The sequence below is a fragment of the Paenibacillus sp. MAHUQ-45 genome (assembly GCF_058133325.1).
Map to the genome: position 1 here is coordinate 640952 of NZ_JBYUPV010000003.1, position 57227 is coordinate 698178.

Here is a 57227-nt window from a genome sequence, read left to right on the forward strand (position 1 = left end):
AAGGTGGAGCAGAAGGACAACAAATCGGGTAAGAAAAGGGTGGAGACTGTGAAGAATAAACCCGGGCTGAACGATCATAATTCTCTTAAGCAAATGACAGCCTCCGTCGTTCACATTTGCACTGGAATCATAGATAGAACAAGAGCAGGCACAGATAAAGAATATAGGCAGCTTGAATTTCAGATGATGAACATGTTTCACACACTCGTTCAGCTTCATATTCAAGCGAAGCGAAAGCAGATTGCCATGGATTATATGGATGCAACCGCTGGATTGAGCGATTACAGGGATGATCAGCTTAGCGGCTCTGCCCTTGAGCATACCCACTTGCCTGAGCTTTACACCTTTATGGAAAAGCTGCAGCAAAAGCCGTTACAGAACTCGTATTGTATGGAGCGTGTGTTCGAGAACCTTGACTATTTGTCCACATGCTACGCTCCTCAACCAGACGTGCATGAACAGCCACAAGCGCAAGTAGAAGCTCTCATTGAAGAGCAGACGGCAATTCAAGCAAAAGATCAAATAGAGCCTCAGACAGAAGCGCATATCGAAACACAGATCCGGTCTATTCATGAGGAGCCTGGGGATAATCAACAGATAGCGGACAAAAACTCTCCGGACCCTCAAGCGCCTCAAGAAGAGGATGATCTGAAGAATACCCAAGCTAAAGTGTTCAATAATCTGCGCATTGGAGTGAAAGAGAAGAGCAGGAACACAGCTTCTCCCTCTAATCGTGGAAAGCGTTCTCCAGCTATGCATCCTCCGGAAATTTTTGGTGAAATCAGTATTAGCATCGGCCAGACTCGTTACATTCGTTATCTAAAATCTTTCTAACGGAAGGTAAGGAAGAATAGGAGATGGAGGAAGATCAAGATGATGATCAAAGAAAACGAATCAGCCACACCTGTTCCTCCAATGAACGAAGCCATAACTCATCTGATCGAATCCATTGCATCTGAAGAAAATGCACTTTCCAGTCTCTTGGAGACGGAAGCCGGGCATATCCGCGCTTTCTGTGAAGATAAACTTGGTGAGGGCGGATCAACGGCAGGAGAAATTATCCAGTTCAACCATTCAGTTATCCAGTTTATGGACTCGTTCATGATGGCCGAATGGCTGCTGCTCAAAAAACTTGATACTGCTCTACAATTGGATCAGGGGGATAAGAATGTTGCTTCGGGACTTTACGAGGCACAGAACCGCAAACGCGATAATGTGAATGAAAAACATAAAGGGGACTACATGGAGTGGGATTATTGGGACCTTAACGACGGTTGGTAGTCTTAAAAAGGGAATGACAAATGTTCTGCATTTTATCATCCTGCCATAGAATCGCGCTTATTAGCTGTATTCGGCAGAGGTCAATTAGTGGAGCAGATAAGAGCGAGCTTATCTATTTATTGGCTTTCAATGCGGCTTCGTAGGACTTTGTGCTGTGGCTCGACTAGGGGATGAGATCAGGGTGATCGAACGACGGAAGTTCAGTAGCGTGCCATACATACACGATGCAGATCATGTATATACTGCTCTATAATTGAGCTTCTCCTGTGGGAGGGGCTTTTTGCCTTTTGCCGAGTATTTTGTCACCTAAATTCTTGAACAGCATAGTATAACTGAGAAGAATGAAGGTAATAAGGGAGGGTGACGTTGGTGTCACAAGCGAATATTCCGAATATTACGCCAAGTATTACCGTAACAAGACAAGATGCGTTGAATCTGTTGTTGGCGTCAATTGCGATCGAAGAACTGGGTCTGGGTCACGTTATTAATGCCGAGGCTGAGAAAATCCAATATGCGATAGGTACTTTGCCGGGTCTCAGCGTTCCGGCAACCATCGACGATTTGCTTGCGATTAATAGTAGCGTAAAAAGTACAATGACGGAGCTTATCAAGAAAGAGCTACTGCTGGCTACCAAATTGGATAGCGTTCTTGCAGCACCATCGCTTCTCGGCCCGACAGGGGCAACAGGCCCAACAGGGCCAGCAGGCGGACCCGTTGGTCCTACAGGGCTAACGGGCGCTACGGGCACAACAGGCGCTACGGGCACAACAGGCGCTACGGGTGTAACTGGAGCTACAGGAGCTACAGGAGCTACTGGGGCTACTGGGGCTACTGGGGCTACTGGGGCTTCTGGAGTTACTGGGGCCACCGGACCAACAGGACCAACAGGACCAACGGGACCAACGGGAGCTACTGGAGCTACTGGAGCTACTGGAGCTACCGGAGATACTGGGACTACAGGAGCTACTGGGGCCACCGGACCAACAGGACCAACGGGAGCTACCGGAGCTAGTGGTGCTACTGGGGCTACTGGGGCTACAGGCTTGACAGGCGTTACAGGTCCAACTGGAACTTTTTCTGGTGTCCACGGTTCATTTACAAATGTCACTACCATCGGACCGTTTATCCCTTCCGGTGTCATGACTTCTGGAACTATTATTCCTGTGACTGGTGCAAGTGCAGCACCTATAAACACTCCTGGAGCATTTACATTAAATCTAGATGGTTCCGTTACCGTAAATGTAGCTGGTATTTATGAAGTATCAGCAATGGTCAATCTCGCTGCAGAAAATTCTGGAACTTTTGGAATACAGGTCAATGGGGGAGGGATAGCAGTACCGTTTTTAAATTCTTTTGGTAATGCAGGAAACATAAACGGAACAACGCAACTTAATCTAACTAATATTCTTAGTCTAGCAGCAGGAGACCATGTTTCAATTGGTTTAATCTCTAGTAACTTACCGACAGTAACCCTATCATTTGCACCAAATGGTATAAGTGGTTCTAATGCGTCTTCACTAACATTTGTACAGATAGGGTAATCTTCAATCCATACTGACGCCTGAAGAAGTCGCACTCGTTGTCCAATCGGTTGGCTATGTGGACACGGCTCGAAAATTCACGGTTTACCACTTTGTATGTCTCTCTCAATAGAGCTTTACTGAGAGCCTTTGTGTTTGCTTATTCGAACTTGTCAACGAGTGTGGAAGAGGCTACGAACCATTTCGCCGTGGTGTAGTCCTCATCCTCACTCGTTTTTTCTTTGTTTAATTCAAAGAGTACAACAGTAAGAAAACTACAACAAACATTATCGCCTTGCGTTTACTTTTTTGGTCGCGTATAAGGATGTTTGACCGATGCCAACCCACTCGGAGGAGGCGGGTATCCCGGCAATAACAAGAGCCAGTTCATCGGGTATTATGAATTCGAGCCCGTCAGCCGATTCTCACGAAAATTAACCCTTATTAAGCTATACCAGCTAATAGCTTGTCAAGATTACCAGCAAAACAACTCGAGGACTTGTGTTATATTGATTAATAAGCATGCCAAACAACCCTCCAATTCGAGTTATATTGGAAGGTTATACCATCATTGTTTTGTTATGCTGGACGGAATGATTTCTTACTTTTTAAAATGGCATACAACCAATGAACTAACTTATTTGCACACGCCACTAGAGCCACCTTGTGAGGTTTTCCTTCAGCTCTTTTGCGTTCGTAAAACTCTTTTATCCGCGTGTTGCGAGAGCGGATCAGGCCACACTGTACCGCCATTACAAGTGCGTATCTAAGCTGCCTGGAACCACGTTTGGTGATTCGATTACGTGTCGCTGTAAATTTTCCTGAAGCAAAAACGCTGGGGTCTATTCCTGTAAAGGCAACCAGTTTCTTTGGATGATCAAACCTGTCGACTTCTCCAATTTCCGCTAAAATTGTTGCAGCAATTTTAGGACCAATACCGGGAATCGACTGGATTAAATCATACTCTTCAATCTTAGAAGCCAGGGCATCTATGGTCTGTTCCAACTCAGAAAGATGCTCTTGGTACTGAAGGATAAGGCTGATCAAGATCTTAAGATTAATTAAGTGGCTCTCATACATCGTTTGCTGAAATGGGTTTCGCTTTGCAGCTTCCATCAACCGTTGAACTCGTTCATTAATCCACCTCTCTGATCGTCCACGTTTTGAAGTTAGAAGAGCATTGATTTTGATTTTAAGCGTCTCTTCACTGACTTGTAGGACAGAGGATGAAGTCGGAAACTCAAGTAAGAAGCGAAGGGATGCGTTAGAATACATAGCCCCGAAAACACCTTTGTACGCCGGGAAAACCTGATCCAGAACGGCTTGGAATTGCAGCTTCGTCTGCACGCACATCTTAGAGAAGGACTCGTGTTGTCGCGTCAGATAACGCATATTAAGCAGTTGCACACCTCTTTTTTTGAATGGTTCGAATTCCTCCCTATAGTAAAGTTCACCCAGAAGATAAGCGTCAGCAGCATCCGTTTTCACTTTACGAAGATTGGTTTTGCGAAGTCGATTAGAAATGAGCGGATTGATAACGATAAATAAATAGTGATGTTCCTCTAGAAATTGAACAACAGGGCTTTGATAGTGCCCGGTTGCTTCCAGAATCATTGTAGGTCGATGCCCCGATTCATGTTCAATGTCATGAATAACTTGAAGCAATATCTCGAGACCATCCCGTGTATGTTCGAAATGGAATACCCCTCGGTATGGTTTTCCTCGATCTAAGAAAGCTTGTCCGTGGCTTTCTTCTTTAGAAATGTCTAGTCCTATAACAGGGTTCATTTTATCTCTCCTTGAAATAGATTTACCAGTAGCCCCCTATGAATCTCCTTGTCGCTCCACAGCATCGCATGTGATACGGGATCTTTGTCCCAACTAGCCTCAATCATGGTCATGACAAGTAGGGTGAACATTATAGCGCTCGGGATCAAGTCCCACGGGCAGGTACGTTCGCCCCGGCTACCCTAATCCTCGAAGCAAATTCAAAAAGGATCAACCAGAAAGAAATGGTTGATCTCATAATACGAACGGGCAGGATAGTTCAATCGTTTCTCGAATATACTTTGGGTTGGATAATTTTATAAAATTTGCGAAATTAACATATCCATTAGATACATAAATCTTATAAGTGCGGGTGATTCGTTTGAAGCAAGGACTCATTGTGTTGATGAACGGAACTTCAAGTTCAGGGAAGACAACCTACAAGAGAAGTAGATGACCAAGTTGTGGCACGAATAACTTTTGATCCCTTAAACTCACTGTACTATTCGAAAATTAAAAGATGAATCCAATAGAATGTGCCGAAAAAATATTAAGTTTTATTAAGTCCAATAAGGAGTACTCAGCATTTAAGAAATTAAGTAAAAGAAACGTTAGTGTTTCCTAGATGCAGAATAGTTGAATATACACAGCGGCAGCCGGTCATGATAATCATCCGAGGAAAGAAAAAAGAATCCTTGGCGAGAGAAGACTACTCCTTTGTGTCTGCTTCATTTTTATGGAGGTTACAAAATGATACGAGAAATTGAAGAGCAATTCACTGAAGAGATCCTTACCGAAGCAATAAAGCGATTTAACATTAATAGTGATACTGTTCGTTTATTGGGCGGTTATGAAAGCTTTGTTTATGAATATCAGAAAGACAATGCATTTTTCATATTAAAAATCACACATACAATTAGAAGATCAATAAATTATATACGGGGTGAAATTGAATTTCTAAATTATTTGTCGAATAAAGATCTGGCAGTTTCAAAAGCTATTCTATCGGCCGAGGGTAATATGGTTGAAGAAATTACTGCAGAAAAAGGTTCGTTCCTAGCCATTTCATATGAAAAGTCTCTTGGAAAAGAAGTGTCGGATGAAGATTGGAATGAATCGCTTTACGAAAAATGGGGAGAATTTCTTGGGAAAATCCATCATGCCACAAAGGGTTATGATTGGAGTAAGCCGGCGTTTAAACGACAAGCTTGGGAGCAAGAAGTTCAATTAAAGGTAGATAAATACCTGCCACCTGATGATGTAATGATACCAATTCTTAAAGAGAGATTAACAAAACTTACTCCTCTGCCTAAGTCCAAAGATACATACGGTTTGACTCATACTGATTTTCATCAAAGTAATTTTTATCTGCATAACGGAGACATTTATTTGTTCGATTTCGATGATTGCGGTTATACGTATTTCGTAAACGATATTGGGATTACATTGTATTATGCACTTTTTTATCCGTTTAAAGAATTTGAAAATAAAACGGAATATTTTAGGTTGTTTTTCCACCATTTTATGAAAGGATATCTAAAGGAAAATACAATCCAAGAAGAAGAAATAGCATATTTACAAGATTCTATTAAACTTCGTCATATATTGCTGTATGTTTATATTCATCAAGCAAACGATGTGTCAAATTTGGATGAAGAATCAATGAACAGGTTAAAAGAGCTGCAACGAGTAGCCGCTTCTGATGACCCTATGCTGCCGATTGATTTTGTTCAAGAATTTAAAAGCATTTATAATAGCATTCATTAACCTGGGAGCATCTCATTTTGCTAACGTAGGGGCTGATTTGCGAAGGGCAACCGTTTTCAGCCCAATAAGCCGCTGATCCGTGAGGAATTGGCGAGTATGCTCGCTGCTGTAATCGAACAGGAAAAGGGTAAAGGAGCGGGACGAGGCCTGATATCTTACAACGAACAATCAGACCAACAAAATGCTACAATTGTCGGGTGATAAGAACATTATCTCATTAATTGCCGCGTAAATTGCGGCATTTTATAATACAGGGGTTGAGATTCTGAAGCCGATTTCCTGTAAGTTAAGGAAATCGGCTTTTACTAATTTAGGTATTTATTTTCCTAGCTTTCATCTATGAGCATTTTGCTTAAGCTCCTCAAGCTAGTTCGTACTCTTTTTTTACTCTATGTCTGCACTGAATTACCAAATTACCATCTCGGATCCAGGAGACTTATAAAATAACTAAAAATATCTTAAGCATCAAATTTAATCTCTTTGAGCAATACGATAGTCTATACTAATATCACCACCATCAGGCGTTGGTACAGCTTTAAATTTATATTCTCTACTTAAGGAACCAACTGGAGCACTAATGTGGCCACTCTTACCTGGTGCGAGAGTTCTTTTCTGATCACCATTAATTGAGATTCTCACGCTTACATTCCCAGTATTTTTAATCCAGAAGTTCACTTTTGCCCCATTACTCTTTTTTAATGGGAATGAATCCTGAAATTCAGTTCCTGAAGAACTGCCACTTTTAGCTGCATAATCTTTCGACGAACTTTTAGTCGACTCCGCAAAAGCAGGTATATTACTTGTCCCAGCAATTAGACAAACTACCAGAGCAGATGATACTACTCCTTTGAAAACGGACTTAAGATTCACGATCAAGCACTCCTTATTAAATTTATTTGTAGCTATCCCGCCTTGAGATAGTTACTTTTTAAAATTACATGTCTGTACATTCCTATGTCCGTAGAGGTAGTGCCGTAACGGAGTGCCTCTATTTGTGCTGTCTGTCAAATAAGATCGAAACAGGCTAAACAGTTACAATTTTAATCCTATCAACAGAAATCCTCTTCTGTAATATTTTTGTATTCATTCATATTATATATTAGATATAATAATATAGTAAAAAAATACCAGGCTGAACTTTTTTAGATCTGGATTTTGCAAAATTCGATTCCGGCTACTGATTGAGAAGAAATCTATTCTAGTTAGCAAGTGAGCAAACAGGAGAAAAGATAACTTTATAGTAGGAGTGTGAGATATGAAAAAAACATTATTGGTTTGTATTATGATAATGCTGATGCTAGCAACGGCTTGTGGAAATGTTGAAACGACATCAAATCCAAATACTTCTAGTGAGCCTAAACCTGAAACGGAAGAGTCTATTATTCCAAAAAACACATCCGATTGTCTTAATGCAGAACTTATAAATTTGGATAGCGAAACTGAGAAATATTTCTATGGAACTTGGAAAGTTGAGAAGCATTTAGGATTTGCAAATTCATATAATGATGCTTCTGAATATCCAACAGGGCAAAAATTTATTGGAGATGAAATTATAATCAAAAAAGACTTTTTTTCATCAAAAGGGCTTAAAAACTATAGTAATTATCAATATGAACTAAAAAATCCACTATATGAGATCACAGCGACATGCTATAACTCTGACTCTTTTTATAGATTATACAAAATAGATATCCCAGACTTAAATATAAATGATGAAGTAAAAGCAATAATTATAAGTGACCCTTCTACAAAAATGAGCATACCTGTAGGTTTAAGCTTTTTAGCTGTTAATAATGATAGGCTTATCTTGTTATCAGAGGCAACTATTTTTGAGCTTAAAAAAATTACTGATTAAATGAATTAAGGTTATGTAATGAGCGCTGTGCTAATAGAGCGGTAATCTATTTACATGGGACACGAGTCAGACAATCGTTCACCGGCGCGCCCGATAGCTGACCACATCTGATTATTGTAGGATTACATTTAGCACGACACTGCTGCTAGCTAACCAGATCCGAATCCGCATATTGTTATATCGGAAGAGGAAAGGGGGAGGATATCCGGCATTCTACCAGTTCCAGTATTCTTGTCCCTGACAGATAATTAGACGATCTAACCATTCGGTAAAGGTAAGCGGAATTGGAATGGCGTCTTCAATATGATCCATTGCGTCTAAAAAGAACAGATATGGTGTTTCTCCCTGCTGACATTTCACAGAATCAATGCATATTGCTCCAATCCGATGATCTGTCCAAGCAATTGGATAACAAATGGACGGGATCTGCTCGTATGTCTTGGATATTAGTAATATTTGTTCTAGACTCAATAGTTCAGTTCCCCCACCATAGTAGGGATGCTGAAATAAAACTGCCCCGTTATGTTTCAAAAGAAATTGCTTATAATCCTCTGGAAAGTGCCAATCATTATCCTGTAAGAACTTATTAACTTCTATCGCACTTACTGGATCTTTCCAGGTGCATTCCAAAGGCCCCTCACCAAGCCCTGGAATAAGTCGTTGGAAAGTGTGATCGGGAGAAGCATTCCGTTTAAGGAATTCTATCAGATCCAATACATTTGAACCCATACAAAATCCCACCCTCGTTACAATGAATAGCTCAGCCACCATGCTCCACAATGGAATAAAATTAGACATAGTGTCTTGTCCATTATACTTGAGTGGACGCATATGGTGAATCTGTACATCAGTCCATTTAAATTTAGTTGGTTTACCCCAGTTCTTTTCATAATATTCTATGAAGTCATCTCGATAATACCAGACTAATAAGAGGGATATTTAACCCCTTATTTATTAAGGAGCATTGGATCACTGATTACGCGAGATTCGGGTACCGGCGGTGTGCCCAGCTCCTGCAGCTCCGAGCACCTGGTTGCTTCCCGACGAAGCCGGGAAAAGATCGACGCCGGTGAGGTAGTCAAGCAAAGCGGGCTGCTTGCACTTAGTCGGTCTTTAGAGTAGGAGCGTTTGAAGTCGATCGAACAGAACCCATATGGAGCTTGAGGGAAGAGAGCGTCAGCAAATCGGGTTATCTGGAAATATCTTCATCCCGAGTACTACGAGCTCTATTTGCTAACTTTTACTGCTTCCAGGTCCCCTTTGAAATGTTTGAAGAGAATATAGTTGCAGGGGACAAGCGGAAAAGAGAAGAGGTGGTTTCATATGAATAGAGCATTGCCGGAAGTCCAAATTTGCTGCAGTGACTGCTCTGCAACACTAGAGCTACACGTGAGTTATATAAGTGCATTCTAATAAAATGCTGAACCCAAAGTCATATCCATGACTTAGGCTCAGCATTTTAAAGCTGTCTCAAACCCGTTAAACCGGGCAGTTATTTACAAGCATGGAGTCTATTCGGATTCAGAACGAGGAAATCACCGGGCAGCTCGGACAGCTTGGCAACCAGTTCATCCATACCGGACTCCAGTTTGAATTCCATTTCCTCCCGGTAAAGCGGAACCAAGAAATAAACCTGAACCTGATTGCCATCTTTCGTATGGACTGTGCTGACCTCTTCCGGCAGAGCAAACAGGATCACGCCAGACAGCTCAGTGTTTGGCGCATATGGCTCGTAATCCTCCGTGTTGGGAATGGTATGCCCGTATCCAAGCCACGTCTGATACATATGCGGGAACCGAGCAAGCATCTTCATCAGCCGGATCGGCCAGTAGTTCTCCTCCGCTTCAAAATCCTTTTGCGTAAGCGGCCAGTCCGCCGGCAAAAACATCATCAGCTCCGTGCGTTCAAGATGCTTGTACTCATGTCTGAAATCAGTTCATGGAACACGCCGGTTTCCCGGTTTGGAAAGACTTTATTAAAATGTTCGTTTAATTCTTCCATGTACAAAATTCCGGAGGGAGGCGTAAGCTGTCGCTCATCCGGAGCGTCATAGCCGTAAATTGTGGTGCCGTCTTCCGATTTACCTATTTCTTTGCCGCCAAACAGTTTTTTGAAAAAGTTCATGTCTTTGCGCTCCTCTGTAAGGGTTTTGAATTTACGAGCGAAATAAAGAATGCTGCGATTAAATTCCTGATTCTAGGAGGTTTGAAACCCCACTTGAAAGTATAACAAAAGGCATAGCCCCGGAGCGATGGGTCTGTCATCGGTAGATCACTCATCCCAATGAGAAGACTCGTTCTATTTCTTCACGCATCGCTTGACGGTTTTGTAGAAGGGCCGAATGGTGAAATGGACATTGGTTGGGTTTCCTACGATGCTGATTTGGAAAAACATTCGAAAGAAATTCTGAGTACTGCCGACACTGTCATTTGGGGACGTGGGACTTATCAGATGATGCACAGTTACTGGCCATCTGTGCCTTCGAACCCATCAGCTTCGCAGCATGAACGGAATCATGCCGAGTGGATCGAAAAGACAGCCAAAATCGTTTTTTCCACGACGCTGGAGAAAGTCGAATGGAATAATTCAAGACTCGTGAAAGAAGATGTCGAGGAAGAGATCAATAACCTCAAACAGCAGCCAGGCAAGGATATAGTCATCCTCGGCAGTCCTAGGTTTGCACACCACCTTATGCAGCTTGATTTAATTGATGAGTATAAAATTACGGTTTCTCCCGTCCTGATCGGTAAGGGATTGCCGTTATTCCAAGGTCTCAAAGAGAAGATTAATCTTAAACTAATCGAAAACAAGACCTTTGATTCTGGAGCCATAGGTCTCGTTTACCAAACGGTAAGATGACCTTGTCACTTAAGGTGATTACGCTTACGGGGAACGTTAGTGGAACGACAACAGCGGCAGTCTAAGACTTTGTTTTCATCAAACAGTGGGGAGCAGCAGAGGGCGGAGTACCAGCACAAACTAGTGAGCATGAGTAACCTAGATAAAGAAGGATGGGAGATTGGGATACCAAAAATAAAAAGGATATGGCCTCTCAATACGACATACTAAAGACAAAGAGACTAACCAAAGACATCAAAGGGATTATACCCTTTACTTTGGTAGGTCTCTATTTGTTTTGACAGTTCGTTGAATGAGATCGAACCGGCGGTGGCGGCGCTTGCTTTGGACACCGAAGCCATTTAGGAATCAAAAAGGGATATGACTTTCGAACATGTGATAGTCCATCCGCAATTCGGCGGATTAAATGTGCTCGAATGGTTGAGAAAGGAGCCGGTTCCCCAGGCGGATAACGTACCCGCCCCTCGGAAAGGTTAAAGCAGAGATTGGTAGATGAAGAAAGGCATATTTATTTTGAAAGCTGAATGGAACCAATTAATTCATTCAATTCGGACTGTAACTGCAGATGGAGGTTCTCTACGATTGAAAAATCTGTGGCCGCAACATAGTAGGCCTTAATTTTAGAATCGATGGCTTCGGCCTCCGCTAGATGTGAGGTGGCCTCTTTCATTTTTGCCGAGTAGCGTGCTTTGATACCGGCTATTTCGGCAGCATGGGCTTCATCTGTTCCAGGAGCTATAGCCCATGCATACATATCTAGGATCTCATCCCCGTCCTGATCTGGAAAGTATTCATGAGGAGCTGTACTGTCGAAGATAGCTGTTCCAAGTCTCGGGAATATCAGCATATCAAGACTGTTCGGATCAAAGCCGCAATGAAACACCTGGACTTCGATTCCTTTTGTTTCGGCAGCGGAGGCAAGCTTTTTCAGCAGAGTCGATTTGCCAGATCCCGCCCTTCCTTTAATGAAAATCCGTCTTTCCAGCTGAGCCGTCAAGCTTTGAATAAAATCGAAAGCCCCCCTCGGAGTCGCGGCTCCGAAAAACAAGTGACGCGGAGCCGTTGGCGAGTCGCTTTCATGTTCGGCGTATAATTCTTGAATCAAATCCTGCGCAATCTGATCGGCCTTTGAGAAATCCATGTTTTCGATATAAATTTTTTCCCATTCGTCATGAATCCGCAATGCTGTTGCGAACGTTTCATACGTTTTTGAATAGGTCCTCTCAAGCTTGCCTCTAAGATCCTCTATCGTTATGTTGTGTTCCGGTAAAATAAGACTATTATCCAACGCTTCCCCGAAATGAACATAGATGATTTCACAGGCTCCGATATCAGAAATCCCCTTACAGACTTGCCCGTCGACAATACCAACCTTCAATTCCGTTAAAATAATGCCATCCAGTTCTTCGGGACGGAGAGGGGAGTGGAAGCATTGCACATGCAAGCCTTTATCCAGCAGACTATCCGCCAAACTTTGAATGACCGTCGATTTCCCCGTACCTTCGGGCCCTGTAAGGACGAATATCTTGTTTAGCCCATCAAATGCGGATTTATACAAGAAATGAGCTCCGCGTGCAGTGTTGCCTCGGGCAAAATAGTGAGATGATTTTAATGCCAACCTGAAACACTCCTTTGTGCCTATTCCGATTCGCAAAGATTACAGAATAAGCATGATTGGGATAAGTGCCTATTCAATTGTATATTCTGTATTGTAAAAAATGGTGTTCGTCCTCTCCCATTTTTTCGTTATTTGTTGACGGGACTACAGAAGATCCATTTTCACCCGGTATGATAACACCGGTTGTTTTTGTTAGACATGCACTCTGGCGGGAACGACCGTTGAATCAACCAGCGACACTTAATCTACTACTTTACTTTCTTTGTTCAATGATGGCTGAAGAGGGGGCTTACTGCTTCAATTTTTAGGTTGCGATTATTTAGCACATGATGGATTCGGATGTGACGCTGCAGCGTCGTCGATGCAGGTAAAATAAAACCCAATTCGGTAAGAGTAACAAAACAAAATGTATGGTCATTGGATTAGGCTTTGGAAATACCTGAAGCCGATGCTTATACAGATTCAGTCAAAGCAGACATCGTCGAAGCTAAGAAGCTAAACATTTCAGACGTGCCATTCTTCGTGTTTAATAACAAATACACCCTGTCAGGTACTCAGCCTGAGGAGGTTTTCTTAAATGTGTTGAACTCGGTCTGGGATGAAGAGAAGAAGCTTCAAGAATAGGAAGAAAAGAATGTGTCAGATGGTGATAATAGCTGCATTGACGGAGTTTGTAATGTGTAGTATTAGTCATCAATTCGTAGACGTCCTGAATCTGTTAATATAAAAATACTGTAAGAGCAAAAGAGCTTATATCCAACAGTGTAGTTGTTAGAAGAATATAAACCTGCCGGATTCATTTGAACTCGGCAGGTTTATTTAAATGCACAAATTTAACAATGAATAATCATTATAAAATTTCTACATACCAATAAATACATTTCTACTTGCGGGGCCCCAATTCGCCCCCATATAACCTGTCATTCCCTCAAGGCTAACAAAACAGGGTAGTACGGTATACAAAACACCTGACACTGCATTAACCCTAAACGTGATATGAAATCTCATATTTGAGTTATCAATTGGTGTAATCTGGGCCATATCTGGACGTATTGAGTTGGAAGACATGAGGGCATCACTCATTCCCACAGTTGCAATACCTGAAGGAGTTTCCATAGTACTCCTAATCCAGTAGTTTGAAATATGCGTTGCTGATCCTAAATCTGTCCGCTGATCATACGTAATTAGAATTTGATTTGCTGCACTCTGTGTTGCTTCCAAAAGAATTGGATGAGACATCATCTGGCGTTCATTTAGGGTATAAATCATTAATAATGACCTCCTTAAGTTAAATTACTCCACAACCTATACATTTTATGATCATTAAATTACTCATATTCCATTAAGTAAGCCATTAGAGTTAACTAGAGGAAAGGGGAGAACTACTGTACATAGCTTTTTACGCCAGCGTGCTGAAATTAAAAATGTGAAATATGGGAATCTAATGGGGTGAGGGTAAAACCTCGACAAATCGATTAAATCGTTATGTTATGATAGCCGACATAGATGACAGTTCATCATTATGTAAAGTAATATTTGAATGATTGTCTGTTGTCGTTGTGCTCATTAACAGTTTACCGGGCGGCAGCAGGGTTGGGGAACCCTGATCTGTACGTCGCTGGAAGGGGGAGTAGGGGGACAACTGGGGAAGTGGCTATCGCCCAAGCCAACGCCAGCATGCTGACATATACATAAAAAGAAGCACTCATATGAAAATGCAGATACGAATGTATACTCAGAAAGAGGATGAAGCATATGGCGGAGATTCCCAACTTTCCCCAAAGGCTTATGGATGAGCATGCCCGATGGCATATGAGCCATATGAATCGGGACGTGCGTCCGGGCGATGGCATTTCGTTCCTTCGGTTTCATCGAAGTTTTTTGAGAAAAGCCCTGCGATGGTATAAGGCCCAAGGGCTCAATCTCCAAAGAGTGACACCATGGTCTCGGATCCCATCGGCTGTCAAAGCCAACCCCGGCTGGGACAGCCAGCTACAGGAAGCCGAGGACCGTATCGTGGAGAGTATGGGCTCGTTCAAGTCCTCGGATGAACTGGGCCGGTTCCTGCTGACGTCCTCGCTCCACGACTCCATTCATGTCCTCGGCTCGGAGGTTTACGGAGACCCAGATTTCGGAGTCATCCATAGATCCCCTCGAAGCACCCTGTTCTATCGCTGGCATGGCCTGATCGAACGATGGTGGAGGAAGTACCAGCAGTTGAACAAGAGCAAAAAGACACAGACCAAAAAGACAAAAACCAAGAAGAAACAGACCAAGAAGCCTGCTCGGTGAGCGGGCTTCTTGGTCTGTTTAGCGGGCAGTGCAAATTGTCATTGAGAAGGTCGGGCCGGACGGGAGCGTGATAGACATGAATACTTTATCATCGTTGGGAAATCTCGTCTGAACATCGATCGAGTCTTTAAGCTCCCTCGGGAAACGATAGTTGAATGTACACCGATGCAGTCGGCATGTGATCATCCAGTGAAGTACACCAAAACACAATAATCAAGGAGCAAGATCCACGGAGATCTTGCTCCTTGATCTACATTTAGGGAAAGAAAAATGAATCTTGGCTGCGACGAAGACTCAAATGTGGGATAAACTTCATAAGAAGAAAAACAACTTAGTTAAAGACTGAACGTTTTTATCGTTCCGATATTCGAAGCAATGATGTAGCCCGAAGTGGAGGACGATTTGGATATGAGCTGCTTACTAATGCAATAACTGATGACATCAAATTGTTATTGGAAGAATATGTTATTATAAGTAAGGGAAAACGGGTATATAAAGATACATTGGAGTGGATTCAAGAACAATGGTCATATTATACAAAGAAGCATGATTATTGAAAACAGCTCCAATTGAGTTGTTTTTTATGGCCAGAATAGGGGCTTTGTCGAAAATGGACAAGAACATGGTACTATTGCAGATTTGATAATCATCGAATATGTGGGGTGGGAATTCATACCACATAAAAGTACAATTTGCTTGCAACGCCGATTCAGTGATTAATCCCTTAGGTTAACTCATTTAGCGTGGTCGTTCTAGTCTGTACTCGTTTTCATTATATTTAGAGGTGCTGAGGAAACTGTGTTCCTGAGGAACATAAGAGGGAAAGTTATGATGTGATAATACAAGCTTCATTGCCAGATGGAGTCGACACGTTCTGGGAGCTGTACAAAAGAATTCTGATGTAAAAAAGAAAGCTGCTGGCCCGATGCATTTAGCTGTATCAGGCCGATGGCTTAATTCTTGTGCTGCCATTGCCTCCAGAAACAAACTTTGGTTGATTAATAGCAATATCGGCTACAAAATATAAGAAATCCACACGATAAAAAAGGTTGCTATTAAATGCACTTATTGGCTGCGATAATAAGCTATCATTAGGCTGGGATTGAGTAGAGAAGATCTGTTCTACACGATTGGTATCGGTGTCAACTGAATAAAGAACGGTCTCTGATCCAATAATTTCTGCATCATTATAGGAATTCAAAAGACTATCAAAATCGACGTTTGACTCTGAAAGATCATCCGCTTCTTCAGACGATAATATTTTGTCTTGAACCAATTGTTCAAACTCAGATTGAAGAAAGGTCGACAACGTAAATTCAGAAGATAGTACCAATACCAATTAGGTAATTATTTCAAAGGGGCACATAGAGACAGTATTACGATTAGAAGTTTAACTAAATAAAGTTTCACTCTATATCAAAAAAATCAAGTGTCATTTTGGCCATTTCTTCTTTAGATTCCGTACAACCGCGTATAATCCACTTTTTTAGTATGCTCCATAACCCCGCAGCCATCATCGTTCTCCTATAATCTTTTTCTAATTCGCTATGATACTCTCCCTGAGTTCCTATGATATGTTCCATGGCTTCCAAGTAAATAACATATTGATCATTAAGAAGTCCAAATAATTGATTTTGAATTAAAATGTGCAGAAAAACTTTATGTTTTTCCCAAAATGTGAAATAGGCAAGGGGCATTTCATGAGGGCCTACGTTCTGATCACTAATATAATCTAAAAAGTCTTGAAACATCAAATCAATAATTGCGACGAGTACAGCTTCCTTGGATGTGAAGTTGCGGTAGAAGGTTTTTCTAACAAGTTCGGCTTTATCACAAATCTCTGTAATCGTGATATTGCTATAGGGTTTCTCCTGTAAAAGTTCAATTAAAGCATCGCATAACCATTTCTTTGATCGTTGCGCAATAGGATTAACGCGAGTAGACATGTCACAAATCACCTCTAATGTGTAACCTCTGTCACACTTATTGACTGCTTCATAGACATCCAATTATAATCTAATTCAACAAGTTACACAAGTGTGACATTTATGTATAGAGGAGGTATTTAGTATGAATAAGCTAGTGAATTTAGCACATACCAATGAAGATTACAAAAGATTAGGAATCACGAAAGAACCTGCTGAATGGGAAGATGGTATGAGGACAGATGGTCAAGCGGGAAGTTACGAATGGTGGTATTTTGACTCCGAATTTACAGATGGAACTAAAATTGTAGTCGTGTTCTTCACCAAGTATGAGTTCGACCTTAAAGGTGAGGCTTGCCCAACGATACGATTTGATGTGACATTGCCGGATGGAAGAAGCATTTCGAAAAAAATATCCGAAGAGAAGGGGAGTACAATTCGAGCTTCCAAAGAAACATGTGATGTGAAAATTGATAGAAGTAGTATCCAATATTCCAATGGCAATTATTTGATTCATTTTGTTGATGATGACATTGAATATCGCTGTACCATGAAATCTATCGTGCCCATGTGGAGACCCAAAACAGGACATGTATTTTTTGGAGAGAAACAAAAGGACTTCTTCGCATGGTTCGTTGCCCAGCCTTCTGCCGATCTGGAGGCCGTACTTACTGTGAATGGTCAACGCCGCGAATTAGTCGGTAACGGATATCATGATCATAATTGGGGCAACGCAGAAATGAATAAGCTCATCAATCATTGGTACTGGTGCCGTGCAACTATTGGACCTTATACCATAATCTCGTGCGATATCATTGCGGAGAAAAAGTATGGTTATACACGTATGCCTCTCATCATGATCGCTAAAGACGGTGAGATTCTGGATGATCGTGAGGAGAGTACGAAGATAGAACGTAAGGACACGATTAAACATCCCTTTACAAAGAAATTTATGGATAACCAATTGAAGTTTATTCAGTCATCTTACAATAACACTTCTTATCAAATTGAGTATCATCGGGAAACTGACATCGTTGCGGCTTCATTATTAGAAGGTATGAAACTTTCTGTACCTATGCGATTGGCAATAAAAGTATTGAGAATAAATCCAACGTATGTTCGATGTATAGGGACAGTAAAGCTGACAGTCAACGAGAATGGGAAGCAAGAGGTGTATCAGCAGGAAGGTCTATGGGAGCAGATGTTCTTTAGTTATATTAAAAACGCAATTATTCGTGAATAACAGAAGGAGACAAGTTCATATGAAAGTACTAATTATTTTTGACCATCCTTACACAGCAACGGCGTCAGAGAATATTCCTCATCAAAGAAGCTATTCAGCAGCATTATTGGCTGCGGCTACTAGAGGTCTTCATTCTGGTGGACACCAGGTAGATCTCATTGACTTGCACGCAGATGGATTTAATCCTGTGATGTCAGGAGAAGAACTGTCGGCGTGGAGACAAAAGAAAACCCTCGATCCTCTGGTAAAAGATTATCAAAAAAGATTGCTTGCAGCGGATCATATAATCTTTATTTTCCCAATATGGTGGGAATCGATGCCTGCATCAACGAAAGGCTTTTTAGATAAAGTGTTTGCCAAAGGAATCATTTATGAGGAACCTAAAAAAGGTAGACCCTTTGTTAGCGAGTTAAAAAGGCTTAAGGGTGTATCACTATTAACGGTAATGGCCACCCCAGGGTTCTTCTATAGATGGATATTTGGTAATCCTATTACTAAAATACTATTTCGTGGTACATTTCGGAAAATGGGGTTTCACAAGTTGAAATGGTATAACTATGCTGGTATGGATGGTCATACACTAGAAGTTAGAACGAAAGCATTAGAAAGAACAGAGAAACGCTTTGCATCACTTTAAATTTCTGGGGTTAAAGAGGTTTTTTTAATTAACTGACTAGGGAGCTTTGACAATCGGGTGACAAGGACTGATTCGTTTATCAATTAGATAATATTTAAAAAAGATATCTATCCGGGTCATGTTTCAGCATGTTTACGGTCTTATTAAGGTCAGGTGATGTACTTCACGGGAAACTTTTGCTTTTGAGAATCAAATGCCCCTCCTCTTTATTTTGCGGAAGGGGCCAAATTCAAAATAATGCTTTTATAATTTTGCGTCGATCTCCAGCTTGAAATCATTTGACTATACGGGAACATTTTTTCTTTTCTCTGAAGTCTCCGGCTAAAATCAAAAACAGACCTGACCATCGTCGTTTTAAACCTTTTTGCCGGGATGAAAAACGGTGTCAGGACGAAATGTTCATAGCAGTTTGAATGTTTTTCAGATCGAGCTGGATTTGCTCTGGAATATGGTAAGGATGGTATAAGCCATGCCGCATCATGTAAGTGGTTATCTTTTCATAAGAATCTATGGCCTCATCGAGCTGTTTCATCAAAATTTGCTTGATTTCAGGGGTGGCACATTCGGTCACGGCCATGGCGTAGTTTCTGACTCCGCTCTTGGCGTTCATCAAAAAATCCATTGCGATGACGTCATCGGTCAGCGTATGAAGCCCTGTCATGTGTTCTAATATTGGGTTCATTTTTTTATCTCCTATAAAGTCGTTTTAGTCAGCACTCCACCGAGCTCCTGAAGCTGCTGTTGTGATATTTTTACTTCTTGTTGCAAAATTTGTAAAAGATCTGGGTCGGTTACCAGTGTTTGCATGGTCTTGGATTTAGTCATGCAAACCGTCTTGAACGCAGCCATTTCATGAACCTCGAGTATCTCATGCAAAGCGTAATTGGAATTCATTCGGATTTCCTCCCATGTATCTATCCATATTCAAGGCTTTAAGATGACTTTAATGCAATCGTCCGTTTTCGTATCGAACACTTCATAGCCTCGCTTGGCCTCGCTAAGCGGAATGACGTGCGTAACAATGTCGCCAGGGTCCACTTTGCCAGACGTAACCAACTCGTACATATATGGCATGTAGTGAATGACCGGAGCTTGTCCGGAACGGATATTCACGTTTCGCTGCATGATGTCACCGAGCGGGAATCCGTTATAGCGTCCGCCGTATACCCCAGTGACTTGAATGGTTCCGCCTTTGCGGACAGCTTGAGATGCAATGATAAATGCGCTCATGGTGCCGCCTTGCAGTTTCAAACCGCTGGCTAAAAATTCAAGATCGCTCATCTTGCCGTCCATTCCTACCGCATCAATCACGACATCGGCGCCGCCTTTGGTCATTTCCTTGAGAGTGTTCCCAATATTCTTATCCTGTTCGAAGTTTACGATTTCCACATTGTTCGTTCGCTTCGCATGCTGTAAGCGGTAATCGACATAGTCGACGGCTATTACACGTTTAGCTCCTTTCAGCCAGCAGAATTTCTGGGCCAGGAGTCCGACCGGACCGCAGCCGAGCACGATGACCGTATCTCCATTCTTTACGCCGGCGTTATCTACGCTCCAGAATGCCGTCGTCATGGCATCGGCGATCAAGCTTAGCTTTTCGTCTGGTTGTTCGCAGTTTTCAGGAATCTTGAAGTGGGTAAAATTGGCAAATGGAACCCGTAAATACTCGGCTTGCCCGCCAGGATATCCGCCGGTCGTTCCGGAGTAGCCGAAATATGCGCCCATATCCCCGTGTTCGTTTGAATTGTCACATTGGCTTTCAAGCTGATTTTTGCAAAAAAAGCATTCTCCGCATGCGATGTTAAACGGAATGATCACACGGTCGCCTTTTTTTACCTTTGTCACGCCAGGACCTACTTCTTCTACGATCCCCATCGGCTCATGTCCGATGACATAGTTCTCCTGAAGGTTAGGGATCATCCCGTGAATAAGATGAAGGTCAGAACCGCAAATGGCGGTACTGGTGATCTTTACGATCATATCGTCCGGTTTCACAATCTTCGCATCAGGCACCTCTTTGACCACGACATTTTTAATCCCTTGATACGTTACCGCCTTCATGCTTTATGTCCTCCAATATGCTCATCTGGGGTCCGATCAAACATCCCTTTACGCGACGTATCATCCGGGAACAGATTCATCTGCCCGATCATCACCGTATTTTTCGCCGAAAGCTGGTCGAGTTGGTACTGTTCATTTAGCTCGTAAGGATGGAACCATTTTTTGCGAATCATGAGCTCCGAGATTTCTTGGTGCATTGCAATTCCCAGCTTAAGGTGATTGTGCAGCAGGGCTCTTACATCAGGTGAAGCCGTTTCCGTCAGGGCGATGGACAAATTACGCACACCCTCTTTGGCACGAATAAGGAAGTCCATGGCAAAAGTCATGTCAGCCATTTCCGGCATATTTAATGAATTAATCGGATCTAAATAATCGGTATTCATCTGAGTTCCCCTTAATGTGTTATAGGTATCGGATTATTCGGAACGGGTGCTTGGAAAGGAGCTCTTGCATATATTGCTTGCAGCTCAGCGATCTGTTGTATGGATTGAGTTACGTCTTTCTGCATTAAGGCTTTTAGCTCTTGGTCAAAGACCAGGCCTTGCATAAGTTTCGACTTAGCAAGGCAGAGCGTTTTGAAGTTTAACGCTTCATGCAGTTCCATCGATTCGTGCGGCGCTAGCGTTGGATTAGCCATTCAGAGATGAACACCTCCTTTTTTCATCAACGTTAGATTTTCCAATGCATTGGATCTTATACTAAAATGGAATGCCTGAGAAGTAAGATCCGAATATTCCCATGCAGTCGCAGGGATATAAACAAAATCTCAACCGCATACTTGATCTAGCCACAGAAAATGCAAGAAAACCGGCAGAAGGTGCACTTAACTCGAGTGGTAATACGCTGGAGCAGCATGCATCTAACGCGGTTTCTGAGGTGCAGACGGCTTGAAATCAGGCAATAAGCTCGATGAGAGAATCTGAGAGAGTCACCGTAAAATGCTTCGGCTTGCGCCGAAGTTTTTTGTTTCTTTAAGATGTCTCGACATTTTCAAAAAGACGTAAAAATGATTAAGACCCAGGGATTAGAAAAAGTCTTGAACATTTTATAGGTAATCGAAACCGGGCGTATCTTTATTTGCTTTCCGAAATGGGGAGATGACGTTACATTTACGGTTGCGGAAGTTGTTGAGGGTCGGTTGCATATCACTAGGTCCTTCATCAGTGTCCAAAGTGTAATTACTGATGGAAGGGGAACCCAGTGGGTACTGGATACCGCTGCGACGGGCTTTTGCCTGCAATGCAAAAAAAGAAACCCAGGATATTTAAATAGCCTGGGTTTCTCGGCACTCTAAAATAGAGCTTCTTTTTGTTTGAATTAACGATCAGCGAACGGGTTGGGGAAACCTAAACTCGTATGTGCTTGATTTGCATAGTTTTGGTTATATCCGACATTTGCGTTATTAATATTTGGAAAATTATTGGAGTTACTTTCGATTTGGTTAACCGCTTGAATCATTGATTGTAATTGCTGTATAGCAACCTGGTGTCCTTGAAGGGCGGATTGAATCGTATTGGCAGCTTGTCTTTCACGTTGAGCTAATTGTTCTAATTGTTGGGTATTTTGCTGTTCTTGTTGAAGCAAGCGTTGGTAGTTCTGACTTGCTTGCTCAGTTTGATGAATCAGCTGTTGAATAGAGTTTTTAATTTGTTGAGTGGATTGGTATGACATTGTATACCTCCTTTAAATTTTAAATCTATAATTAGATTGCTTAATCAAAATTAAATTATACATGTAAATTTCTTTATTTTGGTATGTAGTATAACAACGCTAATAGTTAGGTAAAGGCAGGTAGAATCATGATAGCCATTTAAAATAACATTATAAATAGAAAAGAAGCTTGTCATCCTTTCTGGTAACAGTTTTTTTATTATGTTTACCTTAAATAACAATCTCGCCTGTGGGGGATTCTAGAGAAATATCTCAAATTCTAATCAGAATGAGGACGGAATTCATGAAGCAAACTTCCAGTAAAATTGAAGAAGACAAAAAACTGAAATGGTGGCAACTGAGCTTGTTAGGCATAGCAGGCACTATAGGAATTATTGCGGTGATTGCGCTGAGTGATTGGATCGTTCAACACTTCCGTGCCAAGAAGGACGGTTCTGTTAAGGAGCACGCTGTAGACGGACAGACCAATGAATATCGTTCACTGAAGGGTGGTGCTGAGTTTCGAATCAAAAGTATCAGGTCACGAAAGAACAAGGTCTAATGAAAAAAGAGCAGCCGTGCAGCCTGTACACCAAAATAAAAACCAAAGCCAATCAGTGACAGACCTGATAGAACGGAGATCGCCTTTAATACATGGACGGTCAGGAATTTACGAAAGAGGCTGGAGGCTGCAGCCATCGTTGCGTCCCAGAGCAGAATTCCGAAGACTATTGCTCCACTGTAGATCAATAACTGCTGCATCGGATACTCGCTAACCGCCTTGGCTAATATTGAGCCGTAGATACCCAGCCAAAATAGGATGGAGAGGGGATTAAATAAGGACATCAGGAATCCCGACAGATAAGGTTTGGATAGTGAGGCATCGATTCCCCTCAGTCCAACAGCTGAGATTTCTCCTGAATTTTTAATGCTGTCTACACCTGAATAGACGAGAACAAAGAACCCGAACAGCCACAAGAAGACTTTAACAAATGGGGCGTTCAGCAGATGAATGAGGCCAAAATAGACGAGCAGCATGTAAATAATATCGGCGCATACTGCCCCAAGGCCAACAGCCCAGGCATGCATGAACCCTCCGCGGAGTCCCTTATCCAACTGCGCCGCATTAATGGGACCGATAGGAGCTGAAAGGGATAGCCCCAGAAAAATATAACCTATAAATACGTTAATGTTGTCCGCCTCCTTTATGTAGATAGCTTATTCCCATAAAGATAGTTGTAGGACAACCAAAAAAAACGTGAAAAATCAAGGCCAAAGTACTTAAAAGAAACTTTGAAGTTAGCCAAATAAAAAACACATATCTCATAAAGTTGAAAACATGAGAAGACGGCATCTCCCTTATAAAAAAGAAAAATGCCGTTTTTTGAAAGTTCTTTTAAGCGAACTTAGAAAGCCATGTTTTTCACTGGCTTTGAAGATAACACTTTGCGCTAGACAAAGAATGTCTGGAAGGGTGGCACTCAGCCTTTGACATGTAATGGGGGAGGAATCAGCCAACCTTTTTTCTTGTTCATGTGCAGGATTCCCATAATGGTACTGCAGCCCACCAGCCCAGCGGCATTATCTGCAGCGATTTTGGATGCGATCTCCACATCGGTGAACCTGGCACCTACGGGAATATCCTCCACCTGTACTTCCGGACGGTCAGGGAGTGTGGGCACTGAAGCAATACCGACTGCCCCAAGGAGAGCGTCACACTCACTGCTTTCCAGCTCAGCCTGGTTAATTAAATCGCCAAGTACTTTTTTTAGGTCATCGTCGCCAGCATGAGATTGAAATGCTCGATAGAGTGATACTAGCCCTTTTGCAGCCGTTGATGTCGTCCACACATTAAAAATCTCTCCATAATGCATGGGCTCTTCTTTTGAATTTCCGCCTAAAATCCCTGTCATTAATAGGCTCCTTATTGTTAGATTTGAACAAGTACTAGCATGCCCAAAAATAATATAGTTATTAAATTCCTCTTTAGAATGACAGCATTGCCTTTGGAGTAACAATGCTATAAATACAACCTTAAAGACCACAATAATCAGTATGATCATCACCATTTATGGACTTGTCGCTATCTTGATGATTCCAGTGGCTGGATATTTATCTGACTGTTTTGGTCGGAAAATCGTCATATTACCAAGTCTACTGCTTGCTGCCATAGGCGGAGCCGTTTGTGTTGCCGATGCCTGGTTCTTAACTGGAGTTAATGCTTATTGGGTAATACTTAGAGGGCGTTTTCTCCAAGGAATCGGAGCAGCTGGCTCATTTCCGATCGTACTTCCTTTCATAGGGGATCTATTCAAAGATGAAAGGCAGGTCACTAAAGGATTGGGAGTCATTGAGACTTCCAACACCTTCGGTAAAGTGTTAAGTCCAATCCTTGGTGCTTATCTCGGTACATTGCTATGGTATGCGCCCTTTATAGCGATTCCGGTCTTGTGTCTAATTTCTTTTACGCTGGTTGTATTTCTTGTTAAAAAACCAAAAATAGAGGAGAGGGCTGAAACGAAAAGCATTGGGCAATTTTTGAACGGCATCAAAGGAATCTTGCATGAGAAGGGTCGATGGTTGTACGCCATCTTTACCATTGGAGGAATTTGTATGTTTGCGACCTTTGGAGTGTTGTTCTATTTATCCAAGACCTTGGAGTCGAAGTATAAACTGCATGGAGCTTCAAAGGGATTTGTGCTGGCAATTCCTCTTGCGCTATTGTGTCTGGCCTCTTATGGAAGCGGCAGAATCATTGGGAAAAACAAGCTGTTGATGAAATGGCTCGGTTTTATCGAAATGGTTCTGCTCATGAGTGCAATGCTGATTACAGGCATTAGTAAGAATATTTATTTCATGGTAGGATTCTTAAGTGTAAGTGGGATTGGGAATGGTGTTGTATTGCCTTGTATGGATGCACTGATCACGGAAGGAATTGATAAAGAGAACCGCGGTACGATTACTTCCTTAAACAGCAGCATGAGATTTATAGGGGTTGCAATGGGGCCACCGGTCGTTTCACTTTTAATGAGTCAAGGGCATTGGGTCTTATTCGGTACCATGGCTGCCGTAGGAGCAGTCGGGGGACTATTATCCTTATTAGCTGTTACTCCAAGCAAGGGGAAGACAGGTGGAGAGAACGATCAGAAGCGAAGTAGCATCAAGCATACGAAAGGGGATCCAATGCGCCGACGTGTGCGGTAGTACAGCTTGGATCGTTCAAATTTTGTGGCGAACTTATCAGTTTAAGTAACGAAACAACTTTTGAACCTACAAGTCGGAATATCATTATTTAATCTTATGAATCAATACGATGAATATGTAGAACAACAGCAAGGCAGACTGAAGATTCTTTGGATAGGAAGTCTAGAAAAGGGGAGAATATTTTTGGGTGCTACCCTGCCCAATAATTTTTGGAGGGAAAAAAATATGAAGAAGGTTGCTGCTCTTGCATCAGTTGTATGTCTTAGTTTGCTTTTATGTATTCCAGCATTTGCATACCAGGATAGTACAAACACTGGAATTCAAGCATACTACTCAGTCAATCAAACTTATGACAACTTGAATGCAAAGAATGTTAATACAACGGGGAATGAGAATTCAACAGATATTCAGAATGGGAATTACAGAGCCCAAGCAGTCTCAGATGAAAATCGGGGGAATAATTGGAGCTGGTTGGGTCTTTTGGGCTTAATTGGACTTACAGGTTTACGGAAAAGAAGCTCCGAAAGAAGCTAAGCTTTTTAATGCCACAAGGGAACAACTTTTTTCAACAAAACCCTATCAAGTTTATGCTTGATGGGGTTTTGCATTGGCAGCTTGAGTTGAGCGTAACTTGAGGATATCATAAGCGAAAACGTGAACATTTACACTTCAATAATGATCGGAAGAATCATTAGACGCCGTTTTGTTTTCTCATAAAGAAATTTGCTTAAGGTCTCCTTGATGAGTTGCTATGGACAAGCTGATTGATTTCTTCCATCAGCTTGTTGGTGTCCGGTTCGTTTAATAGGCGGGCGTCTGTCTCGCTCAGCGTAATGACCGTAATCAGGACACCGTCCGCAGACAATTCCGATTGAAATAACATAAATAATGGTCAGCAGTTAGGTTTACTCCTTGAAGCAAAGAAAATGAAAATCGCAAAAAATAGAGCTAAAAACGAGCTTAAGGAAATCCAACTGATAGAGAAATCTCAAAGGGATGGTACATATGCGTCGGAAATCCGTATCTCAAACAAATTTTATGAAAATCGTCCTGATGTGAAAGAACTGATTAAGAACCAAAATATTAAGGTGATATCCTGGAAAGCAATTCGTGATCTTCATTGGAACAGTTTAAAATAACCGCCTCTGATGATCAGACACCGACTAAAAGAAAAAGTTTATCAAAAGGCCGCTTATCCAAATGGGATTGAAGGCCAGTACAACCAAAACCCAAAACTTATTATTTTACAGTGTAAAAATGCATATAATGTAATTGATACCATGAGGAGGGTTAATTCTTACCTACATACATATGTACAAAATACGGGTTTTGTGAATAAGTATAAGAATAACAACCAGGAGCGCTTGTTTGAGCTGTTATTTGTTGTATATGTTCAATGATTTCGAACTTGTTTATATCCGTTTCATATTTACAATTATACACTTTCGTCTTATCCCAAATTTAATTCATGTTAGTTTTCACACGGTTTATTCTTAGTTGAAATTGCTTTTTTGAATCTCGCGGTTATTTCTGAGTGATTCCAGCAAAAATGGTTATTTGTATGACTTGTAACTGTTATTTATATTTCGATTATTTACTTTAATTTTTGACTTTAATAAATGTAGTTTACACCACAAGCTCTGAGTTCCACCGATATTTATTCAATTCTGCTGGCTAATCCTAAATCAGAGTTCTCGATTCAGATCAAAAAATCTGATTTTGTGAAAGCGCTATTATTCATTGGGAATCTCTTCTCTAATAGCATAATCGCTATCTCCTTTTCATGATGTGTCTATCCCCTAACCGTTCTCAATTTCCGGAGAATCTCTAAAAGCATAACATTGAGACTGACCCATACACCGCCGAATACATATCCTGCAAAGACGTCGCTGGGATATTGCATCCTGAAATAAATCCGACTGATCCCTACTGCCAGGCAGATTAGGATTACGCTCAAAATGATGGGCACCCGGATATATCGAAAGCTATAATATCGCAGCAGTAAGAAAGCCGAAAAACCGCATACTGTCAGCGAAATCAACGTCTCTTTACTTGGGAAGGTGTTCAAAAACTGAAAGCCAGCCGTTACAGGTCCTAAACGATGGAACACCATGCGCAAAATCTCGTCAATTAACTCTCCTCCGGCAACTACCCATACAAGAAAGTTCAAGTCTAATCTACGCTCTTTACTGTGCCGCATGATCCAAAGTGCTGCCAAAACAAGCACGGGACCATAGAAATAAAATGTGCCTAGCTTCGTAAAGGTATGCATCCATCCCCTCCATTCGGTACCGAATGTGACTGCAACCAGATAAGACACGATCTCATCAAACTGCCCGAATTCCTGGGCCAGAAAGTCCTCGATCAAAACGAGCATCAGCGAGAAAAATAAAACGAAAAAGGCAAACGATGCGAGCAATAGAAACCGAACCCTACCGAACGAGTTAAAGTGGCGCCCACCCTGTATGAGTAACTGCATGAGTGTTTCGACTACCTTAATTTTATACTTGCGATACACATAGATTACGATGGTCAGGAGTGCCGATGCGATACCAAAGATGATCATATAGCGGTTGACCGTTGAATGATACTTCTCCCATTTGAGGCCAAGAACTTTACCCAAGGAGATGAACAAGCTCACCCAAAAGATCGCGCCGGTATAGGCAAAAAGAGCGTAACGCTTAAATGGCATGCGTGTCACGCCGCAAAAATACCCGGTAATATGCCGGACTCCAGGGATGAAATAAGCTACTAAAAGCAGTTTATCCCCATATTTTTCAAACCAGAAGCTCATTTTGTCCACGCGTTCTTCCGAAAGATGGACACGTTCTCCGTATCGCGCGATGAACGGCCTCCCCAAACGGTAACCAATCCAATAAGAGAGAGTTACTCCGATCAAGACCCCTAACCCGGCAGCCACGATGCTAAGGAACCAGTTCAGCTTATGTTCATATACAGAGAGGCCGATATAGCTCATCAACATCTCCCCCGGAAGCGGCAATGCCAGCATTTCGAGGCACAAGAACAAAAAGATAAGCCCGTATCCGTAATGTTCCAGCAAATTCGTCAATATGTAGTCACCTTCCGAAATATAGGCGGATTGCAGACGATCACCCCGCCTTGTTCTGTTGGATTTTAACGTGGACGTGATCATAGCGCTGATGACGACGACACCCAGCAACCTTGGGAATTACCGTTCCGTCATCCCCGAGAGGACGAACGAAGTACCTTATTAATATCATTCCTACTCACACCAGCTTTTAATACTTTTCCCCAATCCAGCGCAATTGAAAACCCATGAATCCCGTTTGGTGGCGTATCGTTATCTAACTGAAGAAGCTCCTGAACTGTCGCAAGAACGAGTTCAGGAGCTTTTTTATTGAAATTGTATTAGCAACTGACCATTGGGATCAGCTTCTGATAATTCATTTCTTTTCTTATTATTGTCCTTTTTCCATGACAGCAAAATAATTCTGTTCATTATCTGCGAAGTTGAACACTCTTCCATTGGGAAGTTCTACAATATCTCCAACGGTGACATTTTTGTCCTTCAAATCACGATATAATTGATCGAAATTTTCGGTGAAGTACATTAAAGATGGTGCTCCCAGGTTCATTCCAGGATTCATATTGGCAACGAACTCTTTATTATGAAGAACAATGCTAGTTGCTGCACCTTCAGGAGCAAGCTCGATAAATCTCATCGGGCCATTGGTTACATCCGCAATCACTTCAAACCCCAGCTTTTCTGTCCAGAAATCTCTGGACTCGTCTTGATTATTCACATACAACATAACTTGGCCAATTTTGTTAATCATAATATATGCACCCCTTAGATGGATTAATTAATCTCAAACCTTCGCATTTTAACAAACAATCATAGTCGACTTGTGGGACAGACCTTTACTTAAATGACTCCAACCGTTCTTCCAGTCGATCCCAAGTTTCAGTGATTCCTTGCAGCATGCCCATGTCCATTACGGTTTTAAGCGCCTCTGCCGACACATATTCAGAACGATTTACCAGTTTAGTCTTGCCGCCCAGATCTATAAATTCCAACGTGATTAAGGTCGATGGCAGGGATTCATTTACATTACCTTCAGCATCCGAAAAGTAATCAGTGTAGATGATCTTCTCCGGCTCGACAATCTCACTATAAATGCCTTTCCCCCACGATTCCATCCCGTAAAATGTACCTAGATTCTGATCTACGCACTTCATACAGTAATGCCATACGCCACCCGGACGGAAATCGATGGTGCATACCGGGATCTCCCAGCCTCTTGGTCCCCACCAATGTTTGATATGCTCTGCTTCTTTAAACATCTGGAAAACAAGTTCGCGTGGAGCGTCGAATACACGCTCTAGCACCAGGACGCGATCGTTCTCTACGCTTGACACCATTTTGTTTGACATTGTTATTATCCCTCCCAATCTAATGATGTTACGGTTTGTCCTTATTTTGCAGTTCACGTAAGTAATTATCCAAGTTATCTAACCGTTCTTCCATAATATGACGGAAGGACTGGACCCAAGAATCCATTGCTTGGAAGGGCTCAGGCCGGAGTGTGTAAATCCGGCGGTTCGCATCAATTCGCACTTCCACAATCCCGCTATCGCTAAGCACTTTCAAATGCTTCGATGCTTGTGGCTGACGAAGCCCCAGTCGGTCGGCGATTTCACCCACGGCTAGAGGACCGTTACTCAACAATTGAACAATATTCATGCGATTAGGTTCAGCTAAAGCACTCAGCGTCGTTATGTCCATTCCCGGACGTATGCCGGACATGTTACTCACCTCTGTATACAATGGTTTCTTGTCTAATCATCTCCTTGATTTAGGGTAACTTTCAACCTGACGCTCATAATATACCTTATACTGAATATTCCTGTCAAGGAATATTGAATGTAAACTTCATGGTAATTATTAGTTGACTTTGTATTTAAATCGTAATTTAGAAAGTAGCATTCCGGGAAGGATTTGTAATCAACATGAACGCCCCTACCCCCTTATTATTTGCTCGCTTTTTCTATATTAATCCGAATTTTACATCTGAAATTTCAGTAGTAAAAGTAAACATCAACATATTCCGTTTCATGAGTTAAGAAGCGCATCGCCATAGTTTTCCTGCCCTTTTCTATATCTCATCAAAGATAAAAAAAAGCCCTCCTTCACCCGTCCGAAGACGCAGGGAAAGAGAGCTCTCTTATATAGTAGAAAAATAAAAATCCGGGCATTAAATGCACTTTCAGTTACACGCGGAGCGTAGTATAACGATTGGCGGGACGTTTAAGTCCCAGATGGTCACGCAGCGTGCGTCCGGTATACTCTGTGCGGAACACTCCTCTGCGTTGCAGCTCAGGAACAACCAGATTAACGAAGTCATCCAGGCCGCCCGGCAGGTGAGAGAACGAGACGTTAAAGCCATCCGCTGCTCCCTTCAGGAACCATTCCTCCATAATATCGGCGATCTGCTCCGGCGTTCCAGCAATTGAGCGTTTGTTAGTCACTCGCTCATATAGCTGGCGAAGCGTCAGTCCCTTGTCCATCAGATCAAGAATGCCCTTGAGAACGGTTTTACTCTGATTATATTGATCAAGATCCGGTCGAATTGGTAGCGGCTCATCAAGGGGGTAAGAGGAAACATCCTGGCCAAGATGATGGGAAAGGATATCCAGACCTAACTGCGGCGGCGTCAAGCTCTCAATGAGCGCCTTCTGCTCATTCGCCTCTTCCTCTGTCCGGCCGATAATCGGCATAATGCCAGGCAATATTTTTAGATCATGCCGGCTTCTTCCGTACTTGGCCATTCTCCCCTTAAGATCCTCATAAAACTGCTGACTAGCCAGTAGTCCCTCGGCAGAATAAGAGCTGACAAGTGCGAAGACGACCTCCGCTCTAGCTGCTGCCATCTCCTTGCCAGCCTCCGAAGCTCCCGCCTGAACTAACACGGGATAACCTTGCGGGGGTCTTGCTACATTGAGCGGACCCTGCACCTGGAAGTGTTTGCCCTTGTGCTGGATATTATGCAGCTTGTCCTTATCTGCGAAATATCCGCTCTCTTTATCAAAGAGCAGCGCATCATCTTCCCAACTGTCCCACAGTCCTTGCGTCACATCAACGAACTCCTCGGCTCGTTCATATCGATTATGATGTTCCGGATGCTTCTCAAGGCCAAAATTGCGCGCCTCCTCATCCGTTTGCGAGGTAACAACATTCCATGCGGTCCGCCCATTGCTGATGTGATCCAGTGTAGCCATCTTCCGGGCGATATGATATGGCTCATTGTAGGTGGTGGATATTGTCGCCGCCAGCCCGATATGCTTTGTGGCAACGGCCAGCGCCGAGAGCAAGGTGAAGGGCTCAGGGCGAATGGTGCTGGAATGGCTGATGCCCGATTCAAAGCGATCCCATACATACAGATCATCTGCATAGAAGAACATATCGAATTTCCCGCGTTCTGCAGTCTGAACGATATTCTTATAATAGTTAAAATCAAGCAGTCCTTCGGGAATCGAGCCCGGATGCCTCCAACTGGAGATTTGCCCTCCCGCCGGGTAGAACATCATTGCCCCAAGCGTCATTTGCCGTTGCTGTGTGCTCACATTGTTAGCCTCCCTGTCATGTGTTTGATTCTTATATGATTAATTTCAAACTAGATTTACACCTTATCGTGCATAACGACTGACAGGCCTGGTCAATCCCAGGGTGTCCCGCAACGTACCACCAGGATATTCCGTACGGAATAGTCCTCTGCGCTGGAGTTCAGGCACTACTAGCTCTATAAAATCGTCAAGGCCTCCCGGCAGATTAGGGAATGGCATAATAAACCCATCCGCTGCCCCTTCTTTAAAATAAGTTTCCATAATATCGGCAATTTGTTGCGGAGTACCGGCAACTCCATTGTTGTAGATTTTTTTGAAAAGCTGACGTGGCGTCAGGCGCTCTTTCTCCAGTAAACGAATAACACGCTCCATCCGACTTTTGCTTTGGTTGTGCTGATCCAGGCTCGGGATAAAAGGAAGCGGCTCGTCCAGCGACAAATGAGTAATATCCTGTCCTAAATAATGCGATAGCAGATCAGCAAGTAAAGAATCGGGGATCAGTCCATCGATAAGCTCACGCTTTGCTTGGACCTCAGCTTCTGTTCTTCCGATAATAGGCATAAATGAAGGCATGATTTTCAATTCGTGCTGCTCTCTGCCGTATTTAGACAGGCGTCCCCTCAAATCTTCAGAGTAGGCCTTGGCCTCTTCTAATGGTACCCAGGGGGTAAAAGCCAATTCAGCGCTACTTGCTGCTAGCTCTCTTCCGGAATCGGAAGCCCCAGCCTGAACCAGAACCGGATACCCCTGAGGCGGGCGAGTAACGTTAAGCGGACCGCGGACCCGGAAAAACTCACCTTCATGGTTCAGATAATGTACCTTGTCGGGATCGGCAAATTCCCCCCGCTTTTTATCTGCTACGATGCTGTCTTCTTCCCAGCTGTCCCATAAGCCAAGTGTGACATCGACGAACTCCCGAGCCCGCTTATAACGTGTGCTGTGCTCTAGGTGACTCTCTTTATTGAAATTACGAGCCTCTTCATTGGCTGAAGAAGTGATCACGTTCCATGCCGCCCGACCCTTACTGAAATGATCCAGTGTGGCCAGTTTACGCGCAATATGGTATGGGTCGTTATACGATGTAGAAATCGTAGCTGCTAGTCCAATATTTTTCGTTACCGAAGCCAGAGACGCCATTAACGTGATCGGTTCTGGACGAATGCTATTGGCCCCGCGGATACTTGAATCAAAACGATCCCAAACATAAAGATTGTCCGCATAGAAAAACAAATCGAATTTAGCGCGCTCTGCTGTCTGAACGATATTCTTATAGAAATCGAAATCCAGCATTTGTGAGGCATCCACCTCTGGGTGACGCCAGCTAGCAATATTCTCACCGGATGGATAAAACATCATGGCTCCAAGTGACATTTGACGGTTATGATTACCCATTTACGAGTTCCTCCCAATCGATTATTTCAAAAAGCCTTCCTGCTTCAACCATGCTTTGGCCACATCTTCCGGCTCTTTCTGCTCAGCGTCGACCTGTCTGTTCATCTCGCGAATGGCTTCAAGTGAAACTTTGTTGCTCAGCTTATTAAGTACTTCTTTAAGCTCAGGATGTGCTTCTAGCGTCTCATTGCGTACGAGCGGTGCAGCATAGTAAGGAATAAAGATATGTTTATCGTCCGCCAGCGGAACGAGATTGTTCACCTCAAAAATACCTTTCGTAGCCAGGGTGATCATTACATCTGCTTCTTTATTTTTAAGAGCTTCCAGCTGTAGCGGTGGACTGGAGATCCCGAGAAGCTTCTTAAAGTTAAAGCCGTACGCTTCCTTAACGAGTCTATAGCCGTCTGGACGGTTGGATTTCTCGATCATCGGATCTGCTGCAAATATTAGTTCGTTGGAATGCTCTGCCAATTGCGTGAGGTTAGTAATCCCGTATTTATCCGCAACTTCCTTCCGTATAGCAAAAGCGTACGTACTGTCAAATCCGAGCGGATCCAGCATTGTCAAATGCTCCTGCTCGTTCAACATGGTCTTAACCGTGTTATAGACCTTCTCTGGGTCACGCTCTGGCGGCTGTTTCAAAATATTCATTAGAGCTGTGCCCGTATACTCCACATAGGCATCGACATCGCCCTTCTTAATCGCTTCCCAAAGAATATTGTTATCGAGCTTCACCGTTTCAACATTAAGCGAGGTATTTTCCGTCACAATAAATTTCAGCAACTGTTGCATAACATTTGACTCGGTATTCCCCTTAGTCGCGATAACGATTTTAGAGGGCTTAGCGTTACTGCAACCGGCAATAACAAGAACAATGATAGCTAACAGTAGAATGCTTACCTGTTTAAACGTTCGCTGTTTCAAATTATGAACTGATGATCTCTTAGATGATTGCATAAATTTCTCCCCATTCTTAGTTGTTTAGTTGGATTTATTCTTACGAAGCCCTTTAGGCGTTAAGAATCGATTGAGTTGTAGCAAGCCAATATTGATCAGAATAACCAGCAAAGATACAGGGATTGCACCTTCCAGAATTCGTGCAGTGTTCATATCATTAATCCCTGTCGTAATAATATCTCCTAGTCCGCCAGCAGCAATGAAGGTCCCGATTGTAGCCATACTAATCATCTGAATGGCCATTAGCCTTACACCGGCCAAAATATAGCTGCGTGCAATCGGTACTTGAACCATCCATAGCAGCTGCCAGTTTGACATCCCCATCCCGCGACCTGCTTCAGTCAGTGCAGGACTGACCGAAGTGATACCCACATATGTATTCTGGAGTACCGGCAAAATTCCATAGAAGGTTAACACGATCAGCGCTGGTTTAAAGCCAATGCCGAACACTGGAACCATAAAGCCGAATAGTGCCAGAACGGGAATCGTCTGTACGGCAGAAACAACTGTAATAATAGAATTGGCCAATCGCTTATGGCGCGAAAGATAGATTCCAAAAGGAATTGAAATCAGACAAGCCAATGCCAAAGAAAGAAGAGACAATTCAATGTGCTGTAAAGTCTTTTCAATGACGATTGGCCAATCCTCCTGTAGCGTGTTCCAAAAATGGTTCAAACGACAACCTCCCGTTCTTGGGCAAATCCCTTGCAGGCATAGATTTTGCTCCCTTGTTTAAACTCCACATCCATAACTCTTATCATCTTCAAATCCTTTCTCCATATAAAAAAAGGACTCATCTTCCCGTCGCGTTAGCTTACAGGAAAATGAGACCTCCGAATGGTATGGTCGACCTCTTGAATTATTATATTGTAATAATTGATAATCACAATTTAATATTATATTCACACTAGTAAATTGTCAACAACTAATATTATATAATCTTATCGGATTTATATGTTTTTCTTATAAATGAAACACGTATACGTATATTTATGTTAGAGCTCCTTGTTCAGCTCCACCCTTTCACTGCTCCAATCCCATAGCTCAAGCGCACGACTGAGATCATAGGATTCTTCGGAGGAGGCAATTTCCTTCGGGCCGTCCCAGTACGTTCCGCTCTGCAAAGAATTTTTTAATACCAGTTGCGCAAGGTCATTGCCGGACTGCTTAGTTGTACGAATAGCCGAGCTGACGAAGCGAAACAGCGGCATGACATGATTCCAGATAAACTGCATAAAGGGCTTGTAGTCTCTGGCCAATGCCGAACCTTTACCAGGCATCGCGCCAGGATTAAAGGCGACAACGGAGATGGATGGCTTGGACTGCTGAACTCGGCGTGACAGCTCATACGTAAAGTACAGGTTAGTAAGCTTGGAGGTCGCATAACGTACCATTCCCTTGGAAAAGTCGTTCAGATCGTGCAGGTACTGATCCGAAGCCACAGGATCGGCCATAGTTCCGGGGCTTGCGTAGCGAACAGACATCGCAGAATTCCCCCTTGACTGGTGCGTATCACTACTAACAACAACGATTCGTCCTGGCTCCATCAGTTGATGATACAGCAGCCGCACGAGCAGAAAATGACCCATATGATTAACTCCAAAGGTTGCTTCAAGGCCATCCGCTGTTACTTGAGTGCCCTGTACAAAAGCCGCGCCGGCATTGCAGACGATTGCATGCAGCGGAGGATGATCCGCCTTCGTGAATTGGTCTGCAAATTGCTTAATCGACGAGAACGAGGACAAATCCAGTACCATCGCAGAGATATGGGGATTCCGAGTATCGTGAATCAAGGCTTGCGCCGCTTCGTTTCCTTTTTGCTGACTGCGTGATGCGATGATGACATGCCACTCGGTTGAGGCACTGGCTATGACTTTTGCCGTTTCAAACCCGAGACCTGTATTGCCTCCTGTAATGATGACCGTTTTTGCAGCTGTTTGCATTTATCTTTCACCTCTCCTCTTCCATTGAAGTTTCTGTACAATTCTTATCGCTTGGGTTTTCGAAAAGCTCCCGAAAGTGTTCAATCTTAAAGGCAATGATTTTTTGAATTTCAGACAATCTAGCAATTTCGCATTGAATATTTCGGTTATGCTCCTCCAGTAGGGACAGTCTTCCAGGTATAGTTTCATCACCGGAACTCGTCATTTCCTGAAAACGTTTCATTTCTGCTAGCGTCATCCCCGTCGCTTTCAAGCGGGTTAGAAAAAGAATACTATGAATTTGTTCACGACTATACACCCGATGCCCGTTTTTCTTACGATCCGCATAGGGCAGCAAGCCTATTTTCTCATAATAACGAATTGTATCTTCCGTCAGCCCTGTCAATTGTGCGGCTTGCTTGATAGAGGTAACAAGCTCCGGAATTTTCTGGGTGAGACTAGCCCATTCAGTGTTACCAGTTAAGTGGGACATTTTCGTTAAAGAAGCCTCCTTGTAGATATATATCCAGGGTTCGCCGTACTGCAGATCGTAAATCCCTGAGTTTCTAATTGCTTAGCCGTTTAAATGTACAACTTGGAGTACACTCCAAGTCAAGCAACCAGGTGTAGCGGCTGTATTTCAATGTTTTCCTAAAAGGCTCTCGTTTAGTATGCTTTACCGTGCATAAGAAAAAACACCTTCAAAGTTGTTCGCCACGTCCGCTGACATGGGAGCATCCTCTGAAAGTGTTTTGTTTTGTCCAACTCAAGTGGGCTTGAATCCACTGCATTATGTGTTAAGCTGTTCACGGCTTTTTACTCAACATGATTTGTTCAAAAAGTTTTCTAACTTCCTCAGTAGAGAAAGCTTCAGACAATACTTCATTGAACGTGGCCATCGCGCTGTCTATTTTAGACTGTCCGATATCTGTCAAAGCTGTATAGCTGCTACGGCGATCTTCATCACAAATGATTCTTTCCAAAGCACCACAACTTCGTGCCTCGAAACGACTCACAAGTCTTGATACAGCACTTTGACTCAGTCCGATCATTGATTCCAGTTGCTGTAATCGAAGTTTTTTCTCGGGCGCTTGCGATAAAAACATCAGCATATAAAAATCATTTAAAGAATAATTGTGTTTTTCCAAAAGCTTGGCCTCTAATTTATTCGCAACATTCATTTGCATTTGTGTGAAGGCTAGCCAGTTAGCGATAAGATTAGGATTAGACGTAGTAGACATCTTATACTTCCTTTCTAAAGGTAATGCTGTACACCATCTCTCCTATAATATCATAAGACTTAATGATGCACTACGCAGCATACCTCGCCCAATACACAGCAAGTGTAGCAATAAAATAGCGTAATAAATTGTTAGAGATGCAGATTCGCTTAATTAAAACCCCTAGCATATTGCTTAGGAATGTTAGTTTCCTGTTTGAGTGAATCTGCAGCAGTTAATGCCCAATATGGATTTCTCAGCATTCCTCGTCCAATGGCTACAAGGTCAGTATCTTCATTAGCAATAACTGCGTTCGCAACTGCCGGCTCATCTAATCTACCAACGGCAATAACCGGAACTTGCAAGGTTTGCTTGATCTCTCTGGCTAGTGAAATCTGATATGCGGCTTGTGTTCCTGGGGCATTAGCAGGAGATACAGGACCTTCGCCCCCGGAGCTGACATGGAAAATATCCACCCCTGCTTCTTTGTACGCTTTGCTAAATTCCACACTCTCCGGCAAATCATACCCGCCATCCGTGTATTCCTTGGCAGAGATTCGCATAATTAATGGCATACCCTCAGGCATCTCGCCTTTTACGGCAGCAATCACTTCTTTACCAAACAATGTTAAATCCTGACCGTATTCATCTGTTCTGCGATTCGTTAACGGAGAATGGAATTGATGAATGAGATAACCATGTGCACCATGCAGCTCAATGACATCCACTCCGGCCTGCACCGCACGTTTAACGCCAAGGCGGAACTTCTCCACCATTCCTTTCACTTCTTCAGTAGTTAATGCCCGTGGAGTCTTGGATTTAGCGCTAAAAGGAATAGCTGAAGGCGCAACCGGAACGGCAGCATCCTCTGCCTTACGTCCCGCATGAGCAATCTGAATACTCACCTTTGCGCCTTGCGCATGAATGGCATCGACAATTCTGGACAAGGCAGGAATTTGCTCATCATTCCAGATCCCGAGATCGTAATCAGAAATACGACCATCCGGATCTACATCTGTCATCTCTATAATGATCAATCCAGCTCCCCCAACCGCTCGGCTTACATAGTGATTGTAGTGCCATTCATTAGCAATACCATCTTTATTGACTACGGAATATTGACACATTGGAGGCATAACGACACGGTTCTTCAATTGCAAGGATTTGAATTCAAACGGGCTGAATAAATAGTTCATGTTCTCTCTCCTCTTTATATGCATATTGATCAATGATCAACTTGCTTGTAATAGTTATCAACACACCAAAATTAAATGCATGCAGATGCATATAATATATTAAATAAAAAATTCATTGTCAACTACAGCTCTAAGAAAAGAAAAAACATCGCCTCCAGGCGATGTAAATTCTTATTTTTCTCCAATTATCTGATAACACATCTCACCATTTATTTTTGGAGCTATAGCGGATTTTTAGTTATCACTATCTCTTAGGTCCTTACTCCATCTGGAAAAAAATCTGCTCTATTCAGATATACAACGTCGATTTTCTCGTGTAAGGGTCCGTTTTGTTCCGTTCTCTCTTTAAGATCGAGCCATTCCTGATCTTCCTGGAAAGCCTTAAAGTTCTGTTCACGTGAAGCCAAATCACGATGCTCAAGTACGTAGTACAACCGATTCGTGGATTCATCCGCTTCGACCCAAAACTCAGTGACCTTCATATGATGCTTGGCAAAAATTGATATCGTACCATCCCGGAATCGATCCAGTATGGATTGCATGCGACCAGGAATTACATGGTAAATCCGCAGTTCATATAGCATAAACACCATCCTCCGTTCATTTTATGAATCCAAGTATGATCTCCATCTGCAAGATGTTCTATAGCTTACCACCGGCCAGCACTTTGGCCGCCATCGACGTGAAGGATCTCACCGGTTACGAATTGTGCAGATTCCAGATATAGAATAGCATTCACAATATCTTGAGCCTCGCCCATTACACCAATAGGATGCAACTTAGCCAAGAAATCATGTGTCTCTACAGGGTGCATCGGTGTTTTGATAATCCCTGGCGCTACTGCGTTTACGCGAATGCCTTTATCGGCATACTCAATGGCAAGTGATTTCGTTGCCGCAGCCAAGCCCCCTTTGGTCAGGGCCGCAAGAACGGATGGCACACCTTTAATCGGCTGCTCAACAACCCCACTCGCCGTGATGTTAACGATGTGACCAGAACCCGTCTTCAACATCTCATTCACCGCATGCTGGGTCACGTGGAAGAATCCTGTGAGATTGACCGCCAGCTTGGATTCAAGGTCCTCCTTAGTGTAGTCTGTGAATGATTTCGATATAAAAATGCCGGCATTGTTCACCAAGGTATCGATACGTCCAAAACGGGATAATCCTTCAGCAATTAAACGTTCTGCGATTTGTGGATCTGAAATGTCGCCGATAACATAAGCGATATGCTTACCTGTTGGATCGATTTCCTTAGCGGCTGCAGCCAAGACTTGCTCACGGCGCCCGTTGATCACTACATTTGCACCTTGTTGTACCAACTCAATCGCTACTGCCTTACCGATACCGCTGCTTCCGCCTGTAACTACTGCCACTTTATCTTGAAAACTCATGTTGTTATCTCCTTTGTCTACCTTTTAATAGGTAATTGAATTTATCTGCCCACTCATAATACAATGATATCTGCTATCATGTATAATACAGAATCACGATGCCAAGTATCTATAATCAAGATACCCAAGCTAACTTTACAGGAGGACTATATGGATATTCAGTTGCTCAAAGTGTTTTTCACCACAGCTCAGGAAGGAAGCATATCCAAAGCTGCGAATAAATTAAACTTTGCCCAATCCAATGTGACGCATAAGATTCAACAGTTGGAAGCCGATTTGCAGACACAGTTATTTTACCGTCACAATCGAGGAATTACGCTTACCCCTTCCGGACAGACCCTGATAACGTATGCGGAGAAAATATTGCATGTCATTCAAGAAGCTAGGTTGGCCGTTGGAGACACTGCCGTCCCTTCGGGACAGCTTCACATCGGGTCCCTGGAAGTCACTGCTGCCGTTCGGCTACCTGCGCTGCTTACTAAATATCACGCCGAATATCCGGCGGTCGACTTTTCTTTAATCACAGGTCCAACCGAGCAGCATCTTCATGGGGTTCTTCACTATGAGTTGAACGGAGCATTCGTATCTGGTCCTGTGGAGCATCCAGAATTGGTTCAAGAAACTGTCATTGATGAAGAGATGGTTCTTGTCACCCCACTCTCCCATCCGCCCGTTCAGGCAATCCGTGACATACAGCTTAGCACGGTTCTTGTCTTTCCAAGCGGCTGCACCTATCGGTCCAAATTAAGTCAGATGCTCCAGGAAGAAGGGATCTCGCCTGAGAAGATGATGGAATTCGCATCGCTTGAAACGATCATTGGTTGTGTCAGCGCCGGCCTGGGGATTTCGCTTATGCCGCGTTCCATAGTAGCCGTGTCGGAGCAGCAAGGCCGTGTCCGCTGTCATACCATCTCTGACAAACATGCTTTGGCGCAAACCGTGTTCATTATGCGAAAGGACACTTTAATGACACCTGCATTATCAGCCTTTTTGTCGGAGATGCGGTCCCACTTCAGCTAAATTATTGGAATAGCTATTCAAGTAATGACTAGGCCCGTAAAGCAATGAGGGTCAAGCAGAACCTATACATTGCTTTGCCTGGGAAGCACAAATAAAATGCGATTTTTAGCAATACAGAACATATGTTCTGTATACGTAAAAACAGCATTTTTCGATCGTATTGGTTAAAAGCGTCCATAAATGTCGTAAATAAGTCGTAACACCTATAAAGCATCGACCTGGGCATCCAAATAGAGTCAGTTTTTAAGCCAAAAAATGCGATATTCACCGATAAAGAACATATGTTCGGTTTGTAGAATAGATTGCAGCATAACATCCGATCTCCAGAATGGTATGCAATCAGCCATTTCAGCGCCTCTCCTTCTCAGGTCAGGTTATGTCTTGCTACGCCGAAACCATGAGATTAGCATTAGTATCATGGGCAACACGAACATTAATGATAAATAGATCGGATTATGCGGAACGACTTTCTCGACAACGGCAATATGTTCAAGTGCATTTGGAGCCATCGTGATACCTACCAGGAACACAATGATGACGACAGGTATTATGAAAACACGATAGTTTGAAGCATACGTGAGTTGTTGAATGCACCGGACCGCTGCAAACAAGTAAATATAGGTCTTCAGGAATGCCATAAAGCAAAAATACAAGACGCCTGTCGCATCAAGCTGCGTAATGAAATCCGCTACAGATATTACTTGGATTAAGGCATACATCGGGTATGTTGCACGCTTGAAAATCTCTTCTCCGAATACGGAAACGGCCAAAGCATCTGTGAAAGCAATGAAGCTACCAGCCAGGAATGTCGAGATTAGCATTGTCCTTCCGACTTTCCCCTTGGGCTGAACGGAAGTCCAGATTGTTGCCAGCGCGAGAGACTCCCCGTAGGATTGAATGATCCCCAGCGGCCATACCACTTTCCATACTCTGCCCCACCCTTGATCAAGCAATGGCAACAGATTATTGGTGTGCACTACTCCAGAGCTAAAAATCAAGATAACTTCCACTGCATAGATAATGCCTAGAATCGGCAGCATCAGCTCGGCAAGTCTCCCCATTACACGCAGCCCTAAAAACAGACTATACGTGAGGACCAGCATAAAGACGACTAAAATCGCCCAGGATGGCGTACGCGGCAAAATGGTCGAGGGCACCAAATTGTTGATATCCGCGAGGATTCTTCCCGCAATATACAAGAATAAAAGCGGATGCAGCCAAGCCAAAGGTGTGCCCAGTAAGGTGCCAAATTGCTTCGGATAGCATTCAATATAGGTCAGCCCCGGGTTTAATTTTGTGATATAAACATACATAAGGACGACGCCTGCCCCTAAAATCGTGGAGATCAGAACAGCTAGCCAGGAATCTTGTCCTGCGCCTGCAGCGAAACCAAATATGATGGTCGTCCCAATTTGATAAATAATCGAAATGGCCAACAATTGGTGCCGTGAGATGGTATTCATAGCGTCGTCCCTATTCCTTTGTTAAATTTGTTCCGGACTATTTCTCTTTTTTCTCTTCATCCCATAACATGGAGTCATTCACACGTCCGGTACCGACAATTTCAAACTGCACGTTCGTATGAAATTCTACATTTGGGAATACCTCTTGCCAACGTTTGGAATAATTCTCATTCCATGCTTTTTTGTTAGCTCTATGCAAGTAAGTTCCAAAGCCAATAACATCCGATTTGTATTTCTTTTTTAACTGATCTAAAGTAGACATTACCCTGTTCTCAGCCTCTCGCTCCAGCGCCTGTTGAGCTTTTTTTAAACTTTCCGTCTCAGTGAAGCTAAGTTTGGTTGTATTTTCAAATAACTCACCAGACATCTGAAGGTTGATATTAAAGCTTATCTTCTCACCTTGAATGATGGGCTTTATCTTTGTTTTGATCTTGTAGAGCTGAGCACTGATTTTACCGGATATCTTCTCTGTTGAAGTCTTTTCATCAGGTAGCGTGGCGGTTAGTACAGCAGCATTTTTTGCTTTACTTTGAAGCCATAATAAGGTCTCTGCCTCTCGCCGTTTCATCCATCCGATCAGCTTATCATTGTTAAAAATGCCTACGCCAACCACACCAAATCCTGACTGATCGCTTTGAGATTGACTGCTTTTGGAATTGCTTAAGGGTACTATTTGAATTTGTGTGCTCATGGGCTCGATCCCTTTTTCAAGCAGGCAAAAAATAAAACCCCGAATCGTGGCGCTATCCATAAACAAGGCTTTCTCTTCTTCCCGGATCTCCTCGGCTGCAAAGATTTCAAAATTAGGGCGAGCCATTAATACATCTTTCGCCTCTCCTTTAGTCGTCAATAAATAGTTCGTCCCCCGCGCTTCCCGGTGCCTGGAGAAGAATTCGAGCACAGGTGTGATCCCCGCGCGGGCGAATTTATCGCCTACGATAACCACCCGATTATGAGAGAAAATAATAATACGTGACATCTTCTTCTGAAGGGTCTGATACGCATCCAGAATAGATTCTCCCGTCCCGGAGACGATGAGCGTTGCACTTTCGCCAGAGCCTCCTTTTTCACTGATCCCCTTGGTCATCTTAACCTTCAAAATCTGCAAACTTAACTCCAGCCTATCATCCTCAGCAAGATCTATTGCAGTTCCCGTGACGATCGCCACGTCATTTAATTCCACTCTGCTCCAACAGCCCGTCAGTGATACAAGTATTATAAGACTAACTAACAGAAGCATCAGTTTTCTCATCAAGACCTCAAACCCTTTTGTGACATAATATTTTTGTTGTCTTTGACGAAAATGGGTTTAGAACCGGCGTTTAACACCTGCTTTATTTTAACGAGACGAGTGTTTAAACCTACGGAGCCTGTTGGCACGAATAACGACATCTTTAATGCCGTTGAAGCGTAAAGGCGCCAATGGCGCCATGTACGGATGACCGAAAGACTGGAGACTCAGCATATGAAGCAGGAGCATGATAAACAGCATTAAGATACCATAGAGTCCCAGCGTTGCTGCGGCAACCATCATGGGGAAACGAAGCAAGCGGAAGGAAAGCCCTAATTGAAAGCTTGGAAAGATAAATGAAGCAATACCGGTCATCGACACAATAATAACTAGTGGTGAAGACACAATACCGGCCGCTACAGCAGCTTGACCAATTACTAATGCTCCTACGATACTTACAGCTTGCCCAACCGGCCTCGGAAGCCGCACCCCCGCTTCCCGCAAGGCTTCAAATGAAGCTTCCATCAGCAAGGCTTCAACAAAGGCAGGAAATGGTACAGTTTCTCGGGAAGATGCTATACTGATTAGCAGCATAGTCGGGATCATCTCGTGATGATATGTCGTCAAAGCAATGTACAGCGAAGGCAATAACAGTGATGAGACAACGGCCAATAGACGCAATAATCGGATAAACGAAGCAACGAGGTATCTCTGATAGTAATCCTCGGGAGATTGTAACAGTTGAAAAAAAGTACCGGGAACAATGATTACAAACGGCGTATTGTCAATCATGATCCCGACCTTGCCTTCGAGCAGATTGCCGACCACCTTATCCGGCCGTTCTGTAATCACCACTTGCGGGAAGGGCGATAACGAATGATCCTCGATCAGTTCTTCTACATATCCGCTTTCCAGAATCGCATTAATGCGAATACTACCGATTCTTTTTTTCACTTCGGCAATTAAGTCATCCTTCGCCACGCCTTCCAGATAAGTAATTGCTATATTTGTATTGGATAATTTGCCGAGCACAACCATCTCCATTTTGAGCTGTGCCGTCTTTAGCCTTCTGCGAATGAGACTGATATTGGTACTCAGATCTTCTTGAAAGCCTTCTCTCGGACCCCGGATTACCGCTTCGGTAGCGGGTTCTTCAATCGCCCTTTTCTCCCAGCCTTTCGCATTCATAATCAGAACCTGAGTCCACCCGTCCAATAGTAAAGCCAGATCCCCAGATAAAATATGTCCAACGACTTCTTGAAAATCCTTCGCCCAGCATACTTGAGAAATGAAGCTCAGCTTAGACTGAATCGTATGCTTAATATCATCCGTTAACCTAACGATATCCCCGGTAATACTGGACTCCATGAACTGTCTCATGATATCCAAATCGATGTTTTTGGTATCAACCATTCCGTTTAAGTAAATAAGTGAACCTTTTTGCCCAACATTGATCTCAAAAGGACGATATTGAATATCCGCACATTTATTAAAAACAGCTTGAAATTGCTCGAGGTTCTCATTCAAGTTACTGCCTAGGCTGTAGCTGGGGGTAGCCGTGTCATGTTGCAGGTTGGGTGCCATTACAATTCATTCCTTTTTTGAACAGCTAATTTTTGTTAATATAACCAACCTACTTTTTTAATATACAAACAACTAGTTGTCTAGCGATGGTTAGGAACACAACATTTGGGGAGCCGGGAGTAAGAGGGGAATCAGAATATTGGCTTCGCTCAGCGTTACACATTCTCCAGCAACTGTTGGATTTGCTTCACTTCATGGCTGAATTTTGTAGCAAGCCTTGTTTTGCCCAGATTGGATTTTACGATTTTTTGGATTCGTTTATCCGTTGACACAGCAAATTTGGCCAATAGCGCGAAACCAGCATCAGGGGCCCTTTCTACAAACAGGCTGACCGCATACTCCAACCCTTTGGATAATACCCGGTAATCCTCTGCTGCGTAGTTCACTTCGACGACAGTAATCTCATCCAATATTTGTTCCGATAATTGTAAGGCGTACTGTACGTGGGAGGGGTCTTTAAGTAGAGGTGGGTGGGCCAATGTCGCGACAAACGCGCGTTTCTCCAGTGGATTGGCTCGGGGAGCGATTGAATCAAACAAGGATTGAATGACATTAAATTCTCGTTCCCCTATCCGTTGGAGCGCCATCGCTGCAGCTTCGCGCATTCGCCATCTGTCATCATTCATAGCCGCTTGGCACTTTTCGAGGATGATCTGCTTTCTTGGAAGCTCTGCATAATCGAAGTAAGCCCCCATCGCCTGCAGCCCACAAAAAGGTAAAAACTCACCGGGATTATTGGTAGGCGCATTAGCAGCGGTTGTGTTGACCCACTTCAAGATAAGATTCCAAGCCTCGCTCGTGACCTCACTAGATTCAAAAGCAGCCGCAAAGACAGCAGCAGTTCCCAGATTTGCACGCGGTCCTGGCAAATTGGATTCGCTTAACAATACAGTTTCTAGCTCTGCGAATTGGTTGGCATCCTGGAGATCATCATAGAATCTATTTCTTAGCACTTTGCCGTTCATAGTACCCCTCCTTCATTTGGTAAAGCCTATTTTGTCCAAGTTATGGGTACTATTTTATAGGATTAATATGGATATAAAAGGAAGTTTGTCATAAAGAAACAGCTATCCCTGAAGTATAATTACATAGCCGGGATAGCTGTTAATATTTGAATACATCATAATGATTCGATAGCCATTATCATGTAAAATATAGGCAAATACTGTAATCCATTTCGTAGTGAAAGGTTGGTGTACTAAATTAATGAAGAGAATTCGATTTATTTTTTCTCTGATGGTCTTGCTTATTGCTATTCCTACTGTTCCTGTATCGGCTGGATCAGTTTCTAATAACACCCTAAACTCAAATATACTTATAAGACTTAATCAATTTTATGTGGTCTTTACTTCTCCAATAGCGCCTTATATGGATAAAAACAATCGAATAATGGTTCCTTTGCGTAGTCTTTCAAATTTATTATCAGCAGATGTAACTTACAACCCAGAGAGCAAAACAGCAGTGATTTCGAGAAAAAATCTTCTGAACGCTACTGAAAAATTCTACACTATAAAAATGGCCGTAAGCGAAAAACGTGTTGAAATTAATGGTGTTCGTTCAGAAATGGATACAACACCCACTTTATACAAAGGGAGTATGTTTGTTCCTTTATGTATAATTACAACCGCTTTTCACATTAATACTGAATGGGATCAAATTAACAGCATAATGAAGCTAAATGTTGATCCCGCTTATTTGCCATCTGAAGTTGTTAGTGATGAATTGCATTTTCTATCTGATAAAATGAACGAAGATCTCAGGCCAATAAAATCCTCAGCTATCACAAATACGAATCCCTATGGTACACATTTAACTAATGTTCGATTAACTGCCGTAAATGAGGGGACCTCGGCTGTTTTGAGCAACAAGCTATACTTCCTCTTTTATATAAAAGAGGATTCTCATTTTCATCAAGTGGAAGTTGTTAACCCATCGTTGATTCAGCCTGGAGGGACACTAACGCTAGAAACAGGAGATGCAATTCTATCCGACTCACTTCAATATGTTCTTGTTGGTGTCTATAACTATTGATTAAATGCCCTACAAGAAGAACTAAACAAGTGTCTTCTTGTAGGGCATTTCTATTTTCAGTTGAGAGCGAGAAATTGACTCCCTCAATCACTGAGTCGGTATCGAAGCACACTTCACTAAAAGAGCCAACTTCCGAGTATTATTATCCAGTTTACAATCGACAGCCCCCGCCATCCACCATCAACGTTTGACCCGTAATATAATTGGAATCATTGCTGGCAAAGAAAACAACGGCGCGTCCAATATCAGTCTCTACATCCCCTACTCTTCGCATCGGGATCTTGGATAACGTTTCTTCAAAATGCTCCGGCATATGCTGCGCCCACTGCTGAACACCTGGAGAATTAGCGAATGGACAGATTACATTGACTTTGATGCCATACGGTCCAAATTCATTAGCTACAACACGGGACAATCCCCGTACTGCTTCTTTGGATGCTGCATAAGCAGCCTGGTTCAGGTCTCCATTAATTCCCGCTCCAGAAGCAAAGTTAATGATGTGACCCTGAGTTTCCTTTAGATAAGGAAAGGCTTGCTGCATGAGAAAGAACGTGGGAAAGAATCCGGTTTTGAACGGCAACTCCAGGTCAGCCGGAGTGAGCTCCATGAAAGGTTTCACACGAGATGCTTGGGCATTGTTAACGAGGATATCCAGTTGTCCAAATGCATCGATCGTCCGACTGACAATTTTCGAATGCGTACTGAAATCAGCCAGATCGGCATGAATGAAAATAGACTCCGGCCCAATCTGCCTCAGATCCTCAATTGCTAGATTGCCTACCCCCTCGTTGTAGTCCACGATTACAACCTTTGCCCCTTCTTTTACAAAAGCTTTGGCAATTCCATTCCCTACGCCTGACGCCCCACCCGTAATGATCGCTACCTTATTCTCTAGTTTTCTCATATTATCACCTCAGATTTTTTTGTTGTTGCTTGATGCATAGACAAAGTATAGTGATAACCATTGACTATAAAAAGAGCAGATAATTTGTCGATTAACAAGTGTAACGGTATAATTTCATAATAAGCCTACAGAACCAGCATATAAGGAGAGCATATTATGGAGCTTCAGCAGCTTAAATACTTTGTCGAGGTAGCCAATCAATTACATTTTGGGCGTGCGGCCGAACGGTTACATGCTTCTCAGCAGTCTGTCAGCCATCAGATCGCGCAATTGGAAAGTGAGCTTGGCGTTCAACTCTTTAAACGCACTACGCGTAAGGTCGAGCTGACACAGTCTGGGGAAGCCCTGCTTGAGCAGGTTCATCTCGTCTTCAAGCATTTGCAGCGGGGGATTGACGAAGCCATACGGGCAGAGCACGGCCGCAGAGGCCGGCTTACGATTGGTTACTTTGGCATTATGCTCTACAGCATTTTACCAAGCGTCGTTCGACTGTACCGGGAACGTTATCCAGAGGTTGAAATTGTTATGCAGGAGCTACCCTCCCACCTATTGGAGGAGAAGCTGCTACAAGGAGAAATTGATGTCGGTTTCTCAGTGTATCTCAACGATAAGCATAGCGAGCTGAGTATGAATTGGCTTCCATTTTCAACAGAGTCTATCGTCTTTGCCCTGCCCAAGCATCATCCCTTAGCCACAAAAAAAGAGCTTTCCCTAGCGGATCTGGAAAAAGAGCCCTTCGTCATGCTGAACCGGAACGATTCACCGGTGTTGTTCGATATTTTCGTCCTCATTTGCCGTCAGACCGGCTTCAGTCCAAATATAGTACAGGAAGCTGCAAGCGATCAGGCCGTGATCGGGTTAGTAGCCGCTGGTGTGGGTACTGCTCTGGTGCTGGGCTGTATGAGCAGGCTGTTCGAAAATGATATTACCTACGTTCCAATGGCACAATCGATGTTTAACATTCAGCTCGCGATTTGTTGGCTTCACAACAACGAGACGGCACAGGTAGAACAATTCGCAGAAGTCGTAAGAAGCTTTATCCCTTGAATGCTGATCATAGAAAAGCAAACAAAAAAGAATCCCGCCGATTCTACGAATGGCTGGGATTCTTTCTTATGCTACAATCATTATCGTAACCGCTGCTTCTTATCCATTGGATTGAATCTCCTCCGGCGCCTTCGTCCGTTTAACAAAAAGACCTAGCACGAGTGCAACAAGGCAGAGGTAAAAAGCAATCTGAAAGGCACCTTGCATGCCTGATACCAACCCCTTCATTGCCTCCTCAAGTCCAGTTGGATTAGCCGAAGATTCCAAATACCGCTTGGTTCCATTCGAGAAAATACTAATGAACAGCGCTGTTCCGATGGCGCCTGACACCTGCTGTAGTGTGTTCATAATCGCTGTTCCGTGCGGATACAGATTTCTTGGCAGCTGATTCAAACCCGTCGTCTGCGCCGGCATCATAATCATCGAAATACCGATCATCAGAATGACATGCAGCGCGATTAATGTTCCTTTGGATGTTTCTAGATCCATTCCTGTAATAAGAAAGAGTGAAATCGCCGTGATGATGAGACCGGGTATGATGAGTACCTTCGGACCAAACTTATCAAAGAGTTTACCCGAGACAGGCGACATAATTCCGTTGACGATACCGCCTGGCATGAGTGTCAGCCCCGCGGCGAATGCTGTCATTAACAAAACCTTTTGCATATAAAGCGGCAATATGATCGTTGTCGAGAATAAGGTCATCGTCATCACAAGCATGAGCACCGTCGTAAGCGCGAACATCGGATATTTGAACACCCGCATGTCCATCATCGGCTCCTTAACAACCAATTGGCGCCAGACGAATAGTAAAATGGATACTCCGCCTGCAGCAATGGTCCAGATCACCTCATGCTCCGACCATGAGACCTCTCCCGCCTTGCTGAAGCCGTACACAATCCCGCCAAAGCCTATGGTGGACAGCAGAATAGACAGAAAATCTACTTTCGGTTTGGTAATATCCGATACATTCTTTAAATACATGAAGCCAAAAACAAGCGATACCACAACTAGCGGAATAACCAGGAAAAATAACCAATGCCAAGACAAAGAATCAATAATGAGTCCGGATAAAGTAGGACCGATGGCTGGACCAAACATGAGTACCAGTCCTATCATCCCCATAGCCGCTCCCCGATTATCCGACGGATAAATAATCAGGATCGTATTCATCATCACCGGAATTAAGAGCCCTGTACCCGCAGCCTGCACAATTCGCCCAATGAGGAGAAGTTCAAAGGAACCGGAGAATCCGCAGATTATAGTGCCGACCAGAAAAAGCATCATGGCAGATAAGAACATCTGGCGCGTGCTAAACCATTGCTGCAGCAATGCCGTTACGGGCACCAATATACCGATCACCAACATATAGACCGTAGACAGCCACTGAATGGTCGAGGTTTCTACATTGAACTGCTTCATTAAATCCGGAAAAGCGATGCCGATTAGCGTCTCATTCAAAATCGCTACAAAAGCACCGATGATCAGAGCCGTAATGATCGGTCCACGTTTAATCGTACTTAAATCTACTTTGGATGATATGTTGCTTCCTGTGATCATCTTTTTGCCCCTTTACATTGTATTTGTTGGATTACATACAAATTATAAGGAGTGTTATTAACTTGAAAAAGAATGTATATTTTGTTGATTAACAATTTAAATTGTATAATCGAAAGAAACTGCTCACCTGATTTCCGTAAAAATGTACATCGCCGCACTAAAAAAGCCGCGATATACGCGGCTTTAAGCTCATTCTCTTTTACACCTTATCAAAGCTCAATTACCTTAGTCGCAATATTGTTGCAGAACTCACTATCATGCTCTACAAAAAGAATAGTCGGTGCATATTCTTGCAACAGCTCTTCAATCTGCATCCGGGAAATCACATCAATAAAGTTCAGCGGCTCGTCCCAAATATGCAAATGGACCTTCTCACACAGACTTTTGGCAATCAGGACTTTTTTCTTCTGGCCACCGCTGTAATCCTCGATGTTTTTTTCAAATTGCACTCTGGAGAAATCCAGCTTTCTTAGAATCGCTTTGAACAGACTCTCATCGATGTCATTCCGCCTCGCATAATCTGTCAAATTACCCTCTAGATGTGAAGTGTCCTGGGATACATAGGAGATCTTAAGCTGACTTCCTTTTCTGAACGTACCAGTATAATCAAGCTCTTCCCCGCAAATCAATTTGATAATGCTCGATTTACCGGAACCGTTCTTCCCTGAAAGCGCGATCCGCTCGCCTTGCTCAATGGTAAAACTGACATCCTCACAAACTGTCTTCTCACCATATTGGATCGAAACTCCAATCAGCTCAGCAAGCTGGTTTTTGTGATAGGATAGCTGTGAGATCTTCAGATTCTCGGAGCTTTCAACATTTTTGAGCAGATTGGAACGATCGTCAATGGCCGCCTGCTGTCTTTGCTCAATGCCTTTAGAACGTTTCATCATTTTGGCCGCCTTATGGCCCACGTATCCTTTGTCTAATTTGGAGCCGGAATTCCGGGTACCATTTTTCGATTTTTCCACTTTATCCGACCAGTCACTAGTTCGTTTAGCTGCTTCTGACAAACGCCGGATATCTTTCCGCAGATGCTCGTTCTCAGCCAGCTCCGATTGATCCTGACGCTGTTTGTTTTCCCACCAATCCGAGAAATTCCCTTTTTGAATCTCTATGTTGGTCTTGTTAATGGAGAGGATATGATCCACACAGTGATCCAGAAAAGACCGGTCGTGCGACACGAGGATAAAACCGCTTTTGCCGTTCAGATAGCGGCTAACCAGCCGTCTTGCCTTCATGTCCAGGTGGTTGGTCGGCTCGTCGATGAGTAGGAAGCTATCCTCTTTCAGGAATAAAGCAGCCAGCAACACCTTGGTTTGTTCCCCGTTTGATAAGGAATTGAAGGGCCGGTACAACACATCCTCAGACACTTCCAGCAATGACAGCTCACGCATCAACTCCCAATGCTGATAATCCGGGTAGATCTCCTCTACGACATCTATCGTATGGTACTCCTTGTGCTCAACGTGAAACGGAAAATAATCAAAGCTGACTTTAGCAGAAATATGTCCGCTGTATTCGTATTTACCGAGTAAGAGGTTCATAAAGGTGGTCTTCCCTCTGCCGTTTCTGCCCGTAAATCCTAACTTCCAATTGGTATCGAGCTGAAAGCTTACATTCTCAAATATATTATCGTAGCTGCCCTCATGGGCAAACGTGAGGTTCGTAACATTAATTAATGACATACAACCATCTCCTTGTGTAAAAAAAAATAAGAGCTACAAGAAAGTTACTTTCTCGTAGCTCAAATAAACACAACAAATCTAACCCCTTGAGGGCATAGATAAGAAGATATTGTTTGAGTGAAAAGAATACGTAACTTTCTTGCATCACAAATAAAACATGCGAAAAATCATCGCTTTTGTTGTTTTATCGCTTCGCAAGAATCCTACATATTCCTTTCAACCCCTGTCATAAATAATTAGGTTAATTTTAACATGTGTGTCGTTAAATTTCAACTTTTAAATCCGCTGCCTCTCCAATCTTACCCATAGCGAGTTTTTTCTCGAACCTCGGAATTATTTTTGCAGCAATAAAAGCGACAATCGGCACAGTCAGAACAACCCCAAAGCAACCGGCAATCCCCTGAATCACTTCGATCGTCACCATATTCATATTGGCTAGCTGATTAAACGAAGTTTTTATGGCATAGAGGATCATCAATGAGGCAAGTGTAGTCCCGGTGATCGCTAAGATTAGCGTGTTGGCCATCGTCCCCATCATATCCCGACCAACGTTGATTCCGGATTTGAAGAGCTCTTTTTGCGAAAGATTAGGGTTCGTATTATAGACCTCATGTACCGCCGCCGCAATAGAGATCGCTACGTCAATAATGGCGCCAAGTGAGGATATTAAAATCCCTGCGAAGAGCATCCCGCCGAGCTGTAGGCCTGTCTCATCAGAGATCGTGATAAGCACGTCTACTTCTGCCGTATTATACCCGGAGATATGGACTAACGAACCGAAAATATAGGCAAGCGCTCCTGAAATTGTTATCCCGCAAATCGTTCCCAAAATCGCCGCCCAGGATCTGGCGGTCCATCCGTTCAGCAGCAATAAGGTGACACAGGTCGTCAGAATGACAACCAGCACTGAAGCAAGTACGGGAGAATAGCCTCTATACAACATTGGAATGAACAAATAGATAATGCAAGCAAAGGTAAATATGATGCCCAAGACAGATTTCAAGCCCTTTTTGCCGCCAACCCACCACAGCACCCCAAAGAACAGCAAGATCATTGCTGCTATATACGGAACTCTATAATAACTATACACAGAGATTATGTAATAAGTTGCGTCGGCTGAATCAATGTTAACGATAACGGTCTGCCCTTCTTTGGCGATTACATTGAGGTATACACTGACGTTATTCGTAATCTGGTGGATCTCACCCTGATGTTCTCCGGTTAAAACTTTGATCTCAAGCTCTTGTGAACCGTTGTATAAATCGCCTCGTTCAGAATCTCTGGTTAAATTCTCGCTAATGACGCGTAACACTTTAGCTTTCTCGAACGTTTTGGAAGCGGTACTGCTCCCATGCTCGTTGTGCTTAATTTCGGAGGACTGGTTGAACAGATACATGCCTAAAGAGATACACAGAATAAACACGATGAACAGCGTGACTCTTAATTTCTTAGACGCCAGCATACTCTACCCCCATTTGTTATCCATAAGCATCGCTCAGATTACACCAATAATCTATCCTATCATTTCAGGATTAACAAGAAATATTTTTTCATGCTTTCATTTCATGAGATTTTGATGATAATATGTGTGCGTCGGTGAATCTATCAAAAATGGGTGTGGGAGGACATCAATCCGTATGAAAAAGTGGCTCAGGCTCGTGGTACTATCGTTTCTCATTTGTGGAGTTTGGTTAAGTACGGGCATACCGGTGTCACTAGCCCACGGCAATGTGAGTGTAGCCTATTCGGAGATTACCCTGGAGCATAACACGATCAAATATGTACTCCAGTTAGACATGTATGACATGATGGCCGAGGTGAATCCGGATGATCCCGACCTTGCCTTGACCACTGAGGAAGTCTTGAATAAATTTTACAGCAAACATCAGACCGAGGTGGAGCACCTGCTGCTTACGAAGATTAAACTGTATGGTGACAGTCTACCTCTGATAGGGAAAGTGACTCAGTTTCGCTACATAGAGAAAGAGAACGAGGTACAACCTTTTGCCGAAGCCGTAATTGAGTATCCTATCAAAAGAAATCCCCAGCAGTTTACGCTCGACTACAATCTCGTCTTTGACCGGGATCAATGGCATGTGAATTATGTCAATCTCAACCTTGGGGAGCTGAAGAAAGAGGCTGTGCTGATTGCCCAGATTACGGAGCTGCAAGTCGGCGAGATGAAGCTGCCCAGTATACTCCAATATTTTTCCCTACTAGGGATAGATCAATTTTTCCGCAGCTACGAATCGATTCTTGTGCTCGCCATCCTGATCCTTGGATTTCAAAACAACAATCAAACACTCAGAACTCTCGCTATATTTGCCATTACCCAATCTATAACCTTACTTCTCAGCGGTCTGCATGTCATAGCCCTGCCTGATCGCTTGTTGAATGCCTTGATTCCGTTAAGTGTTGTCTTTCTGGCGTTAAGTATTTATTACAATCGGGCTATGAAGCAGTTGCCCTGGATTGCCGGCGGACTTGGTATTATTCATGGCTTCTGGTATGCCAAACAGCTAATAGGACTTAGAGAAGACGGTGGGCATTTCGCCCTTTCTGTGACTGCTTTTTATGCCGGTCTTGAAGCCACAGTGGTCCTCATTTCGTTAAGTTTATTAATCATCATCAATTGTTTTCGGAAGGTAAAATATGCCACCCCCTTGATTTTGAGCGCAGCCGCGTGCGTCGGACTAATCTCTTTTACGATAAAGGTTTTCTTCTAAATCCTTAGCCGGGCAGCCAAAATGTAATTTCCGATCCGAGTACTCGCACTTTCACATGGAATTAATAGAGTCTAGCATCACTTTTAACAACTGCAAGTTATATTGGTACAGGTGCTCTTAAGGAAAACACCGTTAGAGCGTCCAAAATTGTCCAAGGGGTGGTTGTTAGATGTTGAAGAGGTTCAGTCAAAAGAAACGCCGTGTATACACCGTCAGTATCTTGGCTTTATCCATGCTCCTGATCATCGCGTTGTTGCCACCGGGGATCTTAGGCTTTAATTCCAAGATCAGCCCGCTTAATGTGGCCAGAGCCGCCTCCTTCCCTTATTCGATCAGGGATATTGCGCTTAACCCCGGGGCAGATGAGAGCAAATTGAACTTTGCTTGGCTATCCCCAGGCCAACCGGTAGCAAGTATTGTGCAGATGGCCAAAAAATCGGATTTGAACGGTACGGCTTTTCCGGAAGCCACCAAGGTAATGACCTTTACAGGTACAGCAATACCCGCCACAACAGTTACTGATTCGGTCTATTATTCTAACAAAGCAACAGCCACCGGTCTGGCCAACCAAACGGAGTATGTGTACCGTGTCGGAGATGGCAATGAAGACCACTGGAGCCCAGTCTACAATTACACCACCCAAGATCCTACCAACTACACCCTCATGTTTGTCGGCGATCCGCAGATCGGCTCCTCAGGCAGCGTAACCAATGATACTTACGGATGGACGAAAACACTCAACCAAGCCGTAAAGAATTTCCCCAATTTCAGCTTTATCATGTCCGCAGGTGATCAGATTGAGAATAAGTCCAGCACCTCTCTTGAAACAGAATATGATGCCTTTGAAAGTCCTGATGTGCTAAGAAACCTGCCTATGGCAACTGTCGTCGGCAATCATGATGTCAACGTCAATTACAAATATCATTTCAACGTGCCCAACGAGTCGACCCTCGGCATGATGAAAGATAATCGCAATAAAGATGTCCTTGCCGACAATACCTATGGCGGTGACTACTACTACACCTACGGCGACACCTTGTTTATGGTACTGGACACCAATAATTCCAATGGTGCTGAGCATGCCAAATTCATGCAGGATACTGTGCAAGCTGTTCCCAATACGAAGTGGAGAATCGTTACGTTCCACCACGACATTTATGGCGGTGGACAAGCCCACTCTACAGAGCAAGTAATCCTCAATCTGCGGGCAGCACTCTTCCCTACGCTTGATGCTTTGGATGTGGATATGATCTTCATGGGTCATGACCACTCTTATGTCAGAACTTATGTCATGAACGGAGATAATGTTCAGGGCAGACAGCTGGTAGATAGCCAAGGCAGAGACGTCAACCCTAACGGCTCCACTTACGTTACTGCCAACTCGGCAAGCGGAAGTAAATACTACGAATTGAACACAACCCCGGAAAGATATTCGGCCAGCCGGAGCCAGCTTCATACTCCAACGTTCTCCACGATCAAAGTAACACCGTCCAGCATTACAGTGGATACATTCCGTTCGGATACGCTAGAGAAGCTCGACACTTACGGATTCGTAAAAGAACCAGAAAGTGTAAAAGTGTACTCCAATACGACACAACAGAAAGATA

The 57227-nt window shown here is 43.2% G+C and carries 59 protein-coding genes and 2 pseudogenes (2 of these 61 running past the window's edge); 20 read left to right on the plus strand and 41 right to left on the minus strand.

Features of this window, described 5'->3' with window-relative positions:
* The 3 genes from AC3Y23_RS10280 to AC3Y23_RS10290 all read left to right on the plus strand — a co-directional run.
* Positions 1-834, plus strand: the 3' portion of a protein-coding gene (locus AC3Y23_RS10280; protein ID WP_379198314.1) for a hypothetical protein. Its footprint begins 15 nt before the window's first position; only the last 834 of its 849 coding nucleotides appear in the window; its start codon lies beyond the left edge, outside the window; it ends in the stop codon at positions 832-834.
* 39 nt (positions 835-873) lie between these two features.
* Positions 874-1281 carry an alpha-helical endospore appendage domain-containing protein gene (locus AC3Y23_RS10285; RefSeq protein ID WP_379198316.1) on the plus strand — a complete coding sequence of 136 codons (408 nt, stop codon included), beginning with the start codon at positions 874-876 and terminating at the stop codon, positions 1279-1281.
* Between the two features lie 369 nt (positions 1282-1650).
* A complete protein-coding gene (locus AC3Y23_RS10290; protein ID WP_379198318.1) occupies positions 1651-2823 on the plus strand; it encodes an alpha-helical endospore appendage domain-containing protein in 1173 nt (390 codons plus the stop codon).
* 558 nt (positions 2824-3381) lie between these two features.
* On the opposite strand, the gene AC3Y23_RS10295 is transcribed toward AC3Y23_RS10290, so the two are convergent.
* On the minus strand, positions 3382-4590 hold the full coding sequence (locus AC3Y23_RS10295) for an IS110 family RNA-guided transposase (protein WP_379198320.1): 1209 nt from the start codon (positions 4588-4590) through the stop codon (positions 3382-3384).
* A gap of 729 nt (positions 4591-5319) precedes the next feature.
* Between AC3Y23_RS10295 and AC3Y23_RS10300 the strand changes: the two genes are divergently transcribed.
* A complete protein-coding gene (locus AC3Y23_RS10300) occupies positions 5320-6336 on the plus strand; it encodes a phosphotransferase enzyme family protein (protein WP_379198322.1) in 1017 nt (338 codons plus the stop codon).
* A 471-nt stretch (positions 6337-6807) separates the two neighbouring features.
* On the opposite strand, the gene AC3Y23_RS10305 is transcribed toward AC3Y23_RS10300, so the two are convergent.
* Positions 6808-7206, minus strand: coding sequence for a hypothetical protein (locus AC3Y23_RS10305; protein ID WP_379198324.1), 399 nt, complete (start codon positions 7204-7206; stop codon positions 6808-6810).
* 385 nt (positions 7207-7591) lie between these two features.
* On the opposite strand from AC3Y23_RS10305, the gene AC3Y23_RS10310 reads away from it, so the two are divergent.
* Positions 7592-8191, plus strand: a complete 600-nt coding sequence (locus AC3Y23_RS10310; RefSeq protein WP_379198326.1) for a hypothetical protein — start codon at positions 7592-7594, stop codon at positions 8189-8191.
* Between the two features lie 213 nt (positions 8192-8404).
* Here AC3Y23_RS10310 and AC3Y23_RS10315 read toward each other — a convergent pair whose 3' ends face one another.
* The 3 genes from AC3Y23_RS10315 to AC3Y23_RS10325 form a co-directional block, all read right to left on the minus strand.
* A complete protein-coding gene (locus AC3Y23_RS10315; RefSeq protein WP_379198329.1) occupies positions 8405-8920 on the minus strand; it encodes an SMI1/KNR4 family protein in 516 nt (171 codons plus the stop codon).
* A 763-nt stretch (positions 8921-9683) separates the two neighbouring features.
* A complete protein-coding gene (locus tag AC3Y23_RS10320) occupies positions 9684-10082 on the minus strand; it encodes a suppressor of fused domain protein (protein ID WP_379198331.1) in 399 nt (132 codons plus the stop codon).
* Positions 10082-10315 (minus strand): hypothetical protein, encoded by a 234-nt coding sequence (locus AC3Y23_RS10325; protein WP_379198333.1) that lies wholly within the window; start codon positions 10313-10315, stop codon positions 10082-10084. Before AC3Y23_RS10325 ends, AC3Y23_RS10320 begins: the two co-directional genes overlap by 1 nt.
* Positions 10316-10474: 159 nt before the next feature.
* Here AC3Y23_RS10325 and AC3Y23_RS10330 point away from each other — a divergent pair, with 159 nt between their 5' ends.
* The gene (locus tag AC3Y23_RS10330; RefSeq protein ID WP_379198335.1) at positions 10475-11050 is read left to right on the plus strand and encodes a dihydrofolate reductase family protein; all 576 of its coding nucleotides are present in this window, start codon (positions 10475-10477) and stop codon (positions 11048-11050) included.
* Between the two features lie 508 nt (positions 11051-11558).
* Here AC3Y23_RS10330 and AC3Y23_RS10335 read toward each other — a convergent pair.
* A complete protein-coding gene (locus tag AC3Y23_RS10335; protein ID WP_379198337.1) occupies positions 11559-12668 on the minus strand; it encodes a PRK06851 family protein in 1110 nt (369 codons plus the stop codon).
* A 429-nt stretch (positions 12669-13097) separates the two neighbouring features.
* On the opposite strand from AC3Y23_RS10335, the gene AC3Y23_RS10340 reads away from it, so the two are divergent.
* A complete protein-coding gene (locus tag AC3Y23_RS10340; protein ID WP_379198339.1) occupies positions 13098-13292 on the plus strand; it encodes a DsbA family oxidoreductase in 195 nt (64 codons plus the stop codon).
* A 237-nt stretch (positions 13293-13529) separates the two neighbouring features.
* Here the strand turns inward: AC3Y23_RS10340 and AC3Y23_RS10345 are convergent, their stop codons facing one another.
* Positions 13530-13937, minus strand: a complete 408-nt coding sequence (locus tag AC3Y23_RS10345; RefSeq protein ID WP_379198341.1) for a hypothetical protein — start codon at positions 13935-13937, stop codon at positions 13530-13532.
* Between the two features lie 552 nt (positions 13938-14489).
* On the opposite strand from AC3Y23_RS10345, the gene AC3Y23_RS10350 reads away from it, so the two are divergent.
* Positions 14490-14960: a hypothetical protein gene (locus AC3Y23_RS10350; RefSeq protein WP_379198343.1), complete on the plus strand. Its 471-nt coding sequence runs from the start codon at positions 14490-14492 to the stop codon at positions 14958-14960.
* A gap of 940 nt (positions 14961-15900) precedes the next feature.
* Here AC3Y23_RS10350 and AC3Y23_RS10355 read toward each other — a convergent pair.
* Together AC3Y23_RS10355 and AC3Y23_RS10360 are read right to left on the minus strand one after the other, a co-directional pair.
* Entirely contained in the window at positions 15901-16299 is a 399-nt protein-coding gene (locus tag AC3Y23_RS10355) for a hypothetical protein (protein ID WP_379198345.1), read from the minus strand.
* Positions 16300-16366: 67 nt separating this feature from the next.
* A complete protein-coding gene (locus AC3Y23_RS10360) occupies positions 16367-16906 on the minus strand; it encodes a TetR/AcrR family transcriptional regulator (protein ID WP_379198347.1) in 540 nt (179 codons plus the stop codon).
* A 124-nt stretch (positions 16907-17030) separates the two neighbouring features.
* On the opposite strand from AC3Y23_RS10360, the gene AC3Y23_RS10365 reads away from it, so the two are divergent.
* Positions 17031-18128 (plus strand): hypothetical protein, encoded by a 1098-nt coding sequence (locus tag AC3Y23_RS10365; protein WP_379198349.1) that lies wholly within the window; start codon positions 17031-17033, stop codon positions 18126-18128.
* A 19-nt stretch (positions 18129-18147) separates the two neighbouring features.
* Complete coding sequence (locus AC3Y23_RS10370) at positions 18148-18765, plus strand: NAD(P)H-dependent oxidoreductase (RefSeq protein WP_379198351.1); 618 nt, start codon at positions 18148-18150, stop codon at positions 18763-18765.
* Positions 18766-19150: 385 nt separating this feature from the next.
* Here the strand turns inward: AC3Y23_RS10370 and AC3Y23_RS10375 are convergent, their stop codons facing one another.
* The 5 genes from AC3Y23_RS10375 to AC3Y23_RS10395 are packed head-to-tail and all read right to left on the minus strand — an operon-like array spanning position 19151 to position 21463.
* A complete protein-coding gene (locus tag AC3Y23_RS10375) occupies positions 19151-19447 on the minus strand; it encodes a spore coat protein (protein WP_379198354.1) in 297 nt (98 codons plus the stop codon).
* A gap of 11 nt (positions 19448-19458) precedes the next feature.
* Positions 19459-19659 (minus strand): hypothetical protein, encoded by a 201-nt coding sequence (locus AC3Y23_RS10380; protein WP_379198355.1) that lies wholly within the window; start codon positions 19657-19659, stop codon positions 19459-19461.
* A 30-nt stretch (positions 19660-19689) separates the two neighbouring features.
* The gene (locus AC3Y23_RS10385) at positions 19690-20826 is read right to left on the minus strand and encodes a zinc-dependent alcohol dehydrogenase (protein WP_379198357.1); all 1137 of its coding nucleotides are present in this window, start codon (positions 20824-20826) and stop codon (positions 19690-19692) included.
* The gene (locus AC3Y23_RS10390; RefSeq protein ID WP_163753828.1) at positions 20823-21209 is read right to left on the minus strand and encodes a spore coat protein; all 387 of its coding nucleotides are present in this window, start codon (positions 21207-21209) and stop codon (positions 20823-20825) included. The genes AC3Y23_RS10385 and AC3Y23_RS10390 overlap by 4 nt, the downstream gene beginning before the upstream one ends.
* A gap of 11 nt (positions 21210-21220) precedes the next feature.
* Entirely contained in the window at positions 21221-21463 is a 243-nt protein-coding gene (locus AC3Y23_RS10395) for a spore gernimation protein GerQ (protein WP_379198360.1), read from the minus strand.
* A gap of 414 nt (positions 21464-21877) precedes the next feature.
* Between AC3Y23_RS10395 and AC3Y23_RS10400 the strand changes: the two are divergent.
* Positions 21878-22057: pseudogene (locus AC3Y23_RS10400) on the plus strand (L-dopachrome tautomerase-related protein); the annotation flags it as partial.
* Positions 22058-22143: 86 nt separating this feature from the next.
* Here the strand turns inward: AC3Y23_RS10400 and AC3Y23_RS10405 are convergent.
* Complete coding sequence (locus AC3Y23_RS10405) at positions 22144-22497, minus strand: hypothetical protein (protein WP_379198362.1); 354 nt, start codon at positions 22495-22497, stop codon at positions 22144-22146.
* A gap of 283 nt (positions 22498-22780) precedes the next feature.
* Between AC3Y23_RS10405 and AC3Y23_RS10410 the strand changes: the two genes are divergently transcribed.
* A complete protein-coding gene (locus AC3Y23_RS10410; protein WP_379198364.1) occupies positions 22781-23038 on the plus strand; it encodes a hypothetical protein in 258 nt (85 codons plus the stop codon).
* Here AC3Y23_RS10410 and AC3Y23_RS10415 read toward each other — a convergent pair.
* Together AC3Y23_RS10415 and AC3Y23_RS10420 are read right to left on the minus strand one after the other, a co-directional pair.
* On the minus strand, positions 23035-23667 hold the full coding sequence (locus tag AC3Y23_RS10415; RefSeq protein WP_379198606.1) for a LysE family transporter: 633 nt from the start codon (positions 23665-23667) through the stop codon (positions 23035-23037). The genes AC3Y23_RS10410 and AC3Y23_RS10415 overlap by 4 nt on opposite strands.
* A 290-nt stretch (positions 23668-23957) precedes the next feature.
* On the minus strand, positions 23958-24389 hold the full coding sequence (locus AC3Y23_RS10420; RefSeq protein ID WP_379198608.1) for a DUF3231 family protein: 432 nt from the start codon (positions 24387-24389) through the stop codon (positions 23958-23960).
* Positions 24390-24531: 142 nt separating this feature from the next.
* On the opposite strand from AC3Y23_RS10420, the gene AC3Y23_RS10425 reads away from it, so the two are divergent.
* Both AC3Y23_RS10425 and AC3Y23_RS10430 read left to right on the plus strand, forming a co-directional pair.
* Complete coding sequence (locus tag AC3Y23_RS10425) at positions 24532-25680, plus strand: MFS transporter (RefSeq protein ID WP_379198366.1); 1149 nt, start codon at positions 24532-24534, stop codon at positions 25678-25680.
* A gap of 96 nt (positions 25681-25776) precedes the next feature.
* Positions 25777-26214, plus strand: a complete 438-nt coding sequence (locus AC3Y23_RS10430; RefSeq protein WP_379198368.1) for a WGxxGxxG family protein — start codon at positions 25777-25779, stop codon at positions 26212-26214.
* 128 nt (positions 26215-26342) lie between these two features.
* Here the strand turns inward: AC3Y23_RS10430 and AC3Y23_RS10435 are convergent.
* Positions 26343-26423 (minus strand): annotated as a pseudogene (locus tag AC3Y23_RS10435) (hypothetical protein); the annotation flags it as partial.
* The gene (locus AC3Y23_RS10440; protein ID WP_379198370.1) at positions 26408-26563 is read right to left on the minus strand and encodes a hypothetical protein; all 156 of its coding nucleotides are present in this window, start codon (positions 26561-26563) and stop codon (positions 26408-26410) included. The gene AC3Y23_RS10440 and the pseudogene AC3Y23_RS10435, both read right to left, overlap by 16 nt.
* Positions 26564-26606: 43 nt before the next feature.
* Here AC3Y23_RS10440 and AC3Y23_RS10445 point away from each other — a divergent pair, with 43 nt between their 5' ends.
* On the plus strand, positions 26607-26819 hold the full coding sequence (locus tag AC3Y23_RS10445; RefSeq protein ID WP_379198372.1) for a hypothetical protein: 213 nt from the start codon (positions 26607-26609) through the stop codon (positions 26817-26819).
* A 653-nt stretch (positions 26820-27472) separates the two neighbouring features.
* On the opposite strand, the gene AC3Y23_RS10450 is transcribed toward AC3Y23_RS10445, so the two are convergent.
* The 14 genes from AC3Y23_RS10450 to AC3Y23_RS10515 form a co-directional block, all read right to left on the minus strand.
* The gene (locus AC3Y23_RS10450; protein ID WP_379198374.1) at positions 27473-28834 is read right to left on the minus strand and encodes a VTT domain-containing protein; all 1362 of its coding nucleotides are present in this window, start codon (positions 28832-28834) and stop codon (positions 27473-27475) included.
* A gap of 286 nt (positions 28835-29120) precedes the next feature.
* A complete protein-coding gene (locus AC3Y23_RS10455) occupies positions 29121-29498 on the minus strand; it encodes a VOC family protein (RefSeq protein WP_379198376.1) in 378 nt (125 codons plus the stop codon).
* An 85-nt stretch (positions 29499-29583) separates the two neighbouring features.
* The gene (locus AC3Y23_RS10460; RefSeq protein WP_379198377.1) at positions 29584-30096 is read right to left on the minus strand and encodes an SRPBCC domain-containing protein; all 513 of its coding nucleotides are present in this window, start codon (positions 30094-30096) and stop codon (positions 29584-29586) included.
* A 28-nt stretch (positions 30097-30124) separates the two neighbouring features.
* Positions 30125-30469, minus strand: a complete 345-nt coding sequence (locus AC3Y23_RS10465) for an ArsR/SmtB family transcription factor (protein ID WP_379198379.1) — start codon at positions 30467-30469, stop codon at positions 30125-30127.
* A 464-nt stretch (positions 30470-30933) separates the two neighbouring features.
* The gene (locus AC3Y23_RS10470; RefSeq protein WP_379198381.1) at positions 30934-32286 is read right to left on the minus strand and encodes an LLM class flavin-dependent oxidoreductase; all 1353 of its coding nucleotides are present in this window, start codon (positions 32284-32286) and stop codon (positions 30934-30936) included.
* A gap of 63 nt (positions 32287-32349) precedes the next feature.
* Positions 32350-33678 carry an LLM class flavin-dependent oxidoreductase gene (locus AC3Y23_RS10475; RefSeq protein ID WP_379198383.1) on the minus strand — a complete coding sequence of 443 codons (1329 nt, stop codon included), beginning with the start codon at positions 33676-33678 and terminating at the stop codon, positions 32350-32352.
* 21 nt (positions 33679-33699) lie between these two features.
* Positions 33700-34635 (minus strand): ABC transporter substrate-binding protein, encoded by a 936-nt coding sequence (locus tag AC3Y23_RS10480; protein ID WP_379198385.1) that lies wholly within the window; start codon positions 34633-34635, stop codon positions 33700-33702.
* A 24-nt stretch (positions 34636-34659) separates the two neighbouring features.
* The gene (locus AC3Y23_RS10485) at positions 34660-35310 is read right to left on the minus strand and encodes an ABC transporter permease (protein WP_379198387.1); all 651 of its coding nucleotides are present in this window, start codon (positions 35308-35310) and stop codon (positions 34660-34662) included.
* 320 nt (positions 35311-35630) lie between these two features.
* The gene (locus AC3Y23_RS10490) at positions 35631-36578 is read right to left on the minus strand and encodes an SDR family NAD(P)-dependent oxidoreductase (protein WP_379198389.1); all 948 of its coding nucleotides are present in this window, start codon (positions 36576-36578) and stop codon (positions 35631-35633) included.
* A gap of 7 nt (positions 36579-36585) precedes the next feature.
* Complete coding sequence (locus AC3Y23_RS10495) at positions 36586-37050, minus strand: MerR family transcriptional regulator (RefSeq protein ID WP_379198391.1); 465 nt, start codon at positions 37048-37050, stop codon at positions 36586-36588.
* A 313-nt stretch (positions 37051-37363) separates the two neighbouring features.
* Entirely contained in the window at positions 37364-37798 is a 435-nt protein-coding gene (locus AC3Y23_RS10500; protein ID WP_379198393.1) for a MarR family winged helix-turn-helix transcriptional regulator, read from the minus strand.
* A gap of 149 nt (positions 37799-37947) precedes the next feature.
* Positions 37948-38973 carry an NADH:flavin oxidoreductase/NADH oxidase gene (locus AC3Y23_RS10505; protein WP_379198395.1) on the minus strand — a complete coding sequence of 342 codons (1026 nt, stop codon included), beginning with the start codon at positions 38971-38973 and terminating at the stop codon, positions 37948-37950.
* 251 nt (positions 38974-39224) lie between these two features.
* Positions 39225-39557, minus strand: a complete 333-nt coding sequence (locus AC3Y23_RS10510) for an NIPSNAP family protein (protein ID WP_379198397.1) — start codon at positions 39555-39557, stop codon at positions 39225-39227.
* Positions 39558-39622: 65 nt separating this feature from the next.
* Positions 39623-40366, minus strand: a complete 744-nt coding sequence (locus AC3Y23_RS10515) for an SDR family NAD(P)-dependent oxidoreductase (protein ID WP_379198399.1) — start codon at positions 40364-40366, stop codon at positions 39623-39625.
* Between the two features lie 150 nt (positions 40367-40516).
* Here AC3Y23_RS10515 and AC3Y23_RS10520 point away from each other — a divergent pair, with 150 nt between their 5' ends.
* Positions 40517-41386 carry a LysR family transcriptional regulator gene (locus AC3Y23_RS10520; protein ID WP_379198401.1) on the plus strand — a complete coding sequence of 290 codons (870 nt, stop codon included), beginning with the start codon at positions 40517-40519 and terminating at the stop codon, positions 41384-41386.
* Between the two features lie 374 nt (positions 41387-41760).
* Here AC3Y23_RS10520 and AC3Y23_RS10525 read toward each other — a convergent pair whose 3' ends face one another.
* From AC3Y23_RS10525 to AC3Y23_RS10540, 4 genes are all read right to left on the minus strand, one after another.
* On the minus strand, positions 41761-42849 hold the full coding sequence (locus AC3Y23_RS10525) for a GerAB/ArcD/ProY family transporter (protein ID WP_379198403.1): 1089 nt from the start codon (positions 42847-42849) through the stop codon (positions 41761-41763).
* A gap of 37 nt (positions 42850-42886) precedes the next feature.
* Positions 42887-44101, minus strand: a complete 1215-nt coding sequence (locus AC3Y23_RS10530) for a Ger(x)C family spore germination protein (RefSeq protein ID WP_379198610.1) — start codon at positions 44099-44101, stop codon at positions 42887-42889.
* A gap of 87 nt (positions 44102-44188) precedes the next feature.
* The gene (locus AC3Y23_RS10535) at positions 44189-45664 is read right to left on the minus strand and encodes a spore germination protein (RefSeq protein ID WP_379198405.1); all 1476 of its coding nucleotides are present in this window, start codon (positions 45662-45664) and stop codon (positions 44189-44191) included.
* Between the two features lie 155 nt (positions 45665-45819).
* Positions 45820-46629 (minus strand): hypothetical protein, encoded by an 810-nt coding sequence (locus tag AC3Y23_RS10540; RefSeq protein ID WP_379198407.1) that lies wholly within the window; start codon positions 46627-46629, stop codon positions 45820-45822.
* Between the two features lie 271 nt (positions 46630-46900).
* Between AC3Y23_RS10540 and AC3Y23_RS10545 the strand changes: the two genes are divergently transcribed.
* Positions 46901-47695: a copper amine oxidase N-terminal domain-containing protein gene (locus tag AC3Y23_RS10545; RefSeq protein ID WP_379198409.1), complete on the plus strand. Its 795-nt coding sequence runs from the start codon at positions 46901-46903 to the stop codon at positions 47693-47695.
* Positions 47696-47846: 151 nt separating this feature from the next.
* Here the strand turns inward: AC3Y23_RS10545 and AC3Y23_RS10550 are convergent, their stop codons facing one another.
* Positions 47847-48599 (minus strand): SDR family NAD(P)-dependent oxidoreductase, encoded by a 753-nt coding sequence (locus tag AC3Y23_RS10550; RefSeq protein ID WP_379198411.1) that lies wholly within the window; start codon positions 48597-48599, stop codon positions 47847-47849.
* Positions 48600-48755: 156 nt separating this feature from the next.
* Here AC3Y23_RS10550 and AC3Y23_RS10555 point away from each other — a divergent pair, with 156 nt between their 5' ends.
* On the plus strand, positions 48756-49646 hold the full coding sequence (locus AC3Y23_RS10555) for a LysR family transcriptional regulator (RefSeq protein ID WP_379198413.1): 891 nt from the start codon (positions 48756-48758) through the stop codon (positions 49644-49646).
* A 99-nt stretch (positions 49647-49745) separates the two neighbouring features.
* Here the strand turns inward: AC3Y23_RS10555 and AC3Y23_RS10560 are convergent, their stop codons facing one another.
* From AC3Y23_RS10560 to AC3Y23_RS10570, 3 genes are all read right to left on the minus strand, one after another.
* Positions 49746-51206 carry a DHA2 family efflux MFS transporter permease subunit gene (locus tag AC3Y23_RS10560; RefSeq protein ID WP_379198415.1) on the minus strand — a complete coding sequence of 487 codons (1461 nt, stop codon included), beginning with the start codon at positions 51204-51206 and terminating at the stop codon, positions 49746-49748.
* Positions 51207-51415: 209 nt separating this feature from the next.
* Entirely contained in the window at positions 51416-52894 is a 1479-nt protein-coding gene (locus AC3Y23_RS10565) for an Lsa family ABC-F type ribosomal protection protein (RefSeq protein WP_379198417.1), read from the minus strand.
* A 262-nt stretch (positions 52895-53156) separates the two neighbouring features.
* Positions 53157-54356, minus strand: a complete 1200-nt coding sequence (locus AC3Y23_RS10570) for a YibE/F family protein (RefSeq protein ID WP_379198419.1) — start codon at positions 54354-54356, stop codon at positions 53157-53159.
* Between the two features lie 175 nt (positions 54357-54531).
* Here AC3Y23_RS10570 and AC3Y23_RS10575 point away from each other — a divergent pair, with 175 nt between their 5' ends.
* Together AC3Y23_RS10575 and AC3Y23_RS10580 are read left to right on the plus strand one after the other, a co-directional pair.
* Entirely contained in the window at positions 54532-55620 is a 1089-nt protein-coding gene (locus AC3Y23_RS10575; protein WP_379198421.1) for a HupE/UreJ family protein, read from the plus strand.
* A gap of 169 nt (positions 55621-55789) precedes the next feature.
* Positions 55790-57227 carry the 5' portion of an S-layer homology domain-containing protein gene (locus AC3Y23_RS10580; protein WP_379198423.1) on the plus strand. 1442 nt of this gene lie beyond the right edge of the window, so only the first 1438 of its 2880 coding nucleotides appear in the window; the start codon lies at positions 55790-55792; its stop codon lies beyond the right edge, outside the window.

What these genes read in the sequence shown, in the direction of transcription:
- AC3Y23_RS10405 (WP_379198362.1), bottom strand. Translation starts at nt 22,497, where the DNA reads ATGTCATACCAATCCACTCAACAAATTAAAAACTCTATTCAACAGCTG.
- AC3Y23_RS10555 (WP_379198413.1), top strand. Translation starts at nt 48,756, where the DNA reads ATGGAGCTTCAGCAGCTTAAATACTTTGTCGAGGTAGCCAATCAATTA.
- AC3Y23_RS10570 (WP_379198419.1), bottom strand. Translation starts at nt 54,356, where the DNA reads ATGCTGGCGTCTAAGAAATTAAGAGTCACGCTGTTCATCGTGTTTATT.
- AC3Y23_RS10370 (WP_379198351.1), top strand. Translation starts at nt 18,148, where the DNA reads ATGAAAGTACTAATTATTTTTGACCATCCTTACACAGCAACGGCGTCA.
- AC3Y23_RS10515 (WP_379198399.1), bottom strand. Translation starts at nt 40,366, where the DNA reads ATGAGTTTTCAAGATAAAGTGGCAGTAGTTACAGGCGGAAGCAGCGGT.
- AC3Y23_RS10560 (WP_379198415.1), bottom strand. Translation starts at nt 51,206, where the DNA reads ATGATCACAGGAAGCAACATATCATCCAAAGTAGATTTAAGTACGATT.
- AC3Y23_RS10490 (WP_379198389.1), bottom strand. Translation starts at nt 36,578, where the DNA reads ATGCAAACAGCTGCAAAAACGGTCATCATTACAGGAGGCAATACAGGT.
- AC3Y23_RS10480 (WP_379198385.1), bottom strand. Translation starts at nt 34,635, where the DNA reads ATGCAATCATCTAAGAGATCATCAGTTCATAATTTGAAACAGCGAACG.
- AC3Y23_RS10385 (WP_379198357.1), bottom strand. Translation starts at nt 20,826, where the DNA reads ATGAAGGCGGTAACGTATCAAGGGATTAAAAATGTCGTGGTCAAAGAG.
- AC3Y23_RS10360 (WP_379198347.1), bottom strand. Translation starts at nt 16,906, where the DNA reads ATGTCTACTCGCGTTAATCCTATTGCGCAACGATCAAAGAAATGGTTA.
- AC3Y23_RS10535 (WP_379198405.1), bottom strand. Translation starts at nt 45,664, where the DNA reads ATGGCACCCAACCTGCAACATGACACGGCTACCCCCAGCTACAGCCTA.
- AC3Y23_RS10530 (WP_379198610.1), bottom strand. Translation starts at nt 44,101, where the DNA reads ATGAGAAAACTGATGCTTCTGTTAGTTAGTCTTATAATACTTGTATCA.
- AC3Y23_RS10495 (WP_379198391.1), bottom strand. Translation starts at nt 37,050, where the DNA reads ATGTCCCACTTAACTGGTAACACTGAATGGGCTAGTCTCACCCAGAAA.
- AC3Y23_RS10310 (WP_379198326.1), top strand. Translation starts at nt 7,592, where the DNA reads ATGAAAAAAACATTATTGGTTTGTATTATGATAATGCTGATGCTAGCA.
- AC3Y23_RS10410 (WP_379198364.1), top strand. Translation starts at nt 22,781, where the DNA reads ATGAAGCAAACTTCCAGTAAAATTGAAGAAGACAAAAAACTGAAATGG.
- AC3Y23_RS10545 (WP_379198409.1), top strand. Translation starts at nt 46,901, where the DNA reads ATGGTCTTGCTTATTGCTATTCCTACTGTTCCTGTATCGGCTGGATCA.
- AC3Y23_RS10285 (WP_379198316.1), top strand. Translation starts at nt 874, where the DNA reads ATGATGATCAAAGAAAACGAATCAGCCACACCTGTTCCTCCAATGAAC.
- AC3Y23_RS10500 (WP_379198393.1), bottom strand. Translation starts at nt 37,798, where the DNA reads ATGTCTACTACGTCTAATCCTAATCTTATCGCTAACTGGCTAGCCTTC.
- AC3Y23_RS10505 (WP_379198395.1), bottom strand. Translation starts at nt 38,973, where the DNA reads ATGAACTATTTATTCAGCCCGTTTGAATTCAAATCCTTGCAATTGAAG.
- AC3Y23_RS10330 (WP_379198335.1), top strand. Translation starts at nt 10,475, where the DNA reads ATGAGAAGACTCGTTCTATTTCTTCACGCATCGCTTGACGGTTTTGTA.
- AC3Y23_RS10550 (WP_379198411.1), bottom strand. Translation starts at nt 48,599, where the DNA reads ATGAGAAAACTAGAGAATAAGGTAGCGATCATTACGGGTGGGGCGTCA.
- AC3Y23_RS10540 (WP_379198407.1), bottom strand. Translation starts at nt 46,629, where the DNA reads ATGAACGGCAAAGTGCTAAGAAATAGATTCTATGATGATCTCCAGGAT.
- AC3Y23_RS10440 (WP_379198370.1), bottom strand. Translation starts at nt 26,563, where the DNA reads ATGTTATTTCAATCGGAATTGTCTGCGGACGGTGTCCTGATTACGGTC.
- AC3Y23_RS10390 (WP_163753828.1), bottom strand. Translation starts at nt 21,209, where the DNA reads ATGAATACCGATTATTTAGATCCGATTAATTCATTAAATATGCCGGAA.
- AC3Y23_RS10525 (WP_379198403.1), bottom strand. Translation starts at nt 42,849, where the DNA reads ATGAATACCATCTCACGGCACCAATTGTTGGCCATTTCGATTATTTAT.
- AC3Y23_RS10430 (WP_379198368.1), top strand. Translation starts at nt 25,777, where the DNA reads ATGAATCAATACGATGAATATGTAGAACAACAGCAAGGCAGACTGAAG.
- AC3Y23_RS10300 (WP_379198322.1), top strand. Translation starts at nt 5,320, where the DNA reads ATGATACGAGAAATTGAAGAGCAATTCACTGAAGAGATCCTTACCGAA.
- AC3Y23_RS10460 (WP_379198377.1), bottom strand. Translation starts at nt 30,096, where the DNA reads ATGTCAAACAAAATGGTGTCAAGCGTAGAGAACGATCGCGTCCTGGTG.
- AC3Y23_RS10420 (WP_379198608.1), bottom strand. Translation starts at nt 24,389, where the DNA reads ATGACAGGGATTTTAGGCGGAAATTCAAAAGAAGAGCCCATGCATTAT.
- AC3Y23_RS10465 (WP_379198379.1), bottom strand. Translation starts at nt 30,469, where the DNA reads ATGTCCGGCATACGTCCGGGAATGGACATAACGACGCTGAGTGCTTTA.
- AC3Y23_RS10365 (WP_379198349.1), top strand. Translation starts at nt 17,031, where the DNA reads ATGAATAAGCTAGTGAATTTAGCACATACCAATGAAGATTACAAAAGA.
- AC3Y23_RS10425 (WP_379198366.1), top strand. Translation starts at nt 24,532, where the DNA reads ATGATCATCACCATTTATGGACTTGTCGCTATCTTGATGATTCCAGTG.
- AC3Y23_RS10395 (WP_379198360.1), bottom strand. Translation starts at nt 21,463, where the DNA reads ATGGCTAATCCAACGCTAGCGCCGCACGAATCGATGGAACTGCATGAA.
- AC3Y23_RS10380 (WP_379198355.1), bottom strand. Translation starts at nt 19,659, where the DNA reads ATGAATTCCAATTACGCTTTGCATGAGATACTCGAGGTTCATGAAATG.
- AC3Y23_RS10445 (WP_379198372.1), top strand. Translation starts at nt 26,607, where the DNA reads ATGAAAATCGCAAAAAATAGAGCTAAAAACGAGCTTAAGGAAATCCAA.
- AC3Y23_RS10350 (WP_379198343.1), top strand. Translation starts at nt 14,490, where the DNA reads ATGAATCGGGACGTGCGTCCGGGCGATGGCATTTCGTTCCTTCGGTTT.
- AC3Y23_RS10345 (WP_379198341.1), bottom strand. Translation starts at nt 13,937, where the DNA reads ATGATTTATACCCTAAATGAACGCCAGATGATGTCTCATCCAATTCTT.
- AC3Y23_RS10375 (WP_379198354.1), bottom strand. Translation starts at nt 19,447, where the DNA reads ATGAACCCAATATTAGAACACATGACAGGGCTTCATACGCTGACCGAT.
- AC3Y23_RS10295 (WP_379198320.1), bottom strand. Translation starts at nt 4,590, where the DNA reads ATGAACCCTGTTATAGGACTAGACATTTCTAAAGAAGAAAGCCACGGA.
- AC3Y23_RS10450 (WP_379198374.1), bottom strand. Translation starts at nt 28,834, where the DNA reads ATGATCACGTCCACGTTAAAATCCAACAGAACAAGGCGGGGTGATCGT.
- AC3Y23_RS10520 (WP_379198401.1), top strand. Translation starts at nt 40,517, where the DNA reads ATGGATATTCAGTTGCTCAAAGTGTTTTTCACCACAGCTCAGGAAGGA.
- AC3Y23_RS10565 (WP_379198417.1), bottom strand. Translation starts at nt 52,894, where the DNA reads ATGTCATTAATTAATGTTACGAACCTCACGTTTGCCCATGAGGGCAGC.
- AC3Y23_RS10475 (WP_379198383.1), bottom strand. Translation starts at nt 33,678, where the DNA reads ATGGGTAATCATAACCGTCAAATGTCACTTGGAGCCATGATGTTTTAT.
- AC3Y23_RS10325 (WP_379198333.1), bottom strand. Translation starts at nt 10,315, where the DNA reads ATGAACTTTTTCAAAAAACTGTTTGGCGGCAAAGAAATAGGTAAATCG.
- AC3Y23_RS10510 (WP_379198397.1), bottom strand. Translation starts at nt 39,557, where the DNA reads ATGCTATATGAACTGCGGATTTACCATGTAATTCCTGGTCGCATGCAA.
- AC3Y23_RS10315 (WP_379198329.1), bottom strand. Translation starts at nt 8,920, where the DNA reads ATGGGTTCAAATGTATTGGATCTGATAGAATTCCTTAAACGGAATGCT.
- AC3Y23_RS10575 (WP_379198421.1), top strand. Translation starts at nt 54,532, where the DNA reads ATGAAAAAGTGGCTCAGGCTCGTGGTACTATCGTTTCTCATTTGTGGA.
- AC3Y23_RS10455 (WP_379198376.1), bottom strand. Translation starts at nt 29,498, where the DNA reads ATGATTAACAAAATTGGCCAAGTTATGTTGTATGTGAATAATCAAGAC.
- AC3Y23_RS10320 (WP_379198331.1), bottom strand. Translation starts at nt 10,082, where the DNA reads ATGATGTTTTTGCCGGCGGACTGGCCGCTTACGCAAAAGGATTTTGAA.